The following is a 56,921-nucleotide window of genomic DNA, read 5'->3' as shown; positions in this document are numbered from 1 at the left end:
GTGCGGAGAGCACCGCCTTCACGGCGATGAAGCCGTTGGCGCCGGGCTTGTTCTCGACCACCACCGGCTGGCCCGTGAGCTCGGTGAGCTTGCGGCTGAAGTAGCGCGCCGAGGTGTCGGTGCCGCTGCCCGGCGGGAACGGCACGACGAACTTGATGGGCTTCGATGGGAAGTCGGATGCAGCCTGCGCCGCGGCGTGGCCGGTGCTGAACACGGCGGCCAGGGCCAGCAGGGGTGCGATGAGTCGGGGCTTGAAGGACATGTGCATCTCTCCTTCAATCGAGCGTCACGCCCGTGGCCTTGACCACGCCGGCCCAGCGGGCCAGCTCCTTCTTCACGTAGTCGCCGTACTCCTGCGGCGAGGAACCCAGCGGCTCGGCACCCTGCAGCGCCAGGCGCTCGCGCACGTCGGGCGACTTCAGGGCCTTGACGATCTCGGCGTTGAGCTTCTCCACCACCGCCGGCGGCGTGCCCGCGGGCACCATCACGCCCTGCCATGCGCCCACCTCGAAACCGGGCATGCCCGACTCGGCCAGCGTGGGCACGCCGGGGAACAGCGACATGCGCTTGCCGGTGGTCACGGCCAGCATCTTCAGGCGCTTGTCGCGCACGAAGCCCATCACCGAGTTGACGGTGTCGGTCATGAACTGGATCTGGTTGCCCACCAGGTCGACGTCGGCCGGAGCACTGCCCTTGTAGGGCACGTGCGTGGCCTCGATGCCGTTGGCCTGCACGAACTGGAACGCGCCCAGGTGCGTGACGTTGCCGTTGCCCGCCGAGCCGTACGACAGCTTGCCCGGATGCGCCTTGGCGTAGGCCACGAACTCCTTGACGTTGTTGGCGGGCACCGAAGGGTGCACCACCAGCGCGAGCGGCACCACGGCCACCAGCGCGACGGGGGCGAAGTCTTTCTGCACGTCGTAGGACACGCTCTTGTAGAGCGCCGGGCTCAGCGTGATCGACGAGGTGTTGTAGAGGATGGTGTAGCCGTCGGCCGGCGCCTTGGCCACCACCTGCGCGCCGATGTTGCCGTTGGCGCCGCCGCGGTTGTCCACCAGGATGCTCTGGCCCATCTGCTCGCCGAGCTTCTGCGCGAGCACGCGCGCGACCAGGTCGGTCGGGCCGCCGGGCGGGAACGGCACGACCATGGTGATGGGCTTGGCGGGATAGGCGGCGGGGCCTTGCGCGAAGGCGGCCGGGCTCGCGAACGCGAAGCCGAGCAATGCGGCGCCGGTGGCCAGCGTGAAGGTGCGCCGATGGGCAGCGCGTGGAATGGCTGATGTAGCCGATGTAGCCGAGGTGGTGATCTGCATGTCTTCTTGTCTCCGTTGCTGTTTTTGAAATTCGTCCGCGGTTCCCGGAATCAGGAAGCCGTGTCCGCGCGGCCCGCGAGCAGGCGGCGCGCGTCGTAGTGCATGACGCAGCGCCCGTGCTGGTTGAACACCTCGATGCGCGAATCGACGATGGCGCGGCCGCCCTTCGAGGTCGGGCGGATGCCGGTCACCTCGACCACGGCCTCGATGCTGTCGCCCACCCGCACCGGCGCGTGGATCTTCTGCACCAGCTCCAGCATGGCGAGCCCGGTGCCCTGGATCATGGTCTGCAGGATGAAGCCTTCGATCAGCGTGTAGGTGAGCGCGGCGGGCACCGGCCGGCCGGCGATGGCGCTGCCTTCGTAGCCAGCGTCGATGAAGATCGCCTCGAGCATGCCGGTCACGCCGATGAAGTTGACGAGGTCGGTCTCGGTGACGGTGCGGCGGAAGGTGCGCAGGCGCTGGCCCACGGCCAGGTCCTGCCAGACGAAGCCCTGCCCCAGGCGGGGCAGCGTGGCGAATTCGGGCGAGCGGTCTGCGGGTGCGTTCATCGTGTCGGTTCCGGGGTGGCGTTGAAAGAAGGAGCGCGCGCGGCGCCGTCGGTGATCAGCTGTTCGACCTGCGCAGCCGACAGGCCCGCGGCCTCGAGGCTCTGGCGCGTGTGCTCGCCCAGGCGCGGCGGCATGCCGACCGGCGCACGCCTGCCGTTGAACTTCACGGGCACGCCGGGGAAGCGCACGGTGCCCATGCGGGCGTCGTCGAGCTCGGTGAAGAAGCCGGTTGCCACCAGGTGCGGGTCGTCGGGCAGGTCGTCGAGCCGGCTGATAGGCGCGGCCGGAATCTCCAGCCGTTCGCAGGTGGCCAGCCACTGCGCGGTGGTGCCGCGCGCCACGAAGCGCCCGGCCAGCTCCAGCAGCTCGCCGATGTGCCGCGTGCGCGCCGCCATGTCGGCGAAGCGCGGGTCGCTCGCCATGGCCGGCTCGCCCACCTCGTTAAAGAAGCGCTGCCAGTGCTGCGTGGTGTACGGCATCATGCAGATGTGCCCGTCGGCCGTGCGCCACGGGCGGCGCCACGGCGTGAGCACGCGCGGGTAGCCGGCGGCGGCCAGCGGCGGCTCGAAGTGCCGGCCATACAGGTGCTCCACGAGGTTGAAGGCCACCATGGTCTCGAACATCGGAATTTCCACGAAGCAGCCGCGCCCCGTGCGCTCGCGCTGGAACAGCGCCGCAAGAATGGCCTGCGCGCCGACCAGCGCACAGGTCTTGTCGGCCGCGATGGTGGGCAGGTAGCGCGCCTCGCCGCCTTGCTGCTCCATGAGCGCGGACAGGCCCGACATGCCCTGGATCACGTCGTCGTAAGCCGGCCGCCCCGCATACGGCCCGCCCTGCGCGAAGCCGTGCAGGCCGGCATACACCAGCCGCGGAAAGCGCTCGGTGAGCGTCTCGGGGTCGATGCCCAGGGGCGCGAGCTTCTGCGGCCGCATGCTGTGCATGAACACGTCGGCGTCGGCCAGCAGCGCCATCAGCGCATCGCGCGCGGCCGGGCGCTTGAGGTCGAGCACCACGCTCTTCTTGCTGTGGTTGCTGCCCAGGAACACGGCCGACATGCCGGCCTCGGCGGCCGGACCGGTGTGGCGGGTGGAGTCGCCCTCGGGCGGCTCGATCTTGATCACCTCGGCACCGTAGTCGGCGAGCGTCTGGCTCGCCAACGGTCCGAACACCACGCTCGAGAGGTCGAGCACTTTCACACCCTGTAGGGGAAGCATCGTCTGGTTGTCTCCTGGCGCCCATTCTGAAAAAGTGCAGCGCTGCCGTCCAATATCAAATTCCCGCCCTGTGATACCTTTTGGAGATCATGGACACACGCCAACTTCGCCACTTCATCGCCCTGGCCGAGACGCTCAACTTCCACCGCGCGGCCGAGCGGCTGCACATGGCGCAGCCGCCGCTGTCGGCCTCGATACGGCGGCTCGAGGAGCAGGTGGGCGTGCCGCTGTTCCTGCGCAACCGGCGAGGCACCGAGCTCACGCCGGCCGGCGCGGCGGCGCTGGAGAACGCGCGGCGTGCCGTGTTCCACAGCGAGCAGTTCGCACTGGCGGCGCAGGCGGCGTCGCGCGGCGAGGCGGGCACGCTGCGCGTGGGCTTCGTGGGCTCGGCCACCTATGCGCTGATGCCGCGCGTGCTGCCGAGCTTTCGCGCGCGGTACCCGGGCGTGCACCTGCAGCTGGCCGAGTCGACCACCGCGCGCATCGTCGGCATGGTGGAGAACGGCGACGTCGACGTGGGCCTCGTGCGCTTCCCCATCGGGCGGGCCTGCAAGGCGCGCATCTTTCCGGCGGAGCGCGACGTGTTCATGGCGGCGCTGTCGGTCGACCATCCGCTGGCGCGGCGCCGGCGGCTCACGCTGGCCGACCTGGCCGACGAGATCTTCGTGATGTACGGCGCCATGGAGGTGCCGGGCCTGCACGCCGCGGCGCTGCTGGCCTGCCAGCAGGCGGGCTTCATTCCCAACGTGCAGCAGGAGGCGGTGCAGGTGCAGACGCTCATCAGCCTGGTCGAGAGCGGCCTGGGCGTGGCGCTGGTGCCCTCGGTCGCGGCGCGGCATGTGGCGCGCAACATCGTCTTCAAGAAACTGTCAGGGCCGGGCGCGCAGACGGCCATCGGCATCGCGCTCGCGCTGCCGCCCGGCGGGCAGACCTCGGCTGCGCAGCGCTTCCAGGAGTGCATCTAGAAGCGCCCCTGAAGACGGCCACTCGGGCCCGCGAACCATGGGGTGTGAACCTAAGCCGCGAGCCGGCGCCAGACTACAAGGCGACGGGCGCCGCGTGGCTAGGTTGAAGCTTGGACTTCTTCCCATCGAGACCACATGCCGCATTCCACGCTTTCCCGCCGGTTCTTCCTGTCGAGCTCGGCCGCAACGGCCGCCTTGCTGACGCCCTGGGCCGCATGGGCTGCCCGGTCTGCTTCCGCTCCCGCTCCCGCTTCCGCTTCCGCATCCACATCCACATCCGCCAGCGCCAGCATCGAGAAGCTCGAGGCCGCCAAGAGCACCCCGACGCTCGCCCAAGGCACGCGCGGCGCGGCGGTGGTCCGCGCGCAGATCCTGCTCGACCGCGCCTGGTTCTCCCCTGGCGAGATCGACGGTGGCTTCGGCGCCAACATGCGCCGCGTGGTCACGGCCTTCCAGGAAGCCAGCGGCATCGCGACCACGGGCAAGGTCGACGCGACAACCTGGGACGCGCTGACAAAAGACAGCGCCCCGCTGTTCGTGGCCTACACCATCACCGAGAAAGACGCGGCGGGCCCGTTCACCGCCACGCCGAAGGACATGGCCGAACGCGCCAAGCTCAAGTCGCTCGACTACGAGAACATCCACGAAGCCCTGGCCGAGCGCAACCACATGTCGCCGCGCCTGCTCAAGGACCTGAACAAGGGCTCGGGCTTCACCGCCGGCGACACCATCGTCGTGGTCAACGCCACGACCGGCGCCGACGCCGGCGTGGTCTCGGCGGCCAAGTCGATCGAGATCGACAAGGGCAACCACATGCTCTTCGTGCTCGACCGCGCGGGCAAGCCGCTGGCCGGCTTTCCGATCAGCATCGGCGGGCCGCTCGACCCGTTGCCGCTCGGCAAGATGAAGATCACCAGCGAGGTGAAGAACCCCACCTTCACCTACAACCCCGCCCTTCTGAAAAAGGGCGTGCCGGCGAATGCGCAGAAGGTCGACGTGGCGGCGGGCCCGAACAACCCGGTGGGCGACATCTGGATGGGCCTGTCGAAGCCGCACTGGGGCATCCACGGGACGCCGGCGCCGGACCGCGTGGGCCACGAGGAAACCAATGGCTGTATCCACCTGACCAACTGGAACGCCGCGCGCGTGGCCCAACTGGCCAAGCCGGGGTTCGCGGTCGAGGTGAAGGCCTGAGCGCGCGGGCCATGCACGCTGCCATGCTCAGGCTGGCGGGCTGCGCGTTCGGCCTGGTCGTGTCGGCCTCGTGCGCCATGGCCCAGCCGGCGGGAACGCAAGACGCAACGGCACTGCTCGATGCCCGCCCGCTCGCCATGCCCGTCGACGGCGTGCGCCCGCAGGCGCTGCGCGACACCTTCGCCGACGGCCGTGCAGGCGGGCCGCATGAAGCGCTCGACATCATGGCGCCGCGCGGCACGCCGGTGCGCGCGGCCGACGACGGCACGCTGGTCAAGCTGTTCAACAGCGTGCCCGGCGGCATCACGGTCTACCAGTTCGACCCCTCGGGCCGGCTGGCCTACTACTACGCGCACCTCGACCGGTACGCAGAAGGCATTCGCGAGGGCATGGCGTTGAAGCGGGGCGACCTCATCGGCTATGTCGGCAGCACGGGCAACGCGAGCGCGGATGCGCCGCACCTTCACTTCGCCGTGTTCGTTCTGGGGCCGGAAAAGCACTGGTGGCAAGGCCTTGCGATCAACCCCTACCCGGCGCTGCGGCGACTGCCCGACGCGCGGCCATAGGAATCTTCCGCCCTCCCCTCCAGACAAGCCCGCTGCTCGCAAACCCGCAACCGGCCGCCGCAGGCGCGCAGCGCCGCCCTATCATGCCCACGCCCCTCGCTACGCGCGCCTTGCGACAGACGTGACCGACCTCACCGATCCCGAACGCAGCAGCCTGCCCGACCTCTCCTTCCACACCCTCGTGGAGCAGATGGTCGCGGGCATCTACGTGATCCAGGACGACCGCTTCGTCTACAGCAACGCCACCTGGGCCGGCATTGCGGGCTACACGGCCGAAGAGGTCACGGGCATGTCACTCGCGCAGATCGTGCCGCCCGACTTCCTGGAGGTGGTGCGCTCGCGCATCCGCGACCGGCTCGCGAGTTCGCCGCCGAGCATGCACTTCATCACGCGCGGCATGCACCGCGACGGCGGCGTGCGGCTGGTGGAGGTGCACGGCTCGCGCATCACCTACCGCGGCCGGCCGGCGGTGATGGGCGTGGGCGTGGACGTGACCGACCGCGTGCGCAACGAAGAAGAGCTGCGCCGCTCGCGCGAACAGCTGCAGGCGCTGGCCGCCTACACCGCCAACAAGCTCGAGGAGCAGCGCCTGGCCATGGCGCGCGACGTGCACGACGTGCTGGGCGGCATGCTCACCTCGATCAAGATGGACGCGACCCGCATCCAGCGCCGCGCCGAAAGCCCCGAGATGCAGGCGCTCACGCAAGGCCTGATCGCGCTCACGCAGCAGACCATCGACACCGTCAAGCAGATCTCCGAGGCGCTGCGCCCCAGCGCGCTCGACCATCTCGACCTGTCGGTGGCGCTGGCCAACGAGCTGCGCGAATTCACGCGGCGCTCGGGCGTGCCGCACAGCCTCGACGCGCAAGCGGACACGCTGCGCCTGTTGCCGCGGCGCACGATGGCCGTGTACCGGATCTTCCAGGAGGGCCTGACCAACGTGTCGCGCCATTCGAAGGCACGCCACGTGGCCGTCACGCTGCGGGTGGCGAACGAACAGCTGCACCTGGCGCTGCACGACGACGGTTGCGGCTTCGACACCGCCGCGCCCGGCGGCAGCGCGCTCGGGCTGCTGAGCATGAGCGAGCGGGCGCGCGAGATCGGCGGCGAGCTGCACATCGCTTCGGCGCCGGGCCAGGGCACCCGCCTGAGCCTGCGCGCGCCGCTGCTGTAGGCCATCGAAGGAAGCCGAATGATCGACATCCTCATGGTCGACGACCACACCATCTTCCGCTCGGGCCTGCAGCGCCTGCTGCTCGACGAGGCCGACATCCGCACCGCGGCCGAGGCCGCCAACGGCGCGGACGCGCTGGAGCACGTGCGCCACCGGCGCTTCGACGTCGTGCTGCTCGACATCAACATGGAAGGCCGCAACGGCCTGGAGGTGCTGGCGTCGATCCGTGCGGTGCAGCCCGCGCTGCCGGTGCTGATGCTGTCGATGTACGCCGAGGAGCAGTACGCGCTGGTCGCCATCCAGGGCGGCGCGCGCGGCTACATCGCCAAGGACGCGGAGCCGGCCGAACTGGTGCGCGCCATTCGCCGCGTGGCCGGCGGCGGCCAGTACCTGAGCGCGCGCGCCGCGCCGCTGGTGAGCGGCCAGCTCGAAGGCCGCGACGACCGCCCCGCGCACCAGCGCCTCACGGTGCGCGAGCACCAGATCATGCTGATGATGCTCAAGGGCCTGTCGCTCACCGTGATCGGCGAGGAGATGCTGATCAGCGTGAAGACCGTGAGCACGCACCGCACCCACATCCTCGACAAGCTGGGCGTGGCGAGCACCGCCGAGCTGGTGCTCTACGCGGTGCGCCACGGCCTGGTGCAATAGCCGGGTTGTTCGATGCCGCCCGCCGCACGGTGGACGGTGAACGGCGGCGGTGTGTTCAGCGCGGCCCGCTGCGCAGCGGGTCGACCGACTCGGGCAGCGCGTTGAAGTCGACCTGCTGGAGCACGAAGTCGCGCTGCTGCGGCGACAGCAGCGTGTAGCGCGGCCAGAAGAACAGGTAGTCGTCGGGCGACATGGTCGACTGGTTGTCGAACACCATCCGCTTGCTGCACAGCAGGCAGACGAAGTTGGTCCAGTTGTTCCACGGCGTCTTGCCGTCGAACAGCCGGCTCGGTGCGCCGTAGCGCGCGAAGCTGGCCGTGTAGTCGATGAACTTGTCCGACAGCGCCTTGCGGCTGGTGGCGTTCGCCGGGCTCCAGGCAAAGCGCATGAAGTTGGGCTGGTCGGTCACGAAGTTGCCGAACAACGCGGCCACGTCGATGGCGTGGAACGCGCCGAAGGTGTCCTTCCAGGGCTGCGGCGTGTCGTCCCAGTTGTAGTTGTAGCGGTAGATGTCGCCGTTCTGCAGCCGCAGCACGCGAATGACGTTGTCGATCACGTTGTCGATGGCATAGGTCAGCACCTCGTGCGTCTGCGTGTACACCGGGCGCCACTCGGGCTTGATGAGCTGGTCGAAGGTCACGGTGCCGGGCGGCGCGAAGTTGCCGAGGTTCCAGAACTCCTGCTGCGTGGGCTGGCCCATGCCGAAGAGGAACGCGAAGTACGAGCCCTCGTCGTGCGTGGAGCCGATCATCAGCGGCATCTTGTTGTAGTTGCCCAGCAGCAGCCCCGGCAGCCCGGCCGCGCGGATCACGGTGCCGTCGGTGAAGTGGCCGGGCACCACGGGGCTGGGCGTGAACTTCATGATCTGCGCGGCGCTGGCGTTGCGCAGCAGCGCGGCGGTGTCGCCCTGGCTCATGCCGGCGCGCTGCGCGCCCGCCTGCGCCAGCGTGGAGGCGCGGCCGGTGTCGACCAGCAGGTTGTCGATGAGCGACTCGGCCGCCAGCGTGCCCACCACCGGCGGGTACGCATTGGGAATGCCCGACATGCACACCGCGCGGTGGAACTTGCCCTCGGCCAGCGGCGACTGCAGCAGGCCCCAGGTGTTGATGCAGCCGGCCGACTGGCCCGCCACCGTCACCTGCTGCGGGTTGCCGCCGAAGGCACGCGCGTTGGCCTTGACCCAGTCGAGCGCGCGCATCAGGTCCAGCGTGGTGAAGTTGCCCGAGTCGTCCAGCGCGTTGCCGGTCTTCAGCGCCGGATGGTTGAGCCAGCCGAGCATGCCCATGCGGTACTGCACGGTCACTACCACCATGTTGGCCTTCTGCGCGAGGTAGGCGCCGTCGTAGGTCGGGTCCTTGGCCGAGCCCTTGGTGTTGCTGCCGCCGTGGATCCAGAAGAACACCGGCAGGTTGTCGGCGCTGGAGTTCGGCCGCCACACGTTGAGGTACAGGCAGTCTTCGCTGCCCACGGGCAGGCCGAAGGTGGCGGGGTCGGGCTCGCCGAAGGGGTTGCCGACCTGCGCGCACATGCCGGCCAGCGTGGTGGCCGCGCGCGAGCCGCTCCACGGCGTGGGCGGCTGCGGCGCGCGCCAGCGCAGGTTGCCCACCGGCGGCTGCGCGAACGGAATGCCGAGGAAGGCCTGCGTGTTGTTGGCGGCGGCCTTGCCGTAGATCTGGCCGGCGTCGAGCGTGCGCGTGAGGCTCTGGTTGTAGGCGGCAAGTGCGGGGAAGGCACAGAGCGTGGAAGCCGCAAGGGCCCACAAGGCCACGCCGCGCAGCACGCGCAGCCACTGGTGCAGGGAATTCATGTTGTTTGTCTCCTGGTGAATGCCTCGGGCTCTGGGGCACGGGTCATCGCAGGATTTTGCGGACTGCAGGCGCCCGGCGGGCTCGGTGTCATCGCAGGGGGCGGGCAAGAATTCTCCGATTGACACGGGGGCCGGCAAGGGCCATGAACGCGCGCCCGGCTAAAGTCGTGAACTGTTCACGAAGCAACGCCCGCCCATGCACACCTTCGCTACAAGCGCCCTCCTGCTGCTGGCCGCCGCCACGTTCGGCGCCGGCGCGTCGGCCCAGTCGCTGAGCTGCGGCGGCCGGCTCTCGGGCGTGGGCGACTCCAGGTTCTCGGTGGTGCAGAGATGCGGCGAACCGGTGTCGCGAGACTTCGTCTGCGTGCCGCGCCCGCAGGTCGTGTGGATACCTTCGCAGTACCCGGGCGGCCCGCCACAGCAGGTGGTCACGCAGCAATGCGTGCCGATGGAAGACTGGACGTACGACCGCGGCGAAGGGAACTTCCTGGGCATCGTGCGGTTCTTCAACGGGGCGGTGGAGTCGGTGCGCGACGGGGAGAAGGTGCGGTAGGCCGCCGCGCGCCGCCACGCGCCGCACCGCGCCGCACCGTGCCGCACCACGAAAAAACCGATATCAGGGAAAGATCGACATGAGCACATTGCAGGACCACTTTGCGGACCACGCGGCTTCCTCGCTCGCCAGGCAAATGGCCTTGGGCGATGTGATCGGTGAGCGCGCCTGGGGCCTCGACATCCAGAAGGGCTTGCTGCGCTTCGGCGACGACCTGGAATACCGCGTCCAATTGCTGGGCTCGCATGCCTTCGAGCCCGGCACGTGGCTCTGGATCTGGGCCAATGCGCAAAGCAATATTCCGCCGCAGTACACCGAGGCGGCCGTGCGCATGCGGCAGCGCGGCGAGACCGAGGGCATCGCCGCCTTCACCGAGGCGACGGTCCCGCTGGGCACGGTCACCGATCACATGATCGCCATGACCTGCAGCGGCCTCGAGGGCCGGCGCTGTTACTACCGCGCACCCTACGACGGCGGCGCGCTCTTCATGCTCCTCGACGACGTGCCCGCGCAGGTGCTGGCGCCCGTGCCGCTGGCGCGCGTCGGCACGGTGCTGATGGAAGTGATTTCGCAGTTCGAGATCGACCATCGCCGGTTGGTGACGGGCTTCTTCGAACAGCAGGGGTTCGCCGCGACCGCGACCGGCACGGGTGCCATCCGCGCCACGAGAGCGGGCGAAGGGCATGTCGACATCAGCTTCGACGAACTCGGCCGCATTTCGAACATCGCCGGCAAGCTGACGCCGGCCGTGACGCCAGCGAACGAGCCGGCCGTGCCGAAGAAGCCGCGGTGGCAGTTCTGGAAATGACCCGCAACCAAGCCCCCGGCGCATTCGCCTGAGACCGGCGCCGGTGCAGGTTCAGGGCCGCGATGCGTTGGCGGCCCAGCGCCAGGCACGCTTGGCCTTCTCGCTGCTGACTTCCGCGCTGTCTTCGGCGATGTTGAAGACACCGCCCGTCGTGTGCTGCAACGCGAGCAACGCCGCCCGCGCCGCCGCCTCGACATGCAGCGGCATCGCGCCCTTGGGCTCGGCCGTCGACGTGCCCGGCCCGTAGAGCTGCCCATAGCGCAGCACCGTGCCCACCAGGCCTTGCGCGCCGAGCACGGCCTGCTCCAGCGCCGCGACGCCCCCCACGCTCACGCGGCGCGGGCCTTGGGCATCGATGTCGAGCGGCTGGTCTTCCGTGAAGGGCCTGGGGCCGGGCGCATAGGCCCACGCGATGCTTTGCGCGATGAGCCGTTTCGCACCCGCGGCCTGTGCGGCGGCCACGAGGTTGCGCGTGCCTTCGGTGCGCACGCGCGCGTTGAGCGCCGCCGCCTCGGCCATGCGCGCCGGGTCGAGGTCCCTGGGCAGGTCGGTGAGCTGGTGCACCACGGCCCACGGCGCAATGCGCACCAGCGCGGCGCGCAAGGCCTCGGCATCGAACACGTCGACCACCACCGGGTGCACGCCCTGCGCCTCCAGCGCTGCCGCGCGGCCGGCGCGCCGCGTGCTGCCGTAGACGGTGTAGCCCGCGCCGGTCAGCAAGGGGATCAGCGCCGTTCCCACCGCGCCGGTGGCGCCCGCCAAAAACACGATTTCACTCATCGCTCGTCCTGCAAGATGTTCATGCGGGACAGCTTAGGCCGGCGGCGGACCCGCGGACAGGGCCAAGAATGGCGAAGGCGACTGGGCCATGCGCGGCGGCCCGCGCTTCGAGCCCTTCAGAGCTTTTCAGGCCTCTTCGTCGTCCGGCACGGCGCTGCGGTCCTTGATGCGCGTGACCTGCGACAGCACCGCGTCGGCCGGCGTCATGTCGGGCCGCTGGCCCTTGTAGACCGGCTGTTCGAACTTTCCGCCCGCGTAGCGGTACAGGTAGCGCACCTCGACCAGCGTGCCCGCCGGCGGCAGCACCTCGTTGGGCGGCACGGTCACGTTGCCCAGGTCGATCATGGTCCCCGCCTCGTCGCGCAGGCCCACGGCCACCGAGCGCTGGGCGTTGACACGGATCACCTCGCAGGTCGCGCTCTGGTTGAACTTGAACTTCAGGCTGCTGGTGCTGCGGCCCGCGCTGAACGGCGCGTCCAGCGCCTTCAGCACATAGCCTTCGCCGTGCACGGCCAGCAACTGCGCGGCGCGGTTGCGCTTGCCCTCGGCGCTGAGCTCGAGCGCGAGCACCGCCATCCACGGCACCCGCGCGGCGGTTTTCTGCAGGTGCCCGAAGCGCTCGATGAACGGCGCGCCGCGCAGGTCCTGCCCGTCGAGCTCCAGCAGGTCGAAGGCCAGGAAGGCTTCGCCCACGTGCTCGCCGGCAATCACGGTGCGGCCCGCGGGCACTTGCGCGCCGCCGGCCCAGGCCTGCGGAATGTCGACGAACAGGCCGCGGCGGTTGGTGCCGCGCACGCTCTCGCCTTCGATCAGCAGGATGCGGTTCTCGCCATCGGCCTTTTCCTGCAGGCCCCAGCCCGGGTCGTCGAAGTAGCGCGCCACCTGTTCCTCGAGGATCAGCGTGGGCAGTTGCGGCAGCTCGCCGCTCATGCGGCCGGCCAGGTCGCTCGAGGTGTAGAGCGCGCCGGACTGGTCGGGCGTGTAGCCCTTGGAGGTCTTCTCCTTCACGACCTTCCCGTAGATCTTCAGCGCGGCCTCGAAGGCGACCGGGCTGCTGGTCTTGGTGCCGGTGGCCAGCGTGCCGCCGCGCCGGCCGTTGCCGTAGTCGACCACCCAGCCTTCGTCCTTGGGGCGCAGGTGCACCTGGTAGACCTTGTCCGAGCCCTGGCCCGTGAAGTAGAGAAAGCTCGACTGGGAGACCTGTTCCGTGTTCGCCATGTGCGGGTGTGAAGACAAGATTAAGAAGAATCTCTACGCGCGATCGGATGAATGCGGGCACCCCTGCGAGGCATTCATGCGGCGTGGATGCGAGCCGGCGATGCTACACACGCATGCCCGCCATCAACCGCCGCTAAGATGCGCGGCGATACAAAAAAACAAGCACCCAACCGAAGGCAGGGAGGCCTCCGCGTGAAGCGCATTCGCTCCGAGATATTGATCCGCATGAAGCCGGGCGCCCTCGGCGCCACGGGTTTCTGCACCGTGGAACTGTTCGCCCTGCCGGAAGCACCGGGCCCCGCACTGCATGTGGTGCACCTGAGCATCAGCACCGACGGCAAGCAGTGGAAGGAAACGGTCTACACGCCCTCCCCGCTGCCGCTGGAGCCGGCCACCGCCGCGTTCGAGCGCGCCGTGGCGGCTCACATGGCGCAGGGCTATGCGATCGAGGGCACGCCGCTGCCGTCCGCCGCCGCAATGGCCATGGCCGCCGCGCCTGCCGCACCACACGTGGCACACCCCGGCGACGCGGTGCTGCTCGCCGCCCTCGCGCCCGACACCTGGCGCCTGTTGCCGCCGGTGCGCCAGAGCCGCGTGGTGTGGCGCATCGGCGAGCGCCGGCTGGCTGCGGCGGTGCATCGGCTCGTCGAGCTGCTGGAAACCGGCGAGCCGATGCTCGACTACTGCATTGCCTGGGCCATCGGCCGCTGCGGCGACGCGGGCGCGTTCGAGGCGATGCGCGAGCTGTCGCAGCGCGGCCGCACGCCGGTGGTGACGCGCGCCGCGCGCTGGGCGGCGCTGAACCTCTGGCCGGCCGACACGCGCGCGAGCGAATCCGCACGCATCGTCGACGACTGGCCCGCGGCGCTGCGCCGCGCCTGGGCCGGCATGCAGGAACTGCCCGTCGAAGAGGCCCTGCCGCGGCTGCAGCAGCACCTGGGCGACCCGGCGCTGTGGAACGGCCTGAAGTACGCGGCGTGGGTCGAGCAGCTGTTCGACCTGTCGCTGCTCGAGGGCCAGGGCGCGGGTGCCGACGGCCTCGCGCACAAGGCGCTGCTGGAAATCGCGCCCACGCTACAGCTCGCGGCCGGCAGCTTCCGTGCCTGGCGCCGGCTCTACAAGGGTGCCGAGTTCGCGGGCGACTACGTGCTGCTCGGCGTGCTGCACCAGCGCCTGGAAACGCAGCGCGCGGCCTACCGCGCCGGCGGGCGCTGGGCGCAGGCCAACGGCCGCTACCTCGAGATCGCCAAGGAAGTCGTGCGGCCCGACAGCCGCCTGGCCTACAGCCAGCGCACGCGCGACTACCTGCGCCGGCGCACGTGGCGCAACCTGCGCCGGCTCGCCATGGCGGGCACCGCCGACGAGCCGAGCTGGCTGCAGCTGGCCATGGGCGTGCTGCTCGCGGCCGACGACGCCGACGCGGGCACCGGCGGCCAGCAACGCGAATCGCGCTGGACCGAGGAACCCCGCAGCTGGCACACCGGCCCCTACAGCCGCTGGCTGGTGCTGATGCAGCTGCTGCACCGCCACGACGCCGAATGGGAAGCCCAGCGCGGCGGCCTGCGCTGGCGCCGCCACACGCCGCTGCCCGAGCGGCGCACCGAGCGCACCGAAGCCTGGCCCGAGCGCTGGGACCGCCATCCGCAAGCGCTGCTGCAGCTCATGCAGCAGGGCCGCTGCGCCGCGGTGCATGCCTTTGCGGCGCGCGCGCTGCAGGACAACAAGCCCTTCTGCGAAGCCCTCGAGACGCCCGAGGTCGCGCGCCTGCTGGCCAGCCCCTGGGACGACACCGCGCGCTTCGCGCTTGCGCTGGCCAAGGCACGCATCGCGGCCGGCGCGCCGGCCTTGCCCTGGCTGCCCGCGCTGCTGGGTTCGCCGCTGGCCGAGGCGCGCACGCTCGCGCTCGAATGCATCGCGCGAGACCCGGGCCTGTACAGCCAGCAGGTCGACCTGCTGCTGACGCTGCTGACCTCGGCCGATGCCGAAGTGCGCCGCGCCTCGCGCCTGCTGCTGCAGGCCGCCGCGGCGAACCTCTCGGTGCTCGATGCGCTGTGCGTCGAGCTGCAGCCCTGGCTCGAGGCACGCGATGCCGAGGCGCCGGAACTCGGCGCCATCTGCGAGAACGTGCAGTGGGCGCTGCAAGGCCCGCTGCGCAGCGCGGCCGCGAAGGCGCCGTTGCCCGAGCTGCTCGCGCTGTTCGAACACCCGGCCGCCGACGTGGTGGCCACGGCCGCCGAATGGCTGCTGCTGCACCCGGCCTCGGTGCACGGCCTGCCGGTGGAGGTGCTCACGCGCCTGCTGCAGTCGGACGACGCGCGCCTGCGCGGCGCCGGCGTGCGGCTTTTCACCGCCCTGCCCGACGCCACGCTGGTCGCGCAGCCCGCGCTCTTCGCCGCCTTCTGCAGCAGCCCGATGCCCGGCGTGCGCGCGGCCGTCGCGCCCAAGCTCGCGCAGCTGCTGCCCGAGCACCCGGCTTTCGGTGCCGCGCTGATGCCGATGCTGCGCGACGAACTGTTCCGCGCCGAAGCCGCCGAGGGCGTGTTCGACGCGCTGCTGCAATGGCTGTGCGGCCCGCTGGCCGCGCACACGCGCGCGGGCGAGCCGGCCGTCACGCTGCGCCTGCTCGAGGCGCGCAGCAAGGGCGCGCAGCGCCTGGGCGCATGGCTGCTGCCGCAGCAAGATGCGCAAGGCTTCAGCGTGCTGGAGACCGCCAGCATGGGCCTGGTCGACACCGCCGCCGCGCGCCGCTGGGCCATGGAGCAGCTCGGCGCGCAGCCGCAGCGCACGCTGGCGCAACTGGGCGACGCGCTGCGCATGTTCGACAGCCGCTGGGACGACGCGCGCGACTGGGCCCGCCAGTGGTTCGCCGCGCAAGGCGGCGCCGAGCAATGGACGCCCTCGCTGCTGGTGCGCCTGTGCGACCACAAGGACCCGGGCGCGCAGCGCCTGGGCCGCGAGCTGCTCACCACCCACTTCGACGTGACCGACGTCACCACCTACATGCTGCAACTGAGCCAGCACCCCTCGCCCGGCATGCAGCTGTTCGTGACCAACTGGCTGGCCTCGGCCGCCGGGCAGAAGCCCGAGGTGCTCGCGCGGCTGGAGCCCTACTTCCTCAGCGTGCTGTCGCAGGCCAACCGCGGCCGGCTGGCCAAGGCGCGCGTGATGCAGTTCCTGGCCGCGCAGGCGATGCACTCAGAAGACATCGCACGCATCGTGGCGCGCGTGTTCGCGCGGCAGGTGGTGACCGGTGCGATCACCGAGCGCGCGCAGTACGTGGCGGGGCTGCGCAGCATCCAGGAAGCCTTTCCCGATCTCGACAACCCGCTGCAGACCGCGCCGGTGCGCAGCGTGGCGCCGCGCCGCGCACCCGCAGCGGCATCGGCATCGGCACCCCCAGCCACATCGGCACCCGCCGGAGGCAACGCCGCATGAGATTCCAGTACCGCTACTTCGGCCACTCCGGCGCGCAGCACACGGCCGGCAGCACCGCGCTGCAGTTCGCACCCGACACGCTGCGCGCGCCGGTGCATTTCGTGGCCGACGTCAACCGCCACCTGCCGTTTCGCGAAGGCATGTCCGCGCTGCACGACGTGGTGGTGGGCGACCTGCGCTTCCAGCCGCGCGACAAGAGCGCCTACCTCGAATGGCTGGCCGGGCAGGAGAGCGAGCTGCTCGCGCAGTTCATGGCGCGCAGCGACTCGCTGAAGGCGCAGATGGCGCCCATCCGCGAGGAACTGGGCGAGCTGCGCAAGCGCAAGCAGGCCGTGCTGCAGCCCTTCATGGGCGCGCAGAAGCGCTACTTCGACCACATCTACAAGGTCAACCGCGAGGCGTGGTTCGTGCTCGACCCGGTCATCACGGTGCACCCCGACCGCGTGTTCTTCGAGTGCTTCAGCCAGGACGAGTCGAGCTACGGCATGTTCTCGTGCAGCCACGAGGCCTTCGACCGCGTGAGCGACCACGCCTTCGGCACCACCAACGTGGACTACTCCGAATCGCTGTACGACGAGTTCCAGAAGATCCGCGACTACAAGGCCACGCGCCTGGCCATCGACCCCGGCGGCTTCCAGGTGCAGAGCGACAACGACCCGGCCTTCCACGAGCCGAAGATCGACGTGCCCGACAGCTGGGTGCGCGGCTTCCTGCAGGTCAGCAGCGCGATGCTGCTGCCCGCGCAACGGCTGCAGCTGCACCCGATGGACGTGCACAACATCTGCCTGGTGCTGCGCCGGCGCAAGGAGCGCGTGGGGCCGCGTTCGCTGCGCTTCATCCTGCGGCCGGGGCAGCCGGTGCGCATCCTGTTCGAGCCCTGGGGCCACGAGCTGGTGTGCCCGCGCTCCACGCACAGCGCCACGTCGGACACCGACATCCGCGTGTGGGGCCGGCGCCGGCTGCTGCAGCTGGAGCGGCTGGTGCCGGTGGCGCAGGGCTTCACCGTGCACCTGCTGGGCACGGGCATGCCGAGCTTCTGGGTGGCGCAGCTGCCCGACATGGAATTCACGCTCGGCCTCTCGGGCTGGACCGCCAACGACTGGTCGCGCAACGGCCACTTCGAGCTGCTGCAGCCGCGCCACACGGTCGACCAGGACAGCCAGCTGCGCGTGTTCGCGGCGCTGGGCGAGCGCTGGCGCGCAACCACGGCCGAGCTTGCGGCGGCCACCGGCCTGTCGACGCTCACGGTCGACGCCGCGCTCGGCGGCTACGTGCAGGCCGGGCGCGTGGTGTACGACCTGGCGCACGGCGTGTGGCGCCTGCGCGAGCTGAGCCGCGAACCGCTGCCCATGGACCAGCTGCGCTACGCCAGCCCCGAGGAAGAAGCCGCCGCCGCGCTGGTGCAGGCGCGCCGCATCGCCAACGTGAAGACGCAGGCACGCGCCGACGGCGGCCTGGCGCTCAGCGGCAAGTGCAAGGGCGCCTCGGGCGAGCGCGAGTACCTGGTGGGCCTGCAGCTGGACACAGACCAGCGCGTGGCCTCGGGCGACTGCCAGTGCAGCCACTTCGTGCGCCACCGCATGACCAAGGGGCCGTGCGAACACATGCTGGCGCTGCGCCTCGCGGCCACGCCCGACATGCAGGGCATGCTGGACATGGCAGGCGCCGCAACGAAAACGACGACAGATCAGGAAAGGACCGCACGCATCGGCTGATACACTGCTTTTTGCGAACGGAGCGGGAAGGCTCTTGCAATCCGGGTGGCGTATCGCCACCCTCGCACACAGCACTTCCCAAGCGTCACTGGACGTCTCTTCACTGTGCCGTACACGCATGGTGACGCGACAACAGTGCGGCTTCCTCGAAACTCATCGGCGTCACCATGCGTGTACGGCGTCGAGTGGAGCCCTCCAGTCCCGAGGCTCTTCGACGAGATTCCCGCTTCGTTCGCAATTTTTTCCAGCAGTGCATCGGCCGGTGGCGCAGCGCCATGACCCCATGACCATGCAGTCTCCCCCCGCCTCTTCCATTCCCGACTCGGCGCTCACGCGCGAGCAGCTGTACGAGCGCATCCGCAAGGGTTCGAAGCAGGAAGTCATCCTCGAGGAAATGCAGCGCCTGGGCTTCTGGCCGCAGGACGCGGCGCAACCCTCGGTCGAGGTGCAGCTGATGCGCCGCGAGAGCGAACTGCAAGGCGCGCTGACGCAGCTCGGCGACGAGCTGCGCGGCATCGAGGACCGCGACCGCGCGCTGAAGATGATGCGCAAGGAGCGCATGGCCAAGGCCCGCGAGCGCCGCGAGGAAACCCGCCAGCGCCTGGCGCAGGGCCGCCATGCGCGCGCCGTGGCCTGGCACGACCGGCGCCAGCGCGAGCTGCTCTACGTGGGCGACGGCGTGTCGGGCGGCCTCAACGAAGCGCACAGCGACAGCCAGGCGCTGGCACGCAACGCGCTGCCCGCCATGGACGTGGCGAGCGATCTTGCGCAGGCCATGGGCATCGGCCTGGGCGAGCTGCGCTTCCTGGCCTGGCACCGCGAAGTGGCCAGCGTGAGCCACTACCAGCGCTTCACCATCGCCAAGAAGAGCGGCGGCGAGCGCCACATCTCCGCGCCCATGCCGCGCATGAAGCGCGCGCAGTACTGGGTGCTCGACAACATCCTGGCGAAGATGCCGGTGCACGAGGCGGTGCACGGCTTCCTGCCGGGCCGCTCGATCCTCAGCAACGCGGCGCCGCACGTGGGGCAGGACGTGGTGATCAACCTCGACCTGAAGGACTTCTTTCCGTCGATCGGCATGCGCCGCGTGCGCGGCGTGTTCCGCCAGCTCGGCTACTCCTCGCAGGTAGCGAGCCTGCTGGCGCTGGTGTGCACCGAGGCGCCGACCGACGAGGTGCAGCTGGACGGCCGGCGCTACTTCGTCGCGCGCGGCGAACGCGTGCTGCCGCAGGGCGCGCCCACGAGCCCGATGCTCACCAACCTGCTGTGCCGCCGGCTCGACGCGCGGCTGGCCGCAAGCGCCGCGAAGCTGGGTTTTCGCTACACCCGCTATGCCGACGACCTGACCTTCTCGGCCGACCCCGCGCACAGCCGCGACGCCGGCAAGCTGCTGTGGCGCGTGAAGCAGATCGTGGCGAGCGAAGGCCTCACGGTGCACCCCGACAAGCAGCAGGTGATGCGCCGGCACCGCCAGCAGCACGTGACGGGCATCGTGGTGAACGACAAGCTATCGACCGACCGCGACACGCTGCGGCGCTTTCGCGCGGTGCTGCACCAGGCCGAACGCCACGGGCCGCAGGGCCTGCAATGGAACGGCAACACCGACGTGATCGGCGCGCTGCGCGGCTATGCGAACTTCATCGCGATGGCCGACCCGGCGCGCGGCGCGCCCTATCTGCAGCGCGTGCGCGCGCTGGCCGACAGGCACAAGGGCGGCGCAGCGGCAACCGCACCTGCGGCGGCACCGGCCGCGCAGGTGCCCGCACAGCGCAAGCTCCCCGCGGGCCACTTCCGCGCACAGTCCGCCGCGGGCCAGGCACCCTGGCCGGCATGGTGGCAGCCCGCGCAAGCGGGCGCGCCGGTGCTGGAGAAAACCGCCGAGCAGATCGCCGAGGAAAAGAAGGCGCAGCGCGAAGCCGCGCGGGCACAGGCCGCCGCGGCGGCGGCGCCACCGGCGTCCGCAAGGCCTGCCGCCGCACCGACGTCATCGGGACCTGGCACGCCTGCTGCACCTGCTGCGGCCGACGCACCCGCCGCGCCAGGCCCCACCTCCCACATCGCCTGGATCTTCAGCATGATGGTGCAGGCGCTCTACGTGGTCTCGGTGTTCCTTTCAGGATCGAGCCCGTTGATCTGGCTGCTCACGGGCGGCGTGTTCGTCGGCAACTTCCTGCGGCGCAAGACCGGCTGGGGCAACTTCATCGCGGCGGTGGTGGTGTCTTCGGCGCTGGCCGCGCTCGTGCACAGCCTGAAGAACTGAAGGCATGCCGACGGTGCCGGGCTGCGCCAAAAACCACACGCCGCTTCACAGCGCAGGGCAAGGCCGCTACATTCGTCGCTTCGACAACCACACAGAAAGCGGAGGTGCGCAATGGAAGACACTGCAATTCAAGCCCCTACCAACGTGCGGTTTGTCGGGCCTGTGCTGAACTGACTCCGAACCTGTAGTTCGCGCGTTCATCGCGTCGTCGGTCTGCCCCGCGGAGCCTTTCGGCCTTCGCGAGCACCTCGCCCCAAGCCGCTCCTTTTCAAAAAAAACGCCGCCGCCCGCACGCATGTGCCGGCGGTGCCCCGTTCATTTTGTCGAGCCAAGGCCCACCATGCTTGAAACCCGTGCCGCACATGCGCGGCATACCGTGACCGCTGTTTTCGATCCCCAGCGCGCGAGCGAAGCCGACTGGGACCGCGCCCTCGCGTACTGGCGCCTGCGCCATGAGGAAGACCATCCGGGCGAGCCCGTGCCCAACGATGCCGACACCCGGCACAACGTGCTCAGGGCAGACCCGCTGCACGTTTCCCACCGCATGCTGGCGGTCGGCCCGCACGGTGAATTGATGGGCAGCCTGAATGCGAGCTTTCGCCGCGAAGGCACGCCCGACTGCGAAGCCTTCGCGCCCTTCATCGACGCATGGGGCGGCGTGCTGCGCGCGCACCAGCGGCGCGGCGTGGCCACCGCCCTGCTGCATGCGTTGCTGGCGTTGATGGATGCGCACGGCAAGCGCGTGGCAACGCTGCGAACGCACCTGCCCGAAGGCCATGCCTTCCTGCAGGCCATCGGTGCCACGCAGAAGTACCGCAGCGTGGAGAACCGCATGGCCTTTGCCGGGCTCGACTGGCAGGCGCTCGCCCGCTGGCGCGCCGAAGGCTTCGCGCCCGCGCACGGCCTGCGCGCCGAGGTGCACGCAGGCCGCGTGCCCTTCGAGCGGCTGGCCACGCTGATGGCGCCGCTGTCCGCGCTGCTGGACGACGCGCCCACCGGCAACCTCGAGCGGCCGCCGCTGCGCTACGACCTCGAGGGCTACCACACCTGGTATGCCGACCTGGACCAGCGCGGCGGCGACCACCTGCTCGTGCTGCTGCTCGACAGCAACGACGAAGTGGCCGCCGTGTGCGACGCCAACTGGAGCCCGCGCTTCCCCGAGCGCATGTACCAGAACCTCACCGCCGTGGCGCGCCGCTGGCGCGGCAAGGGACTGGCCAAGGGCGTGAAGGCCGCGATGCTGCAGCTCGTGCGCGAGCGCCACCCGCAGGTGACGCTGGCCGTGACCAGCAACGCCGAGGTCAACGCGCCCATGCTCGCCATCAACCGGCAATTGGGCTTTGCACCGCACAGGCATGATGGGGCGTACCAGGTCGGCAGGGAGCGCCTGAGCGCATTCCTCTCGACCCGCCAGGCCAGCCCGCCCCGGCCGGCAAACCCCATGGCAACCCAACAAGAAACACAGGAGGAACGCCCATGAAAGCGCCCCAACGACTGCAGGCATTGATCGACGAAGGACTCATCGACACCGTCGTGCGCCAGCTCATGAGCGGCAAGGAGGCCATGGTCTACGTGGTGCGCTGCGGCGAGGAGACGCGCTGCGCCAAGGTCTACAAGGAGGCCGACAAGCGCAGCTTCCGCCAGGCCGTCGACTACACCGAGAACCGCCGCGTGAAGAACACCCGCGAGGCGCGCGCCATGGCCAAGGGCACCAAGTTCGGCCGCCAGGTGACCGAGGCGATCTGGCAGAGCGCCGAGGTCGATGCGCTCTACCGGCTGGCCGCCGCCGGCGTGCGCGTGCCCACGCCGCACAACTTCCTCGAAGGCGTGCTGCTGATGGACCTGGTGACCGACGCCAACGGCGATGCCGCCCCGCGCCTGAACGACGTGGCGTTCTCGCCCGAAGACGCCCTGCGCCACCACGCCAGCCTGCTGCGCGAGGTGATGCGCATGCTGTGCGCGGGCGTGGTGCACGGCGACCTCTCGGAGTTCAACGTGCTGCTGGCCGGGGACGGCCCCGTCATCATCGACCTGCCGCAGGCCGTGGACGCCGCGGGCAACAACCACGCCCGGCGCATGCTGCTGCGCGACGTGGAGAACCTGCGCAACTTCTTCGGCCAGTACGAACCCGCGCTGCTGCGCACGCACTACGGCGACGAGATCTGGCAGCTGTACGAGCGCGGCCTGCTGCGCCCCGAGACCGAGCTCACGGGCACCTTCGTGCGCGAGAGCGGCCCGGTCGACCTGGGCAACGTGCTGCGCGAGGTGGAAGACGCGCGCATGGAAGAAGCGGCGCGCCTGCTGCGGATGCAGACGCCGCGACAATAGCGCGGCCCTCTTTCCTGCCGCCGATGACCTCCACCGCCCTGCCGAACCCCGCCCCGAACTGGCGCCAGCCGCTGTCCGCCACCGCCCGCCGGGTTGCGAAGGCAGCGGCCTTCGTCGCCTTCCTGGCCCCAGGCCTGGGGCCGGCGGCGCAGGCCGCACCCGGCATCCGCCTGGAAGACGACCGCGGCACCACGGTCGAGCTGCAGGGGCCGGCGCGGCGCATCGTGTCGCTGATGCCTTCGCTGACCGAGACCGTCTGCGCGCTGGACGCCTGCGACCGGCTGGTGGGCATCGACCGCCACGCCAACTGGCCGGCCTCGGTGAAGGGCCTGCCGCAGGTGGGTGGCATCGACGACGCCAACATCGAGCGCATCGTCGCGCTCAAGCCCGACCTGGTGCTGTTGCGCCCGCGCAGCCGCGCCGCCGAGCCGCTGGAGCGCTTGGGGCTGAAGGTGCTGGCGCTCGACGCCAAGACCCATGCCGACATGCGCCGCGTGATGGAGACCGTGGCCCGCGCCACCGGCCGCCCCGGCGCGGGCGAGGCCTTCTGGCGCAAGCTCGACGCCGGGCTGGACGCCGCGCGCGCCCGCGTGCCGGCCGGCTGGCAGGGCCGGCGCGTGTACTTCGAGGTGCACGGCGGCATGGCGGCGGCCAGCGAAAGCTCGTTCATCGGCGAGACCCTGGCGCGCCTGGGCCTGGGCAATGCGGTGCCCGGCACGCTGGGCCCCTTCCCCAAGATGAGCCCCGAGTTCGTGGTGCGCGCCAACCCCGACGTGCTGATGGTGTCGGCGCTGGGCGAGATCTCGGCCATGGCCGGGCGCCCCGGCTGGTCGGCCATGTCGGCCATCCAGCGCGGGCGGGTCTGCAGCTTCGCCTCGGCGCGCTTCGACCTGATGATGCGTCCCGGCCCGAGGCTGGACGAGGCGGCCGACGCCATCGTGGCCTGCCTGGCCTCGCTGGGCGATGGCAAGCCCTGAGCGCCCTGGCACGGCCCCGCAGGCCGCGGGCCCTGTCGTACCATTGACTTACCTTGACGCCCAGCTCCGCCCCTTCCGACCGCCCCGACCACTCCGACCGTCCCGGCCTTGTTGAACTCGTCGACTCCGCCGAAGCCATCGCGCGGGACGTGGCGGCCATCGGGCGCATCAGCGCCGTGCCCTCGCTGCTGAAGATCATCTGCCAGAACACCGGCATGGGCTTTGCCGCCGTGGCCCGCGTGACCGACGGCACCTGGACCGCCTGCGCGGTGGAAGACAACATCCAGTTCGGGCTGCTGCCCGGCGGCCAGCTGAAGGTGGAGACCACGCTGTGCAGCGAGTCGCGCGCAGCGCGCGAGCCGGTGGTGATCGACCGCGCCAGCACCGACCCGGTGTACTTCGACCACCACACGCCGCGCATGTACAACATCGAGAGCTACATCTCGGTGCCCATCATCCACAGCAACGGCGACTACTTCGGCAACCTGTGCGCCATCGACCCGCGCCCGGCGGTGCTGTCCGACGCGCGCGTGGTGTCGATGTTCACCGCCTTCGCCGACCTCATCGCGCGCCAGCTCGAGAACGAAGACCGCCAGGAGCGCACCGAGAGCGCGCTGCAATCCGAACGCACCACGGCCGAGCTGCGCGAACAGTTCATCGCCGTGCTGGGCCACGACCTGCGCAACCCGCTGTCGGCGGTGGGCGCCACGGCCGAGCTGCTGGTGCGCCGCGAGTCGGAGCCCGAGCTGGTGAAGCTCGGCACCCGGCTCAAGGCCAGCACGCGGCGCATGTCGGGGCTGATCGACGACGTGCTCGACTTCGCGCGCGTGCGCCTGGGCTCGGGCATGGGCCTGAGCCTGCGCGAGGCCGACTTCCTGGCCTCGGGCCTGAAGGACGTGGTCGACGAGGTGCGCGCGGCCAACCCACAGCTCGACATCCGCGACGACATCGCCATCAACGGCGCGGTGCGCTGCGACCAGGGGCGCATCCAGCAGGTGCTGTCCAACCTCATCGGCAATGCGGTGACGCACGGCGCGCCCGACCGGCCGATTGCGGTGCGCGCCGCCATCGAGGGCGACAAGCTCGTGCTCTCGGTCACCAACGGCGGCACGCCGATCCCGCCGGACGACCTGACCAAGATCTTCCAGCCCTACTGGCGCCCCGCGCACAGCAAGCCCGGCGGCGGGCTCGGGCTGGGCCTGTACATCGCATCGGAAATCGTCGCCGGCCATGGCGGCACGCTGCAGGTCACGTCCTGCGCGGACCAGGGCACACGGTTCCTCGTGACGATCCCGGCGGCATGACGGTGGCGGGCACTGCGGCGGTTCCCGCGTCGGACTTCGGGCGGGACGAACTCACCGAACTCTGGAACCGCGCCTACGAAGGCTATTTCGTGCCGATCGCGTTCGACGCGCAGCGCTTCGAGCGCCACCTGCGGCGCGCCGGCGTCGCGCTGGCGCTGTCGCGCGTGCTGGTGGCGGCCGATGGCCAGGCTTGCGGCATCTCGCTGGCCGGGCGTCGCGGGGAGCGCGGGTATCTCGCGGGCTTCGGCATCGCCGGCTCGCACCGGCGGCAAGGGCTCGGCCAGCAGCTGATCGGCGCGCAGGTCGCGGCTTTCTCGCAGGCCCGCATCCGGCAGGCCTTGCTCGAGGTGATCGAGCAGAACCCGGCCCGCGCGCTGTACCGGCAGGCCGGCTTCGAGGCGCTCCGCACGCTCGAAGTGCTCGAGTGGACCGCCGAACCCCGCGCCCCGGCACCCGCGACCGCCCATGCGCTCGACGCCGCCACGCTGGCCGCCGTGCACCACGCCTGCAGCGCCCTGTGCCGCCCGACGTGGCGCCGCGAGCTGCCCACCGTGCAGGACGCCATCGCCCGCGAAGGCGCGCTGGCGCTCGGCGTGCGGCAAGGCGCGGCCACGCTGGCCTATGCCGTCCTGCCGCGCCCGGAAGACCCGCAGGGCGTGCTGCTCGACGCGGCCGCCGTCGGCGAAGACGCGGCCCACCGGCTGCTCGACATGCTGGCCCTCGCGCGCCCCGGCGTGCGCTGGCGGCTGGTCGACGAGCCCTGCGGCAGTCCTTTTTTTCGTGCTGTTACCGCGCGCGGCGCGGCGCCGGTCGTCCGCCAGGTCGAAATGGCGTTGACACTTCAGGCTGCGCCCGACGCCCCCACCGTTTTCCCTCTTTCCCCATGAAGCATCACAAGCGAACCTCGTCCACCCCTTTCGTGCGGGTGGGCCCCAGCGGCGTGCACGGCCTCGGCGCCTTCGCCACGCGCGACCTGCCGGCCGAGGCCTTCCTGGGCCTCTACGAAGGCCGCCGCTACACCAAGGCCGAGATCGCCACCAAGGTGTGGGACGACCAGCTCACCTACCTGTTCACGCTGACGAACCAGGAAACCATCGACGGCGCCAAGGGCGGCAACGCCACGCGGCACCTGAACCATTCGTGCGAGCCGAACTGCGAGGCGGTCGAGGAATACGACGAAAGCGGCGAGCTGGTGCTGAGGTTCCAGACGCTGATGGAAGTGGACGCGGGCGACGAGCTGTTCATCGACTACTCCCTGACAGCCGACGACGGCTCGCCGCCGTCGAAGTACCCCTGCCATTGCGGCGCGCCGGGCTGCCGCGGAACGATGCTGGCGCCGGCCGACACCGTGGCGGAGGAAGCCGGACCGACCGCGTCCTGACGCTCCGGCGGGGCCGTCAGCGCGGTTCGGCGCGCAGCGTGCGCAATTGCGCTTCCGCCTGCTCGAGCTCCGAGCGCAGCATGCGGATGTCCTGCTCCAGCCGTTCGATGCGCGCTTCGCGGCCCTGCGCCACGGCCGGCAGCTTGCACTGCGCCTGCAGCGTGCCCAATGCATCGGCCAGCTCGCGGCGGCGCAGCATCTGGCCCCGGGAGCGGGCCAGGTCCATGTCGCGCTCGAGCAAGGCCTCCTGCGCCTTGCAGTCCTCCCCTTGCAACGACGGCGCGGGCAATGCGCGTGGCGCGGATGGCCCCGGCTGTGCGAAGGCAGGCGCGGCCAGGGTCAACGCAAGGGCCAGGAAGCAGGGTTTCAAAAGCATGCCGCACGGTACCCGAACTTTCCCGCTCCAGCGCCGTACAGCCCTCGGGCAGCACCGGCCATGCATTTCGTCTCGGGCCACCCGTCCGCACACGCCCGAGCGGGCGGCCTGAAGCAGCGCTGGGGCCCGCGCCTCAGGCCGCCGAATCCGGCGTGAGGTAGCGCGCGTCCCAGCGCTCGGCAAGCTGCCTCGCACGGTGCAGCGGCACGCGCGCCGCCTCGAAGTCCACCACGCAGGCCACGTCGGCCGCTTCGGGCCGCGCGGGGCTTTCGCCGGTGCGGCCGTCGGTCAGGAGCCACAGCCAGCGCTGGCGCGACTCGCTCTTCGCCAGCAGCTGCTCGGCGCGCAGCACCCCCAGCGCCAGCGGCGTGCCGCCGCCCGCCGCAATGGGCGCGACCCAGTCGTCGTTCCAGGCGCTGGCGCGGCGCGGCGGCAGGCGCAGCTCGACCACCTCGCCGGCAAAGCACAGCAGCGCCACATGGTCGCGGCGCTGGTAGGCCTCCTGCATCAGCGCGAGCAGCAGGCCCTTGGCGCGCGCGAGGTTGCCGTCGTCGCGCATCGAGGCCGAGCAGTCGAGCAGGAAGCAATGCAGCGCACCGCTGCGCGCCTCCCGCGGGCGATGGCGCAGGTGTTCGGCGCGCAGCGCGCCGGCGCCGCGGGCCGCGAAGGTGCGCGGCCAGTCGAAGGCCGTGCCTTGCGGCGCGGCCCCGTGCCATGCGTCCCTTTGCGTGCTCTGCCTCCGTTCACCCTGGCGCGCGCCAGCGGGTGCGGTGTCCCGGAGGCTCAGGCTTTTTTTGGGGCGGCCTGCTGCTGCGCGGAAATCAGCGGACGCAACGGCTTCACGCGCTCGATGCCGACGGGCTCGGGCGGCATGGCGCCCCAGTCTTCATCAGCTGCGCCGGTCGGGCCGGTCGAGCCCTTCGGCGGCGCATTGCGCGGCGCCGCCGAAGGCGCGGACATGGGCGCAGCCGCCGGCGGTGCGCTGGCCGATCCGGGCTTGCGGCGATGCAGCAGCACCGCCTCGGCCGCGCGTTGCACATGGTCGACGGCGATGGCCGCCGCCTCTTCCCATGCCGCGAGCGCGCGCGCCGAGCGCAGCATGACCAGGTCGGCGCGCAGCCCGTCGACACCGGCGTCGATGCACAGCGCGCCGACCGCCTCGTGCACCGCATCGCCGTAAGGCAGCGCGGACGCGTCGGCCAGCCGCGCACGGGCGCGAACCAGCGCGGCGGCCAGCTCGGCTTCTTCCTGCGCATGCTTCGCACGGAAGCCCTGCGGGTCGGCATCGAAGGCCAGCCGCTCGCGCACGATGGCCTTGCGCTCGGCCGCGTCCTCGATGTTGCGCAGCTGAACGCACAGCCCGAAGCGGTCGAGCAACTGCGGGCGCAGCGTGCCCTCTTCCGGGTTCATGGTGCCCACCAGCACGAAGCGCGCGGCATGCCGGTGCGAGATGCCGTCGCGCTCCACCACGTTCACGCCGCTGGCGGCCGCGTCGAGCAGCGAATCGATCAGCGCGTCGGGCAGCAGGTTGATCTCGTCCACGTACAGCACGCCGCCGTGCGCGCGCGCCAGCAGGCCGGGCGCGAACTTCAGTTCGTGCCCCGCCAGCGCGTGCCCCAGGTCGAGCGTGCCGACCAGGCTTTCGAGGCTCGCGCCCAGCGGCAGCGTGACGAAGGGCGCACCGGGCAGCAGCTCGGCCAGCGCACGCGCGGCCGTGGTCTTGGCGGTGCCGCGCGGGCCTTCGATCAGCACGCCGCCCAGTGCGGGATCGACCGCCGCCAACAGCAGCGCCTGGCGCAGCCGCGGCTGGCCCGCGATCGCGGAAAAAGGGAACGGCACCGGCATCGGGGCGGCAGTGGTCATCGGGGGCTTCCTTCCATCCGCTGCTCCTGGTCGAGCAGCAGGTTTTCCAATTGGGGCTTGTAGTCGCCGGGCGACTGCCACAGGCCGCGCTGCATGGCTTCGAGCAGGCGGCTGAGCATGTCGTGCAGCGCGCGCGGATTGTGCTCGCGCACGAAGTCGCGCGTGGCGTCGTCGAGCACGTAGGCGTCGGCCACCATGGCGTACTGGTGGTCGCCGACCACGCGCGCGGTGGCGTCGAAGCCGAACAGGTAGTCCACCGTGGCGGCCATCTCGAAGGCGCCCTTGTAGCCGTGGCGCTTCACGCCGTCGATCCACTTCGGGTTGACCACGCGCGAGCGGATCACGCGGCTGATTTCTTCCTTCAGCGTGCGCACGCGCGGCGCCTGCGGGTTGCCGTGGTCGCCGTGGTACATCGCCGGCTGCCGGCCGCTCAGGTGGCGCACGGCGGCGGCCATGCCGCCCTGGAACTGGTAGTAGTCGTTGGAGTCGAGCAGGTCGTGCTCGCGGCTGTCCTGGTTCTGCATGACCACGTTCATGGCGCGCAGGCGGCGCACCAGCGCGTCGGTGGCCGGCACGCCGTCGCTGCCCTGCCCGTAGGCATGCGCGCTGCCGCCGACGTAGGCCTTCGACAGGTCGTCGTCGGTCTGCCAGGTGCCGTGGTCGAACAGCGGCTGCAGGCCCGAGCCGTAGCTGCCGGGCGCGGAGCCGAACACGCGCCAGCCGGCCTGCAGGCGGGCGGCCTCGGGTGCCACGCCCTGCGCCTGCAGCGCGGCGGCTTCGCGCAGGATGCGCGCGCGGATCGGGTTGCGCTCGGCGTCCTCGTCTTCCTGCGCGGCCACGGCCTGCACGGCGGCGTCGAACATCTGCACGGCGTTGGGAAAGGCATCGCGGAAGAAGCCCGAGATGCGCAGCGTGACGTCGATGCGCGGGCGGCCGATGCCGACCGTGGGCAGCACCTCGAAGTCGACCACGCGCTGGCTGCCCGGCGCCCACTTGGGCCGCACGCCGATCAGCGCGAAGGCCTGCGCCAGGTCGTCGCCGCCGGTGCGCATGGTGGCCGTGCCCCACACCGACAGGCCCATGGCCACCGGGTAGTCGCCGTGCTCCTGCAGGTGGCGCTCGACCAGCTGCGCGGCCGACTTGAGGCCCAGCATCCAGGCGGTGGGCGTGGGAATGGCGCGGGTGTCGACCGCGTAGAAGTTGCGCCCGGTGGGCAGCACGTCGGGCCGGCCGCGCGAGGGCGAGCCGCTCGGCCCGGGTGGCACGAAGCGGCCTTGCAGCGCGCGCGAGAGCTGCAGCAGCTCCTGCGCGCCGCAGGCGTCGAGCGCGGGCGCCAGGCTGTGTTCGACGCGGCCCATCACGGCCGTCGTGCGCGGCAGGTCCGGCGGGCACGCGCCCTCTTCCAGCAACCGTTGCGCGAGCAGCTCCAGCCGTTCGCGCGTGTCGCCGTGGTGCCGCCATGCATCGGCGCTGACCGATTGCAGCAGCGCGGGGCGCGCGCCCTGCCACGGCTTTGCCGCGTCGATGTCGAGCGGGTCGAAGTGCTCGCCCGGCAGCAGGTCGTGCGACAGCGCACCCAGCAGCCCGGCGTTCGCGCCCGCGCCGTCCAGCGCCGGGAAGCGGGCCAGCGCCAGCAGCGTGTCGCGCCGCAGGCGTTCTTGCGGCGACGCGCCGAACACATGCAGGCCGTCGCGGATCTGCGTTTCCTTCAGCTCGCACAGGTAGGCATCGACGCGCGCGAGCACGGCGTCGTCTTCCGCGCCGGGCATGCCCAGTTCCTCGACCAGGTGCTGCGCGCGAACCGCCGCCAGGATCTGCGCGCGCAGCACCTTGGCGCGGCGCGCGTCGACCAGCAGCGCGTCGTAGTACTCGTCGACCTGGCGCTCCAGGTCCTGCAGCGGCCCGTGGTTCTCGGCGCGCGTGAGCGGCGGCATCAGGTGGTCGACGATGACCGCCTGCGTGCGCCGCTTGGCCTGCGCGCCCTCGCCCGGGTCGTTCACGATGAAGGGGTACACGTTGGGCAGCGGCCCGAGGATGGCGTCGGGCCAGCAGGCCTGCGACAGCGCCAGGCTCTTGCCCGGCAGCCATTCGAGGTTGCCGTGCTTGCCGACGTGCACCACCGCGTCGATGGCGAACACGTCGCGCAGCCAGAAATAGAACGCGAGGTAGCTGTGCGGGGGCACCAGCTCGGCGTCGTGGTAGCTCGCGTAGTCGGCCGCGCCAATGGAGCCGAGGGAACGCGCGGGCTGGATGCCGACGAACACGCGGCCCAGCCGCAGCCCGGCGATCATGAAGCGGCCCTGGCGCACCATCGGGTCCTGCTCGGGCGTGCCCCAGCGCGCGTCGATGGCGTCGGCCATGCCTTCGGGCAAGGCCGCCAGGCGCGCGCGGTAGTCGGCGAGCGTGTAGCTCTGCCACGCGGGCCGCGAAGCCCATTGCGCGGGGTCGTTGGCAATGCCTTGCTGCAGCTTGCGCATGAGCGCGTCGCCGTCTTCGGGCATTGCATCGGCCTCGCCCAGCACATAGCCCTCGCAGCGCATCGCGCGCAGGATGGCGATGACCGAGGCCGGCGTGTCCAGCCCCACGCCGCTGCCGATGCGGCCTCCGCTGCCCGGGTAGTTCGCCAGGATCAGCGCGACGCGCTTGTCTTCGGCGCCAAGGCTGCGCAGGCGGCACCAGCGGCGCGCCAGCTCGGCCACGAAGGCCACGCGGTCGGGCTCGGGCTGGTAGTTGACCACCTCGGTCTGCGTGAGTTCGCAGCGGTGCGACAGGCCCTTGAAGCTCACGGCGCGCGTGACGATACGGCCGTCCATCTCGGGCAGCGCGATCTGCATCGCGATGTCGCGCGGGCGCAGGCCCTGGCTGTCGGCCAGCCAGTCCTCGCGGTTGCCGCCGCTCACGATGACCTGCAGCACCGGCGCGTCGCCGGCCAGCGCGAGGCCTTCGCCTCGTTCGTCTTTCGCGCCCTGCCCGAGCGCGGCGAACGCGGTGGTGTTGAGCACCACCTGCACGTCATGCGCGCTACACAGTTCGCGCAGCGCGGACAGGCACAGCGGGTCTTTCAGCGAATCGAGCGCGACCGGCAGCGGGTTGAGCCCTTCGGCGCTCAACGCCGCGGCCATCGCGTCGAAGGCCACGGTGTTGCCCGACTGCAGGTGCGAGCGGTAGAACACCAGCGCCACCACCGGCGCACCTTCGTGCCACCCGGCGCGCAGGTCGTCGATGCCCGCCACCGTGTGCGCGGCGGCCATGCCGCCCGGCACGTGCAACGCCACCTGCGGCAGGCTGCGCGGCGGCAGCGGCGCCTCGCCATGGCCCAGGCCGTGGAAAGCCACCGAGCGCAGGAACTGCATCGCATTGCCCGCGCCGCCGCTGCGCATGTACTGCCACAGCTGTCGGCTCACCGCGCGCGGCACGGTGCCGCGCGCGAGCAGGTCTTCGTCTTCCTGCAGGTCGCCCGAGAACATGGCGAGCTGCTGGCCCTTGCGCTTGGCGAGCTTCTCGAGTTGCTGCAGCCCGTAGGCCCAGGCCGATTCCGCCCCGAGGTGGTCGACCACCACCACGCGCGCATGCTGCAGCACCTCGTCGATGTACAGGTCGAGCGAGGCCGGCTGGCGCAGGTACATGAGGTTGGCCAGCCGCAGCGACGGGTAGCCCGGGTCGGTGGCCGCCAGCGACGTGCGCGCCGCGGCAAGCAGCGCGAGCGTGGTGTCGGCCGAGCTGAGCACCACGATGTCGCCCGGCGTCTGGTCGAGCCGGGTGACGACGCTGTCGTCCTCGACGAAGCGGCCGGGTTGGGTGCTCAGCAGGTGCATCGATCAGGCGCGTCAGGCCGCGACCGCGCTCGCCTCGTCCAGCGCCTTGCGCAGCGCGGCCTCGTCCAGGTCTTCGCCGATGAACACGAGCCGCGTGCGCTGCGCCTCGCCGTCGCGCCAGCGGCGGTCGAAGTGATGGTCGAAGCGGCGGCCCACGCCCTGCACCAGCAGGCGCATCGGCTTGCCCGGAATGGCCACGAAACCCTTCACGCGGTAGATGGTGTGCTGCTCGACCAGCCTGGCGAGCACGGCCAGCAGGCTGTCGCGGTCCACGGGCGGCAGCTCGATCACGAGCGAGTCGAACTCGTCGTGGTCATGGTCTTCCTCGTGGTCGTGGTGGCTTTCGCGCAGGTGGATGGTGGCCTCGGCCGCGCGGCCCTGGCCCAGCAGCAGCGCGAGCGGCAGCTTGCCTTCGGTGGCGGCGACGATCTTCACCTCGGGCGGCAGCTCTTCGCGCACCAGCGCCTCGACCTGCGCGCGCGTGGCGTCGTCCATCAGGTCGGTCTTGTTGAGCACCACCAGGTCGGCGGCGGAGAGCTGGTCTTCGAACAGCTCGTGCAGCGGCGACTCGTGGTCGAGGTTGGGGTCGGCGCGGCGGGCTTCGTCCACGGCTTCGGGGTTCGCGGCGAACTGGCCCGAGGCTGCGGCCGGGCCGTCGACCACCGTCACCACCGAATCGACGGTGAAGATGTTCGCGATGTCCGGCCACTGGAAGGCCTGCACCAGCGGCTTGGGCAGCGCGAGGCCCGAGGTCTCGATGAGCACCGCGTCGATGTCGCCGCGGCGCTCGGCCAGCTGCAGCATCACGGGCAGGAACTCTTCCTGCACGGTGCAGCACACGCAGCCGTTGGCCAGCTCGTACAGCGCGCCCGCGCGCTCGTTGCCGTCGTCGTCGCAGCCGATGCCGCAGCCGCGAAGAATCTCGCCGTCGATGCCGAGCTCGCCGAACTCGTTGACGATCACCGCGATGCGGCGGCCCTCTGCGTTACCGAGGATGTGGCGCAGCAGCGTGGTCTTGCCGCTGCCCAGGAAGCCCGTGACGATGGTGACGGGGATCTTGGCGTTGCTTGCTTGGGTCATGGAGGTGTTCTTTCAGGCGCCGGGGGACCAGGGCCGATGGCCGATGGGAAACAGGCGGGAGATGGTGAGCAGGAGATGCGGGGAAGCAGGAGCCGGTCGCCCAACGGCGCGCCAGCTTCGGATTTTTCCAGAGATGCGCCGCGCCGCCCGGGCCATGCCCGAGAGACCGGCGACGGCCGCGGGTCAGGTGCTGCCGTACAGGCGGCGCTCGACGAAGACCGAGCCCTGCAGGCGGCGCCAGCCCTTGGCGGCGGCCAGCACGCCCAGGTCGACCAGCGGCTCGACCAGCACGACCGTCATGTAGGCCGCGCCGAAGCTGGCGATCTGGCTCAGGTTTTCGAGCCCCGTGCCGCGCCCGAAGAGCGCCCAGAAGCCGACCCACACCACGATGCCGCCCTGGTAGGCCACCGACAGCTTGAAGGCCTGCTGGTAGCTCAGGTCCACATAGGCCACGTTCCTGGGAATGATCCGCTGCGCCAGCGCGGCCGTGGCGAACAGCGGCACCAGCAGGGTGGTGACGTTCATGCCGTACTGCGGAATGTCCTGCGGCTCGAAGAACAGGCCCTGGATGAGCAGCCCGCCCGCCAGCCCGATGGCCGCGGGCGCCAGGCCGAACACCAGCAGCAGCGTGGTGCCCAGGATCAGGTGCACCTCGGACACGCCCACGGGGTGATGCGGCAGCACCTCGAAGAAGCAGAACACCAGCGCCACGGCAATGGCCGAGCGCAGCACCAGGGCGGCGGGCCCGTCCTTCATGAGGCTGTCGAAGGCCACCTTGCCCGTGTACGCGAGCGCGGCGGCCGCCGTGGCGTAGCTGAGGAATATCTTGGATCCGTCGACGAGACCGGGTTCGATGTGCATCTGGCACCTCCTGTGTTGCACCGCAGTGCGAAAGTTGATTGCGCTGGCCGCCTGCTGTATCAGCCGATGGGGCGAAGGCGGCGGAGGGCCTGAAGGCCGGGCCCGGTCTCAATGAGAGGCATGAACGACATGAACGACATGAAAGGCCGGAACGACGCGTCCGGTGAAGCAGTGTGCGCGCAATGGCGCGCCGCTGCAGATGCCTGACCCATGAGATGTCCCCTCCGGCCTGCGTCCCCGCAGGCTCCCGACCGATGAAGGACGAAGCGGGAGAGGCGAAGGGACTGCGGCGGTCCGCGCAAGCGCGAAAGGCGGCAGGCCCGGACACGCACTCCCGCAGCGTCCGAAGGCGGTTGCGAAGGCCGGTATCCGGGCTTGCGGAGCGCCGCGGCGCGCACTGGTGCAGTGCGCGCCGCGGCAGAAATCCTCGCCTTCCCACGCCGAAGCGCAGTGGCTGCCGGCCTCCTCGAGGAGGCGCTGGCTGGAGGATTTCCGATCCGCTGACCGTTGCGGGGGCAGCGCAGGAATGACCGCATCGGCAATGACGCGGCGCACCTGCTTCCCGTTTAACCCCGGCGCCATGGGATGGCGGGCGGGGCACCTTCGAACCGTTTGGATCGGTGCCGCCGGAAGAACCGGCACACCGAACCGGCGAAATTATAGGGAGCCGGCCTTGGCGCCGTCGGTGCCGAAGAGCCGCCGCATCACGGCGACGCCCGCCACCAGCGCGTTCGAGTAGGTGGCGTAGGGCTCGTGGGCGGCTTCCAGCGGCACGTACACGTGGGAGGTTTCGCCGGGCGTGCCGGTGGTGCCTGCGGCAGCGTCGACAGCGCCGGCAGCATCGGGATGGGGCGAATCGGGCATGTCCGGCCTGTCGTCCACCGCTTCCATGATCACCCAATAGAACTCACCCGCCTCCAGTTCATGGACGGTGAGCGCGACGTTTCTCGGTGTGGCCATGGGATTGAAGATGGGGTGGTGATAGGTGAATGGGTAGAGGACGCGTCCGGTTGACAGCTTCCGGGCTTCTCCTACAGAGCCTGCCCGCGGCACGACCTAATGTTGATTCCAGGGACCGTCAGAGAACCTTTTCAGGACACAGGAGGCCATATGAAGCAATTCACTCTGGAACCCCGCATGCGGGCGACCATCGGTGGAGCCTTTTATCCCACCGGCTACTCGATCGTCATGTTTCCGGACCCGGGCGATGCCGACCGCATCGGCCACCGGTTGATCGAGAAAGGCATGAGCGGCGACGAGGTCTACCTGCTGCCCCCGCAGACGGTGCTGGCCGAGATCTCGCCGACGGTGAAGACCTCCGACGACCCGCTGCCTTCCGCCGGCACCGACGCGGCCACGGTACGCGCCTATACCAAGCTGGCCCGCGAAGGCCATGCCGGCCTGCTGGTGAAGACCAGGGACGGCGCGGCGGCCGAACGGCTGATGGAGCTGGTTCGCACCGTGCCCTATTCCATTGCGCAGCGCTACCGCACCCTGGTGATCGAAGACCTCTGAAAGCGAAGAGGCCGGCGTCTTCAAGCCGGCACGGCCATGGAAACGGCGCGCTGCACCACGTCGCGCGCCATGGCTTGCGCCAATTCATGCTCGCCCAGGAACACGGTGGCCGAAGTCTCCTGCGTGAGCAGCTTCGCCTCGTGTTCGTTGTGGCTGCGAATCACCGTCTGGATGGTGGGGTTGAGCGTGCGCGCGGTTTCCATCATCTGGCGCACGTTCATGGCGTCGGGCGTGGCCACCACCAGCACGCGGGCGCGCGCAACGTGTGCCTGGATCAGCACGGCCGGGTCGGCCGCGTCGCCCCACACGGCCGGCGTGCCCGCCTCGCGCAGCTTCTCGACCAGCTCGCGGTTCTGCTCGGCCACCACGTAGGGAATGTCGTGCGCGTCGAGTTCGGCCGCAATGCGCCGGCCGACCCGGCCGTAGCCCACCAGCACCACCTGGCGCGACAGGTACCTGGCCTCGGTGGTCGTGGGCAGCTCGGCCAGCGGATCGTCGCGCGACTCCAGCCCCCGCGCGAACGACGAATGCGCGTGCAGCCATTTCTGCATCGGCCCGATCAGGCTGAACCACAGCGGGTTGGTGGCGATCGAAATGAGCGCGCCGGCCAGCACCAGGCTCTGCCCTTCCACCGGCAGCAGCCCGAGCGACACGCCCAGGCCGGCCAGGATGAACGAGAACTCGCCGATCTGCGCCAGGCTGGCGCTCACCGTGAGCGCCGTGCCCAGCGGGTAGCGGAACACCAGCACCAGCGCGCAGGCCGCGAGCGACTTGCCCAGCACGATCACCAGCACCACCGCCAGCACCTGCAGCGGCCGCTCGATGAGCACCGACGGATCGAACAGCATGCCGACCGACACGAAGAACAGCACCGCGAAAGCGTCGCGCAACGGCAGCGACTCCTGCGCGGCGCGGTGGCTGAACTGCGACTCGCGCATGACCATGCCGGCGAAGAACGCGCCCAGCGCGAACGACACGCCGAACAGCGCCGCCGAGGCGAAGGCGATGCTCACCGCCGCGGCCACCACGCACAGCGTGAACAGCTCGCGCGAACCGGTGCGCGTGACCTGCCAGAGGATCCAGGGGAACACGCGGCGCCCCACCACCAGCATGAGCGCCACGAAGCCGCCGACCTGCAGCAGCGTGAGGCCCAGCGTCTGCCACAGCGGATCGGCCGGGCCGGACTGCGCGCCGCCCAGCGTGCCCGCCAGCGGCGGCATCAGCACGAGCACCAGCACCATGGCCAGGTCCTCGACCACCAGCCAGCCGATGGCGATGCGGCCGGTGAACGAATCGAGGATGCCCAGGCTCTCGAGCGCGCGCAGCAGCACGACCGTGCTGGCCACCGAGAGCGCCAGCCCGAACACCAGCGCCGCGCCGGGGCTCCAGCCCCACCACATGGCCAGGCCGCCGCCGAGCAGCGTGGCCACGCCGATCTGCGCCAGCGCGCCGGGCAGCGCGATCTTGCGCACGGCCAGCAGGTCGTCGAGCGAGAAATGAAGGCCGACGCCGAACATCAGCAGCATCACGCCGATTTCGGCGAGCTGGGCGGCAATGCCCGCGTCGGCCACGAAGCCCGGGGTGAACGGGCCGATGATCACGCCGGCCAGCAGGTAGCCGACCAGCGCCGGCAACCGCAACTTGGCCGCCAGGAATCCGAACACCAGCGCCAGCCCCAGGCCGGCGGCGATCGTGTTGATGAGGGAAACGCTGTGGGGCATCGCCGCATTTTGCAGGAACGATGCCTACCCCTTCATGTCAGCCGGCCATCTTGCTGCTGCGCGCCGCGTCCAGCGCCTCGGGCTCCTGCGCCTCGACCCAGGTCTCGTTGTTCAGCGCGGCCTGCAGCCGGTTCTCGTCGAGCTCGTTGGTCCACTTGGCCACCACGATCGTGGCCACGCCGTTGCCGATCAGGTTGGTCAGCGCGCGCGCCTCCGACATGAAGCGGTCGATGCCCAGGATCAGCGCCAGCCCCGCCACCGGCACGTGGCCCACCGCCGACAGCGTGGCCGCCAGCACGATGAAGCCGCTGCCCGTGACGCCCGCGGCGCCCTTCGAGGTGAGCAGCAGCACGGCCAGCAGCGTGATCTCCTGCACCAGCGTCATCGGCGTGTTGGTGGCCTGCGCGATGAACACCGCCGCCATCGTCAGGTAGATCGAGGTTCCGTCGAGGTTGAACGAGTAGCCCGTGGGAATCACCAGGCCCACGCAGGTCTTGTTGGCGCCCAGGTTCTCCATCTTCTCCATCATGCGCGGCAGCACCGATTCGCTGGACGAGGTGCCCAGCACGATCAGCAACTCTTCCTTGATGTACTTGATGAACTTCCAGATGCTGAAGCCGTGGAAGCGCGCGATGAGCCCCAGCACCACGAAGATGAACAGCAGGCAGGTCAGGTAGAACGTGCCCATCAGCTTGCCCAGCGAGAACAGGCTGCCCAGGCCGTACTTGCCGATGGTGAAGGCCATGGCGCCGAAGGCACCGATGGGCGCCAGCTTCATGATGTAGTTGACGATGCCGAAGAGCACGTGCGAGCCCTTCTCGATCACGTCGAACACCAGCGTGCCGCGTCCGCCGAAACGGTGCAGCGCAAAGCCGAACAGCACCGCGATCAGCAGCACCTGCAGGATCTCGCCCTTGGCGAAGGCGTCGACCAGCGTGTTGGGAATGATGTTCAGGATGAAGTCGACCGTGCCGGTCATCTTGCCCGGGCCGGTGTACGAGGCGATGGCCTTGGTGTCGAGCGTGGCCGGGTCGACGTTCATGCCGGCGCCGGGCTGCAGCACGTTGACCAGCACCAGGCCGACCAGCAGCGCGATGCTGCTCACGATCTCGAAGTACAGCAGCGCCAGCCCGCCGGTCTTGCCGACCTTCTTCATGTCTTCCATGCCGGCGATGCCCACCACCACCGTGCAGAAGATGATCGGCGCGATGATCATCTTGATCAGCTTGATGAAGCCGTCGCCCAGCGGCTTCATGGCCTCGCCGGCCGCGGGATAGAAATGGCCGAGCAGCACGCCGATGATCACCGCGGTGATCACCTGCACGTAGAGGGAGCGGTAGATCGGGAGCTTCTTGGCAGGTGTGTTTGTTGTGTGTTCCATGGTGCCTCCGGAAGGATTGAAAAATTCAAGCCGGCATCGCCTTCTCTCCATTCGTACCGGCTGCGTTTCGGGCGCAAAAAAACCCGCCAGGGCGGGTTTCTTGTTCAGGTGCGGGTCAGCATCCTCAGTGCATGTGCAAGCCGCCGTTGACCGAGAAGTCGGCCCCCGTGCTGTAGCCGCCTTCGTCGGTGGCGAGCCAGGAGATGATGGAAGCGATTTCGCTCGGCTCGCCCAGGCGCTTGACCGGGATCGTGGCCACGATCTTGTCGAGCACTTCCTGGCGGATGGCCTTGACCATGTCGGTGCCGATGTAGCCCGGGCTCACGGTGTTCACCGTCACGCCCTTGTTCGCGAGCTCCTGCGCCAGCGCCATGGTGAAGCCGTGCATGCCGGCCTTGGCCGCGGAGTAGTTGGTCTGGCCGGCCTGGCCCTTGGCGCCGTTCACCGAGCTGATGTTGATGATGCGGCCCCAGCCCTTTTCGACCATGTCGCCCACCACCTGCTTGGTGACGTTGAACATGCTGTTCAGGTTGGTCTCGATCACCGCGCTCCAGTCCTCGGGCGTCATCTTGAGGAACATGCGGTCCCGCGTGATGCCGGCGTTGTTCACCAGCACGTCGATGGCGCCGTGCGCGGCCTTGGCGGCGGAGAACGCTTCGACGGTGGATTGCCAGTCGCCGACATTGCCGACCGACGCGTGGAAATCGAAGCCTTCGGCTTTCTGTTCGGCGAGCCACTTGGCGTAGTCGCGCGTAGGGCCGCAACCGGCGATCACGGTGAACCCGTCCCTGTGCAGGCGTTGGCAGATGGCTGTTCCGATGCCACCCATGCCCCCGGTGACATATGCAACTTTCTTGCTCATGAGATTTCCTTTATGTACGTAGCAAAAGCCTGAACGGCCGCCTTCACTCTAGCGAGTTTCAGGCCATGGCCCTCTGAGGAAAACACTGAGCCAAGCTTGCAACCAGCTGTCACGAAGCGGCCCCGTGTCCGGCCTCTGTCCACCCGTTTGTACTCGCACTGCCGCGTTGGTTCCACCTCGCGTGTACGCTCTTGCGCGGGCGTCGCCGAAACGGCTGCTCGCACGGCCATGCATCGGCCACGCACCGGTCTTTACCAAGGAGTTCGAAAGTATGAGTTTCGGAATCATCGTCTTCCCCGACGTCGAGGAACTCGACTTCGTCGGCCCCTGGGAAATGCTGACCATGTGGAGCAAGCTGGCCGGCGGCCCGGCGCACTGCCTCATCGTGGCCGAGAAGCGCGAGCCGGTGGTCTGCGCCAAGGGCCTGTCGGTCAACCCGCACGTGTCGTTCGGCGAATGCCCGCCGCTGGACTACCTGCTCGTGCCCGGCGGCATGGGCACGCGCCGCGAGGTCGACAACCCGGCCATGACACGCTTCCTGGCCGACCAGGCGCCGGGCTGCAAGGCGCTGCTGTCGGTATGCACCGGCGCCTTCGTGCTGCACGCGGCCGGCCTGCTCTCGGGCCGCACCGCGACCACCCACTGGGGGTCGCTCGACCGGCTGCGCGCGCTGGGCGACGTGAAGGTGGTCGAGCAGCGCTTCGTGCAGGACGGCAACGTCTGGACCTCGGCGGGGGTATCGGCCGGTACCGACCTGATGCTGGCCTTCATCGCGCACACCGCGGGCGAGGAAGCCGCCGCCAAGGTGCAGCTGCAGGCCGAGTACTACCCGGCCGACACGGTATACGGCAGTACCGCGAGCCACGAGCGCGCGCCGGCCTACGTGAAGCGCCCCGGCAAACCCTTCGGCAAGACCGCATGAACACCACCCCGTTGCCCCTTCCCCTGCTCGAACCCCTGGCCGTTCTCGCCGCGCGCGTGGGCGAGACGCTGCGCGCACGCGGGCAGACCGTGTCGGTGGTCGAGTCCTCGGCCGGCGGGCTGGTGTCGGCCGCCCTGCTCGCCGTGCCGGGCGCGTCGGCCTACTTCCGCGGCGGCGCGGTCGTCTATTCGCGGCGCGCCGGCCGCGCGCTGCTCGGCCTGACCGCCGAGGACATGACCGGCCTGCGCGGAGAAACCGAACCCTATGCGCGCCTGGTCGCGGGCCGGGTGCGCGACACCCACCACACGACCTGGGGCATCAGCGAAAGCGGCGCGGCCGGCCCGGCGGGCAGCCCGTACGGCGACGCGCCGGGGCACGTGTGCCTGGCCATCGTCGGCGCGGTCACGGTGAGCCGCACCATCGAGAACGGCGGCACCGACCGGCCGAAGAACATGGAGGTGTTCGCGCGGCAGCTGCTTGCGTTGTTCGACGAAACGCTGCGGGCGCAAGAGACCTCCGCCTGAGCCGCCGCGCCGGTGGCGCCGGGCACGAACTTGCGGGCGGGCGCCGCCACCGGGGCCGGCACGGTCCGCGCGGCACAGACGCTCACCTGGGCGGACCGGCCCGCTCCCTGGCCAGCAGGTCGGCGCATGCCGCGGGCTTCCAGTGGAAGCTCCGCGCCAGATACGCCCGATCGAAGACAACCTTGTACTGGCACTTCGCGGCAGCGCCGTCGCGCGTGCGAAGCTCGAAGAGGTAGTCCCATTCGCGCACACCGCCCAGGCCTTCGCCGAAATGCGGCGCGCCTGCGAGGCCCCGAAGCTGTTCCTTTGTCAGGCCGGGTCCGATGGCTCGCAGGTCGTCCATGTTCACGAACGCCCCCTCCTTCATCCAGGCGTCCCTGGCCGGGTCCGGGAAGACAGCCTGCCGCACCTGGCCCTCGTCGCCGATGTCCCTGCTCGGGTTCGACATGCAGCCCTGCAGGGCCATGAACGCCACCGCGCTCGCCGCCAGTGCCGCGAGGCGGCCCGGAGTCGTTGTTTTCGTCATATTCGGGTTCGGGTTCGGGTGATGTGGTGTGTAGATGGCCATGAGGGTTCGATCGCCGTTCATTCCCACACGCCGGTGATGCCGACGCGAAAGCCGATCGTTCCGGCCGTTGCCGCGGAAACACCGCCGGTGACGCTCCAGCGACCGTTCTCCGCCGTCTTGCGCACCGACACGCCAATGGCCGACTGGCCGCTGTAGGTGCCCATGGCGGCCGAGTAGGTGAACTTGCCCGCGATGTAGGGCGCGCTTTCCATTGCCATCGCCGAGGCAACGCCGGCGTAGGAGCGCTTGGCCACGTTCTGCACCGCCTGCCCGACCCGGTTGACGCGCGCGTCGGTGTAGGCCGCGCCGGCCATCGCCGCGCCCGCCAGCTGGTTCATGTTCACAGCGTCGGTGCCCTGCACGCCGGGCGCCACGTTGCCGATGCGCGTGCCGTCCGGCGCCTGGGCGTTGCCCAGCGTGACCTGGCTGTAGTCGGGGCTGCCGTCGGGGTGCTGCGCGTACTGCACGCTGCCGGCCTTGACCGCGCTCGCCGACGCCCTGAGTTGCGCCACGTTGGTCGCGTCGCTGTCCGCCGTCCCCGCCGCCACGCCGGTGATCTGGCGGTACTGGCCCTTGGCCGCATCGCCCACCGACACCGCGGCCAGGGTGCTCGTGGTGGCCTTGACCGCCGCCACCTGCCCGGCGCTGGCGCCTGGCGGCACGTAGCCCGCCACGCCAGCGGCCGTGGACGCCACCGAGCCCGAGCCCAACGCCACGCCGCCGGTGTGTTGCACCACGGCGTTGAACCCGATGGCCGTGCCTCTGGAGACGTTCGGGGCCTGGCTCAGCGGCGTGCCGCCCGCGTCGGCGCCGTCACCCAGCGCGGCGCCGCCGCCGCCCGCACGGGCGTTGGCGCCGATGGCTTGCGAGCCCGCTGCGGCCAACGAACCCGTGCCGACGGCGATGGCGTTCGCCCCCGTGGCCTGCGCACCGAAGCCCACTGCCACTGCGCCGTTGGCGGCCGCGTTCGCGCCGCTGCCGGCGGCCAAGGCGTGGTCGCCGCTGGCGATCGACTGCGGGCCCATCGCAACGGCTTCCTGGCCGCTGACCACCGCACTCGGTGCCGTCGCGTTGGCCTGGAAGTACTTGGTGCCGGTGTTGTAGATGGTGTTGACCGCCGTGCTCAGGCTGCCGACATTGCTGCCGGTGGTGCTCAGGCCCGTCGAGAGGCTGCCGATGCTGCCGATCGCACCGACCAGGCCGGTGGACAGGCTGGAAATTCCGCTGCTTGCGGTGCTGAGGCCGCTCGAGGTCGAGGTCGAAAGGATGCCGATGCTGCTGGCGGCCGTGCTCAGTCCCGACGATGTCGAGGTCGACAGGCTCCTGACGCTCCTGTCCGTGGTGCTCAAGCCGGTCGAAAGGAGCGAGATGCCGCTGGTGGCTGTGCTGAGACCGCTTGACGTCGAAGTCGACAGGCTGTCGATGCTGCTCGTGACAGTGCTCAGCCCCGACGACGTAGAAGTCGACAGGCTGCCGACGTTGCTGTTGGTCGAACTCAAGCCGGTCGAGAGGCTCGAGATGCCACTGGTCGCGGTACTCAGGCCAGACGAGGTCGATGTCGACAGGCTGCTCACGCTGCTGTTCGTCGAGCTGAGGCCAGTCGAGAGGCTGGAGATACCACTGATCGCGGTGCTCAAACCCGACGAGGTGGACGTCGACAGGCTGCTGACGTTGCTGTTCGTCGAACTCAGCCCGGTCGAGAGGCTCGAGATGCCGCTGTTCGCCGTGCTCAAACCCGAGGAGGTCGATGTCGACAAGCTGCCCACGCTGCTGTTCGTCGAGCTGAGGCCAGTCGAGAGGCTCGAGATGCCACTGGTCGCCGTGCTCAAGCCCGAGGAGGTCGAAGTCGACAGGCTGCCCACGCTGCTGTTCGTCGAGCTGAGGCCAGTCGAGAGACTCGAGATGCCACTGGTCGCCGTGCTCAAGCCCGAGGAGGTCGATGTCGACAAGCTGCCCACGCTGCTGTTCGTCGAGCTGAGGCCGGTCGAGAGACTCGAGATGCCACTGGTCGCCGTGCTCAAGCCCGAGGAGGTCGATGTCGACAAGCTGCCCACGCTGCTGTTCGTCGAGCTGAGGCCAGTCGAGAGACTCGAGATGCCACTCGTCGCCGTGCTCAAACCCGAGGAGGTCGATGTCGACAGGCTGCCCACGCTGCTGTTCGTCGAGCTGAGGCCGGTCGAGAGACTCGATATGCCACTGGTCGCCGTGCTCAAGCCCGAGGAGGTCGAAGTCGACAGGCTGCCCACGCTGCTGTTCGTCGAGCTGAGGCCGGTCGAGAGACTCGAGATGCCACTGGTCGCCGTGCTCAAGCCCGAGGAGGTCGAAGTCGACAGGCTGCCCACGCTGCTGTTCGTCGAGCTGAGGCCGGTCGAGAGACTCGAGATGCCACTGGTCGCCGTGCTCAAGCCCGAGGAGGTCGAAGTCGACAGGCTGCCCACGCTGCTGTTCGTCGAGCTGAGGCCGGTCGAGAGGCTCGCGATGCCGCTGGTTGCGGTGCTCAAGCCAGACGAGGTCGATGTCGACAAGCTGCCCACGCTGCTGTTCGTCGAGCTGAGGCCGCTCGAGAGACTGGAGATGCCGCTGTTCGCCGTGCTCAAACCCGACGAGGTGGACGTCGACAGGCTGCTCACGTTGCCGTTGGTCGAACTCAGTCCGGTCGAGAGGCTCGCAATTCCGCTGGTCGCCGTGCTCAAGCCGGACGAGGTGGACGTCGACAGACTGCCGACGCTGCTGTTGGTCGAACTCAAGCCCGTCGAGAGGCTCGCGATGCCGCTGGTCGCGGTGCTCAAGCCGGACGACGTAGCAGTCGACAGGCTGCTCACGGTACTGTTCGTCGAACTCAGCCCGGTCGAAAGACTCGATATACCGCTGGTCGCCGTGCTCAGGCCGGACGACGTAGAAGTCGACAGGCTGCTGACGCTGCCGTTCGTCGTGCTGAGGCCAGTCGAGAGGCTCGCGATGCCACTGGTCGCCGTGCTCAAGCCGGACGAGATGGACGTCGACAGGCTGCTGACGTTGCTGTTGGTTGAACTGAGGCCCGTTGAAAGAGTCGAGATGCCACTCGAGGTGGTGCTCAAACCCGTCGACAAGCTCGAAATGTCGCTGCTCACCGTGCCGATGCTGCTCGACAGCGATGCGGCGACAGTCTTGACCTGCAGCACGTTGACCGCGTCCTGGTCCGCGCTGCCCGCCGCCACGCCCGTGACCTGGCGGTTGCCCACATTCACTTCGCCCGACGAGGCCCGCTTGCCGGTCAGCGCAAAGGCGTCGTAGCTGGCCTGCGCGCCCACGCTGGCGACGGAGCCCGCGCCCAGCGCCACGCTGTCGGGCTTGGTGGTCTGCGCGTCCTTGCCGATCGCCACGCTGTTGTCGCCGTTGGAGATCGCGTTCTGCCCGATGGCCACGCTGTTCGCGCCCGCCGCCTGGCTGTCCGCGCCGGTGCTGTTGGCGTGCAAGTACTTGGTGCCGGTGTTGTAGATCGAGCTGACCGAGGAACTCAGCTTGCCGAGATTGCTGCTGGCGGTACTGAGGCCGGTCGACAGGCTGCCCACGCTGCTCGTGGCGGTGCTGAGGCCTGTCGAGAGGCTCGTGATGCCGGAGGAGGTCGAAGTCGACAGGCCGGCCACTGCGCTGTTGGTGGTGCTCAAGCCCGTAGAGACACTGCTCACGCCGCTGGTCGCGGTGCTCAGGCCGGTCGAGAGGCTGGTGATGCCAGTGGACGTCGAAGTCGACAGGCTGGCGACGGCACTGTTGGTCGTGCTCAGTCCGGAGGAGAGACTGTTGACGCCGCTGGTCGCAGTGCTCAGGCCGGTGGACAGGCTTCCGATGCCGCTGGCAGCGGTGCTGAGGCCGGTCGACAGGCTGGTGATGCCGGTGGAAGTCGACGACGAAAGGCTGGCAACCGCGCTGTTGGTTGTGCTCAAGCCCGTCGAGAGGCTCGTGATGCCCGTGGACGTTGAAGACGACAGGCTGGCGACCGCGCTGTTGGTTGTGCTCAAGCCCGTCGAAAGACTACTCACGCCGCTGGTCGCAGTGCTCAGCCCGGTGGACAGGCTGCCGATGCCGCTGGCGGCGCTGCTCAGGCCCGTCGACAGGCTGGTGATGCCGGTGGACGTTGAAGACGAGAGGCTCGAGACCGCGTTGTTGGTTGTGCTCAGACCCGTGGACAGGCTTCCGATGCCGCTGGCAGCGGTGCTGAGGCCGGTCGACAGGCTGGTGATGCCGGTGGAAGTCGACGACGAAAGGCTTGCAACCGCGCTGTTGCTTGTGCTCAAGCCCGTTGAGAGACTGGTGACGCCGTTGGTCGCGGTGCTCAATCCGGTAGACAGACTGCTGATGCCGCTGGTGGCTGTGCCCAGACCTGTCGAGAGGCTCGTGATGCCGGTGGACGTCGAAGTCGACAGGCTGGCAACCGCGCTGTTGGTCGTGCTCAAGCCCGTCGAGAGACTGGTGACGCCGCTGGTCGCCGTGCTCAAGCCGGTAGACAAGCTGCTGATGCCACTGCTGGCTGTGCTCAGACCTGTCGACAGGCCGGTAATGCCCGTGGAAGTCGACGACGAAAGGCTTGCAACCGCGCTGTTGCTTGTGCTCAAGCCCGTTGAGAGACTGGTGACGCCGCTGGTCGCGGTGCTCAAGCCGGTAGACAGACTGCTGATGCCGCCGGTGGCTGTGTTCAGACCCGTCGAGAGGCTCGTGATCCCAGCGGACGTCGAGGACGACAGGCTGGCCACCGCACTGTTGGCCGTGCTCAAGCCGGTGGACAGACTGCCGGCACCGCTGGTCACGGTGCTCAGGCCCGTCGACAAACTGTCGATCCCGCTGACGGCCGTGCCCAGGCCCGTCGAGAGACTGGCGACGCCGGTGGACGTCGAGGTCGACAAGCTGGCCACTGCGCTGTCGATCGTGCTCAGGCCGGTCGACAGGCTGCCGATGCCACTCGTCGCGGCGCTCAGCCCCGACGACGTCGAAGTCGACAAGCTGCCCAGGCTGCTGTCCGCCGTGCTCAAGCCCGTCGACAGCGAAGCGGCGGTGGTCGAAAGCTGGCTGACATTGACTGCATCCGTCGCTGCGCCGCCTGCAGCCACGTTGGTGATCCTGCGTTCGCTCCCGGCCGCCCCCACCGACACTTCGCCGGCCGGCGTTTCACCGGCGATGCTGGCGCTCGTCGACGGCTTGTAGGCACCGGTCGCCTTCAAGGCCTCCAGCGAATCCGAGGTGTTGCTCGACGAACCGAGCGCGACGCTGCCGCCATAGGCGGCGCTCGCATTCGCGCCCAGCGCGATGGCACGCTCGCCATCGGCGTTGGCGCCTATGCCGACGGCCATGCCGTACTTGCCGGTCGCGCGGCTGGCATAGCCGATCGCCATGGCGTCGTTGCCTTTCGACGTCGCCTCCCGCCCGACGGCCAGGCCGCCGTTCTCGGCATCCAGCACCTGCGCGCCGTAGCCGATGGCCACGGCATCGAACCCCAGCGCGTTGGCGTTCAGACCGACGGCAATCGAGCGGTCCTTGGCCGCATTCGATTTCTGGCCGATGGCAATGTTGGCTTGGCCCGCGGACACGGCGCCCTGCCCGACGGCGATTGCCGCGCCCCCCGCGGCGTTGGCGTTCGCGCCCAAGCCAACGGCATTCGATACGGCCGCCGCGCCATCCCCCTGGGCGATGCCGAAGGCACCGCTGACCTGCGCGCCGCGGCCGATGGCAATGCCGGACGCCGCAGCCGCGACGACGCCGGACTGCCCACCGATGGCGATCGCATCGGCGCCAAGAGCCTTCGTCCCGCCCTTGCCATTGGCGCCAAGCGCCATCGAACCCACGCCCGACGCAAGCGTATTCAAGCCGATAGCCAGGGCGCCGCCACCCTCGGCGTTGGCTCGGCTCCCGATGGCAACGTTGCCCCCCGTGGGCGATGCCGCGAAGCCAGCGATCGCTCCCTGCCCGATAGCAAGGTTCGCGACCCTGTCTGTGACATCCGACGGGGCGGTCATGGCAAATGAGCCGATGGCGATGTCCGCTGAGGATGCGGCGTTGGCCCTCGCGCCGATGGCCAACGCGGTGCCTCCCGTGGCCTCAGCGTTGGCGCCGATTGCGGCGGCCCCCATTCCCCTGCCTACGGAGCCATTCCCTAATGCCATCCCCCCAAGATGGGCCTCTGCCTCATTGCCGAAAGCAAACGAAGGTGCTGCGCCCGATGGCAGATCGTCACCAAGCGCCACCGACTTGTGGCCGATGGCAATGCTGAAACTGTCCGACGTGCGGGCACCGTCGCCAATGGCCACCGCACTGGTGCCAGACGCGTTGGTGTTCGAACCAATCGCAACCCCGTTGTTGATATTCGACGTCCCCGGCACGGTGCCGCCACTGGCCGTCGTTCGGGCTCCAACACCCATTGCAATCGAACCTGTACCGGTGGCGTTGGAGCCTTGGCCGATCGCAACCGAACCGCTGGAAGCGGCAATCGCGCCAGAACCCAGGGCTGCGGAGTCCGCGCCAGCCGCATTGCTGGTGCTGCCGATCGCCGTTGCATTGGCGTTGCTGGCCAAGGCCAGGTTTCCTCCGGCGAAAGCGCCTTGGCCGTTCGCTTGGGCGCCGACCCCGAGCGCGGTTGCAGCTTCTCCAGTCGCCTTGGCCAAGGTACCCACCGCAGTGTCACTGAGGCCCCCGACCACCGTGCCGTTGCCGATCGCGACCGAGTGGTCCGCACCGCTCATGCTCGGGAGCGCGTACTGCCCGTCTCTCGAACCGATCCCGACGGAGCCGGCGCCTATCGCACCGTCCTTCGTTCCGATGACGGCGCCCTGCGTCTGTGCCCGCACCGGCTCCGACATCGCCAGCGCCGCCACGACGCCCACCGTCATGCCGATGGCCGCTGCAGCCGCTTCCAGCTTCGCCATTCCCTGCCCTGACCTGCTGCGCTTGCCGCGCGCGGATGTGCGTTCGGACGTGGCAACCCACGCCCCGAGAGATTCGTTCCAGATCGAGCAATAGGACTTGTTCATGGCATTCGGTAATGAAAGGCGGTGACGACAGGCGCGCAGGCTCACGCGCGCCTTGCGGCGTGTGCTTGATTTCGTGGAAAAAATGCCCGGTCTTTCTCGAGAGAAAGGCGCATCGACCGGGGTGAAACCCGGCCTCGATGCATCGAGCGGCAACGGCATTCAGTGATGAAGCGAGCGGAATGTATCGCCGTGCTTTTGACAGCGGCCGGTCAATATTTCGTCGAATGTCTTAAAGGTGACTTTTCGAGCCCGGCGGCTTTTTGAAGCGTGATGTATGCCCACTGCCCGTCACATTGATTTCGACGCCGCACCCATAGACTGATTCGCGATACAACGACACGCACGCACGCACCAGTGCACGCGCTTCGGTCGATCTCGGTCGCCGCTTGCCGCATTGCGAACGAACACAACGAGGACCGTCATCGCCCCTGCAAATTCCATCGAAGACAAGGCATTGATGGAGCGCGCCTTGCGCATCACGCAAGGTTTCGCGACGTGGCCCGCCGCGCCCATGGGCCAGTTGCTGGCCCATTCACGCCTGGGGCACCACGAACGCGGTTCGCCCTTCTCCACCGAAACCGACGAGCCTGAAACCCTGGCCATCGTTTCCGGCCGCATGGTGATGGGCCGCACGCCGCCGGGTGGCACTCGCGCGGTGTTCGCCTTCATCGGGCCGGGCTCGGTGGTCGGCCTCGCCCGATCGCTCGACGGCAAGGACCAGTCGGTGCACGACTTCAGCGCGCACAGCAAATCGGTGGTGGCCATTCACATGCCCACGCGGCGGCTGCTCGAGGTTCTCGCGCGCGAACCGGCGCTGTGGAAAGACATGGCGCTCATGCTGCTGCGGCAACACCGGGACATGCTCGACACGCTGCTCGGCCAGGTGATCGGACCGTTCCCGCAGCGCCTTGCAGCCACCATCGAGCGGCTGTCGCGGCTGTACGGCAGCACTGCCGCAGGGCACGCCAGGCAGCGGCTCAAGGTGACGCAGGCAGACCTCGCGGGGGTGCTGCAGGTCACGCGGCAAACGGTGAACAAGGAACTCAAGTCGCTGGCCGAAACCGGCGCCATCGCGCTGGACTACAACGCGGTCACGGTGCTGGACATCGAGGCACTGCGAAAGATCACGCGCTCCCGCTGAGCCGATCGAACGACGCCCGCCCCTGCATCGGGGCCATGCGATGAGCGGGGTTCGGCGCCGGTTCGGGGCCGGTTCGGGGCCGGCTCGGGGCCGGTTCAGCGCCGGTTCGGGGCCGGCTCGGGGCCGGCTCGGGCCGTCAGTCGGCCTGCACGCCCGCCGCGCGAATCACCTTGCCCCACTTGTCGACCTCCGCCGCGAGGTGCGTGCGCAGGCTCTCAGGCGTCTGCTTGTCGAGCGGCACGATCTCGGAGCTGAGTTCGGCCAGGCGGTGCTTGACCATCTCGTCCTGCAGGCCGGCGCGCAGGGCCACGTTGAGCTTCTCGATGACCGCCGGCGGCGTGCCCTTGGGCGCGTAGATGCCGTGCCACACCTTCACGTCGAAGCCCTTCAGGCCCTGCTCGTCGAGCGTGGGAATGTTCGGCATGCTCGACAGCCGCCTGGGCGTGGTCACGCCGAACACCTTCACGCGGTTGCCGTCCTTGATGACCGGCGCGGTCTGCGTGGTCTGGTCGCACAGCAGGTCGACCTGCCCGCCCATGAGGTCGTTGAGCGCCGGGCCCGCGCCCTTGTAGGGCACGGTCGTGAGCTGCACGCCGATCTGGTTCATGAACAGCAGGCCGCACAGCTGCGACACCGCGCCCACGCCCGCGTTGGCCAGCGTCACCTTGTCCTTGTTGGCCTTCACGTAGGCCAGCAGCTCCTGGTAGTTGCTGGCCGGAAAGTCCTTGCGCGAGAGCAGCGTCATCGGCACGTCCAGCACCTGGCCGACGTACTCGAAGTCTTTGAGCGGGTCGTAGTTGAGCTTCTTGTAGAGCGCGGGCGCGGTGGCCATGCCCATGTGGTGGATCAGGATGGTGTAGCCGTTGGGCGCCGCCTTGGCCACGCGCGTGGGCGCGATGGTGCCGCCCGCGCCCACCGTGTTCTCGACGATCACCGTCTGGCCCAGCGACTTGCCCATGGGAATCGCGAGCATGCGCGCCACCACGTCGGTGGGGCCGCCGGCCGAGTACGGCACGACCATGACGATGGGCTTGTCGGGCCATGCGGCCTGCGCGGCCGCGGGCGTTTGAAAGCCCAGCAGGCAGGCGCTCGCCGAGGCCGCGAGCAAGGCGGTCTTGAAACGCCGGGTTGCCGCCGTCTGCACTTCCTTGTTCGCTGCTTTGTTCATTTCGTTGTTCACTTCTTTGTTCACTTCTTTGTCTCCTTCTTCGGGGTTGATGGATGTCTGCGGGCTAGGGGTGTTCGAGCGCGAGCAGCCGTTCGGCCAGCCGCACCACGGGCGCGTCGACCATGCGGCCGTCGAGGCTCGCGACGCCGCCGCCCGACGCGCGGATGGCCTCGACCACGCGGCGGGCCCAGGCCAGCTCTTCGGCGGTCGGGCCGAGCGCGGCCTGCACCGGCGCGACCTGGTCGGGGTGGATGCACAGCTTGGCGCCGAAGCCGCCGCGCCGCGCGCGCGCCGTGTCGGCCGCGAGCCGCGCGGCGTCGCGCCAGTCGGCTGTGACGCCGTCGATGGGCGCGGGCAGTTCCGCCCGGCGCGAGGCCAGCAGGAGCGCGAGGCGCACGGGCATGAGCTCGGCCTCGTCGGGCCCGCAGGCCAGGCCCAGGTCGGCCTGGAAGTCGAGGTTGCCGAAGGCCAGCCGCAGCACCTGCGCGGCGGTGGCGAGTTCATCGGCGGCCGCGAGGCCGGCGGCCGACTCGATCAGCGGCACGAGCACGCCCTGCGGGCCGATCGCCCGCGCGAGGCGCGCCAGGTCGGCCGCGCGCTCGGCCTTGGGCAGCACGACGCCGGCGATCAGCCCCTGCGCCACGAGCGCGGCGGCCTGCGCGCAGTCGCCGTCGTGCCACGGCGTGCCGGCCGCATTCACGCGCACCAGCAGGCGCGCACGCTGCGGCGGCGCCAGCGTGGCGAACGAGGCCGCCAGCTGCTCGCGCGCAGCCTGCTTCCGGTCGGGCGCGACGGCGTCTTCGAGGTCGACGATCACGCCGCCCGCGCCAGTGGCCAGCGCGCGGGCGTGGCGCTCGGGCCGGTCGGCCGGCACGAACAGGAAGGCGCGTGCGAGGGCCAGCGATGCGAGGGGTGCGGGAGGTGCGGGAGGTGCGGGAGGTGCAGCAGGTGCAAGACGTGCCACTGGCTCGTCGCTCATACCGCCTTCGCCTCGCGCAGCGCCTCGATCTGCGCGGCGCTGCGCCCCAGCGCGCGCAGGATGGCGTCGGTGTGCTCGCCCACCGCCGGAATCGGGTCCATGCGGTAGTCGAAGGCGCTTTGCCGCCCGGCCGGCAGCAGGGCCGGAATGTTCCCCGCCGGCGAGCCGACCTGCCGCCAGCGTTCGCGCGCCTGCAACTGCGGATGCGCCCACAGGCCGGCCATGTCGTTCATGCGCGCGTTGGCGATCTGCGCCGTGTCGAGCCGCTCCAGCACCTGCGCCGTGCTCAGCGCGCCGAAGGTCTGCACGATGATCGCGCGCAGCGCCTCGCGGTGCTCGTTGCGCCGCGCGTTGCTGTCGAAGCGCGCGTCGCTCGCGAGCCCCGCCTGCAGCAGCACCTTCTCGCAGAACGCGCGCCACTCGCGCTCGTTCTGCAGGCCCAGCATCACGGTGCCGCCGTCGCCCGCGGGGAACGGGCCGTAGGGGTAGATGGTGGCGTGCGAGGCCGCGCTGCGCGGCGGCGGCGGCGCGCCGTCGTAGGCGTAGTACATGGGGTAGCCCATCCACTCGGCGAGCGACTCGAGCATGGACACGTCGATGTGCGAGCCCTTGCCGGTCTTGCCGCGCTGGAGCAGCGCGGCAAGGATGCCGGTGTACGCGTACATGCCCGCCGCGATGTCGGCGATGGAGTTGCCCGACTTGCACGGATCGTCCGGCGTGCCCGTGACCGACAGGAAACCCGCCTCGCTCTGGATCAGCAGGTCGTAGGCCTTCTTGTCGCGGTACGGGCCGTCGTCGCCATAGCCCGAGATGTCGCAGACGATGAGGCGCGGGTGCTTCGCCTGCAGCGCCTCGGCGCCCAGGCCCATGCGCGCGGCGGCGCCGGGCGCGAGGTTCTGCACCAGCACGTCGGCATCGGCCAGCAGCTCCTGCAGCACGGCCAGCGCGGCGGGCTGCTTCAGGTCGAGCGTGAGGCTTTCCTTGGAGCGGTTGACCCACACGAAGTGCGAGGCCTCGCCGCCCACGCGGGCGTCGTAGGCGCGTGCGAAGTCGCCCACCTCGGGGCGCTCCACCTTGACGACGCGCGCGCCCAGGTCGGCCAGTTGGCGGGTGCAGAACGGCGCGGCGATGGCGTGTTCGAGCGAGATGACGGTGATGCCGTCCAGGGGTCTTGTCATGTGCGTGTTCTCCGGAATCAGGCGAGCACGGCCGTGGCCTGCATCGTGAGCCAGCCGTCGGCGTCTTCGCCCCAGAGCGTGAAGGTCTTGCCGTCCGTGTTGCCGTCTGTGTTGCCCTCGCTGCTGCTCTCAGCGGGCTTGCCGTGCACGCGGAACACCGCGGTGTCGAAGGTCGGGCGCACGGCGCGGAACTCGAAGCGCGCGAGCTGCGCGCCCGGCACCTGCCGGCGCAACAGGTCGACCAGCAGCGTCGCGATGAGCGGGCCGTGCACGATCAGGCCCGGGTAGCCCTCGACCTGCGTCACGTAGCGGCGGTCGTAGTGGATGCGGTGGCCGTTGAAGGTGAGCGCCGAGTAGCGGAACAGCAGCACGTCGTCGGGCGCGATGTCGCGGCTGAAACTTGCGTCCTTCGGCGCGGGCGTGGGCGGCGGCGCCTTCTCGCCGGGAGCGGCGGCGGCGCGGTAGACGATGTCGTGCTCTTCGGTCAATGCGAGGCCGCGTTCGTTGCGCACCTCATGGCGCACCAGCACGAACACCAGCTCGCCGGTGCGCCCGGCCTTGTGTGTCACCGACGCGATGGTCGAGGTGCGCTCCACCTTGTCGCCCACCCGCAGCGGATTGCCCGGCTCCCACGCGAGCCGCCCGCCGGCCCACATGCGGCGCGGCAGCGGCACGGGCGGCAGGAAGCCGCCGCGCTTCGCATGGCCGTCCTCGCCGATTTCCGACTGGCGGTGGTGCGGCAGAAAGTACAGCCAGTGCCACAGCGCGGGCAGCGGCGTGCCGGCCTGCGGCAGCGGATCGTCGCGGTCGAGCGTGGCGGACAGCGCGCGCACGGGCGCGGCGGTGATGTCGTCGGCCAGCGTTTCGCTGCGGCCCTGCCAGGCCTGCAGCGCGGCCAGCGCGTCGTTGTCGATGAGGGGAGCGGATGTGTTGTCGTTCATGGGAGGTGTGATTCAGTCGACCGCGGCGCCCGAGGCCTTGACGATCCGCGCCCACTTGGCGAGGTCGCCCTGCAGCAGCGCGGTGAACTGTTCGGGCGACGTGGGCGCGGCGATTTCCACGCCCTGCTGGTCGAGCTTGTCGCGCAGGTCCTTCGAGGCCAGCGCCTTGCGCGTGGCGTCCTGCAGGGTGGCGAGCACGTCGGCGGGCACGCCCGCGGGGGCGAACAGGCCGATCCACAGCGTGCCGTTGTAGCCCGGCACGGCCTCGGCGATGGCGGGCACGTCGGGCAGCACCGGGGAGCGCTTGTCGCCGCTCACGGCCAGCGCGCGCAGCTTGCCGGCCTTGATGTGCGCGAGCGCCGACGGCAGGCTCGCGAAGACGATCGGCAGCTGCCCGCCCAGCACGTCGTTGAGCGCGGGTGCCACGCCCTTGTAGGGCACGTGCTGCAGCGAGATGCCGGCCATGCTGTTGAGCATTTCGCCGAGCAGGTGGTTCAGCGTGCCGTTGCCGGCCGAGGCGTACTGGTAGTTGGCGCCCTTCTGCCGCGCGAGCTTCAGGAACTCGGCCAGGTTCTTCGCGGGGAACGACGGGTTCACCAGCAGCACGTTGGGCACCGCGCCGACGAGGCCGACGGGCCTGAAGTCCTTCACCGGGTCGAAGCCCGGGTTCTTGTACAGCGCGGGGTTGATGGCCTGGCTGCTGCTGATGGTCATGAGCAGCGTGTAGCCGTCCTTCGGGCCCTTGGCCACCAGCTGCGTGCCGATGTTGCCGCCCGCGCCGGGGCGGTTGTCGACCACCACGCTGGCGTTGTTCATCACCTCGCCGAGCTTCTGGCCCACGAGGCGCCCGACGATGTCGTTGGTGCCGCCGGCGGCCTGCGGCACCACGAGCGTGACGGGGCGCGAGGGGTAGGTGTCGGCGTTGGCCGCGGCGGGTGCGGCCAGGGTGGCTGCGGCGGCGAAGGCCAGCAGCGCGAATGCGCGCAATCTCATGTGTGTTGTCTCCATGGCCCGCATGGTCGGGCGCCCTCCCCCCGCGCGCAATCTGCGATTTCAAAACCCAGCCTTCTGCAATTCCGAAGGCTCGGGCCCGCCCGACCCCTACCATCACGCGATGCTTTTCGACCTGACCGACCTGCGCCTGTTCGTGGCCGCGGCCGAACTCGGCAACCTCACGCGCGCCGCCGAGCGCCAGCACCTGTCGCTGGCGGCGGCCAGCGCGCGCATCAAGGCGCTGGAAACGCAGGCCGGACTGCAGCTGCTGCAGCGCGAAGCGCGCGGCGTGCGGCTGTTGCCGCCGGGCGAAGCCTTCCTGCACCATGCGCGGCTGGTGCTGCACCAGACCGAGCAGCTGCGCGCCGACCTGCTCGAGTACGGCGGCGGCCTGCGCGGGCACTTGCGCGTGTTCGCCAACACCACGGCCGTGACCGACTTCCTGCCCGAGATCCTGCCGGGCTTCCTGGCGCACAACCCGCGCATCAACGTCGACCTTCAGGAAAAACCGAATGCTCAGATCCCGCGCGGCGTGCTCGACGGGCGCGCCGACATCGGCATCGTCGCGGGCCGGGTCGACACGCTGGGGCTGGAGTCGATCCACTTCAGCACCGACCGGCTGGTGCTGGTCACGGCGCGCGGGCATCGCTTCGCGAAGCGCCGCAAGATCTCGTTCGCCGAGACGCTCGACGAAGACGCCATCGGCATGCAGCAAGGCAGCACGCTGCAGGCCTTCCTGGCGCAGATCACCGACAACCTGGGCAAGCGGCAGAAGCTGCGCATCCAGCTCGGCAGCTTCGACGCCATGTGCCGGATGATCGGCAGCGGCGTGGGCATCGGGGTGGTGCCGGAGTCGGCGGCGCGGCGCAACCAGGAGAGCATGCAGCTCGCGCTGATCGAGCTCGGCGACGCGTGGTGCGTGCGCGAGCGCTACCTGCTGGTGCGCAACCGGGCGGCGCTGCCGGTCTATGCGCAGGCGCTGGTCGACACCTTGTGCCGGCACTACGCCGGGCAGCAGGCCCAAGAGCAGGCCGAACAGCCCAAGTAGGCGGCATCACCCGAAAACAGGCACCTGCGGCCGTTTGGTGAACAACTCCCTGTCCATCCCCATTTTCCGTGGACAACTTTGGGGGTAACTCATGAGGAGCCTTGTAAAACACATATAAGTTGTTGTTCCATAAGGGTATTCCTTAGTTTGCTCAATTTTTGAGCGGTGAACAACCTTGGCAGCCTAAACGGTGCCGTCAAGCCCGAAAGCGCGTACGAGGAGTACTTTTTCACGATATACGGCCGCCAAAAAGCGCGGTCGGCTCAGCCACTTGGACCTGAATCGTGGAAAACCCCATGTCGTCCCCATTTTCAGTGCACAACTTTGGGGATAACTCATGAGGAGCCTTGTAAAAGCAACGCAAGTCGTTGTTTTACAAAGGTATTAATCACTTTGCCCAAAAATTGGGCGGTGAACAACGCGCCGACGCTGGTACTTTTCGGTCAATAAGGCGGCGCCTTGCGCGCGCGCTGCGCCCGCGCCGCCTCGGTCCACCAGGCCAGGTCGTCCGCGAAGCGCCCGAACGAGCGCTCCAGCGATTCGCCGGCCGCACCCGTGGGCTTGCCGGCCGCGTCCAGCGTCTGCGAGATCGGGCCGACCGCCAGCGTGCTCGACACCACGACCATGCCCATCTCCGACAGGATCGAATGCCACACCGTGCCCGATCGCACGCCCGAGAAGCGCCCCGCCGAATAGCTGGCCACCGCCGCGGGCCGCCAGAACCACTCTTCGAGGAAGTGGTCGGTGAGGTTCTTCAGGCCCGGCTGCGGGCCCCAGTTGTATTCGCCGGTGA

At 69.7% G+C, this 56,921-nt stretch carries 47 protein-coding genes, 2 pseudogenes and 1 riboswitch (2 of these 50 cut by a window edge); of the genes and pseudogenes, 22 read left to right on the top strand and 27 right to left on the bottom strand.

Annotated elements, in window-relative coordinates:
- The 4 genes in view from BM004_RS21390 to BM004_RS21375 are tightly spaced (at most 50 nt apart) and all read right to left on the bottom strand, a layout consistent with a single transcriptional unit that may run on beyond the window.
- On the bottom strand, nt 1-268 hold the beginning of the coding sequence (locus tag BM004_RS21390; RefSeq protein WP_371270157.1) for a Bug family tripartite tricarboxylate transporter substrate binding protein. 719 nt of this gene lie to the left of the window's left edge; 268 of the gene's 987 nt are visible here — the first part of the coding sequence; the start codon lies at nt 266-268; the stop codon falls past the left edge of the window.
- Nucleotides 269-275: 7 nt separating this feature from the next.
- A complete protein-coding gene (locus tag BM004_RS21385; protein ID WP_093216519.1) occupies nt 276-1,313 on the bottom strand; it encodes a Bug family tripartite tricarboxylate transporter substrate binding protein in 1,038 nt (345 codons plus the stop codon).
- Nucleotides 1,314-1,363: 50 nt separating this feature from the next.
- Entirely contained in the window at nt 1,364-1,864 is a 501-nt protein-coding gene (locus BM004_RS21380) for a MaoC family dehydratase (protein ID WP_093132152.1), read from the bottom strand.
- Entirely contained in the window at nt 1,861-3,078 is a 1,218-nt protein-coding gene (locus BM004_RS21375) for a CaiB/BaiF CoA transferase family protein (protein WP_093216516.1), read from the bottom strand. The genes BM004_RS21380 and BM004_RS21375 overlap by 4 nt, the downstream gene beginning before the upstream one ends.
- 89 nt (nt 3,079-3,167) lie before the next feature.
- Here BM004_RS21375 and BM004_RS21370 point away from each other — a divergent pair, with 89 nt between their 5' ends.
- The 5 genes from BM004_RS21370 to BM004_RS21350 all read left to right on the top strand — a co-directional run bounded on the left by BM004_RS21370 (nt 3,168) and on the right by BM004_RS21350 (nt 7,628).
- Nucleotides 3,168-4,043 carry a LysR family transcriptional regulator gene (locus BM004_RS21370; protein ID WP_093132270.1) on the top strand — a complete coding sequence of 292 codons (876 nt, stop codon included), beginning with the start codon at nt 3,168-3,170 and terminating at the stop codon, nt 4,041-4,043.
- Between the two features lie 135 nt (nt 4,044-4,178).
- Nucleotides 4,179-5,237, top strand: coding sequence for a L,D-transpeptidase family protein (locus BM004_RS21365; protein WP_093216515.1), 1,059 nt, complete (start codon nt 4,179-4,181; stop codon nt 5,235-5,237).
- 11 nt (nt 5,238-5,248) lie between these two features.
- A complete protein-coding gene (locus BM004_RS21360; protein ID WP_093216512.1) occupies nt 5,249-5,803 on the top strand; it encodes a M23 family metallopeptidase in 555 nt (184 codons plus the stop codon).
- Nucleotides 5,804-5,924: 121 nt separating this feature from the next.
- Nucleotides 5,925-6,977 (top strand): sensor histidine kinase, encoded by a 1,053-nt coding sequence (locus BM004_RS21355; RefSeq protein WP_093216511.1) that lies wholly within the window; start codon nt 5,925-5,927, stop codon nt 6,975-6,977.
- An 18-nt stretch (nt 6,978-6,995) separates the two neighbouring features.
- Nucleotides 6,996-7,628 (top strand): response regulator, encoded by a 633-nt coding sequence (locus tag BM004_RS21350; RefSeq protein WP_093132142.1) that lies wholly within the window; start codon nt 6,996-6,998, stop codon nt 7,626-7,628.
- A gap of 55 nt (nt 7,629-7,683) precedes the next feature.
- On the opposite strand, the gene BM004_RS21345 is transcribed toward BM004_RS21350, so the two are convergent.
- Nucleotides 7,684-9,435 carry a carboxylesterase/lipase family protein gene (locus tag BM004_RS21345; RefSeq protein ID WP_093216509.1) on the bottom strand — a complete coding sequence of 584 codons (1,752 nt, stop codon included), beginning with the start codon at nt 9,433-9,435 and terminating at the stop codon, nt 7,684-7,686.
- A gap of 196 nt (nt 9,436-9,631) precedes the next feature.
- Here BM004_RS21345 and BM004_RS21340 point away from each other — a divergent pair, with 196 nt between their 5' ends.
- Together BM004_RS21340 and BM004_RS21335 are read left to right on the top strand one after the other, a co-directional pair.
- The gene (locus BM004_RS21340; RefSeq protein WP_093132137.1) at nt 9,632-9,988 is read left to right on the top strand and encodes a DUF2845 domain-containing protein; all 357 of its coding nucleotides are present in this window, start codon (nt 9,632-9,634) and stop codon (nt 9,986-9,988) included.
- A gap of 79 nt (nt 9,989-10,067) precedes the next feature.
- Nucleotides 10,068-10,796, top strand: a complete 729-nt coding sequence (locus BM004_RS21335; protein ID WP_143072466.1) for a DUF6882 domain-containing protein — start codon at nt 10,068-10,070, stop codon at nt 10,794-10,796.
- A 51-nt stretch (nt 10,797-10,847) separates the two neighbouring features.
- Here BM004_RS21335 and BM004_RS21330 read toward each other — a convergent pair whose 3' ends face one another.
- Together BM004_RS21330 and BM004_RS41475 are read right to left on the bottom strand one after the other, a co-directional pair.
- The gene (locus BM004_RS21330; protein ID WP_093216503.1) at nt 10,848-11,576 is read right to left on the bottom strand and encodes an NAD-dependent epimerase/dehydratase family protein; all 729 of its coding nucleotides are present in this window, start codon (nt 11,574-11,576) and stop codon (nt 10,848-10,850) included.
- Nucleotides 11,577-11,702: 126 nt separating this feature from the next.
- Nucleotides 11,703-12,794 (bottom strand): hypothetical protein, encoded by a 1,092-nt coding sequence (locus tag BM004_RS41475; RefSeq protein ID WP_093216501.1) that lies wholly within the window; start codon nt 12,792-12,794, stop codon nt 11,703-11,705.
- Nucleotides 12,795-12,986: 192 nt separating this feature from the next.
- On the opposite strand from BM004_RS41475, the gene BM004_RS21320 reads away from it, so the two are divergent.
- The 9 genes from BM004_RS21320 (at nt 12,987) to BM004_RS21280 (ending at nt 26,194) form a co-directional block, all read left to right on the top strand.
- Nucleotides 12,987-16,229: a HEAT repeat domain-containing protein gene (locus BM004_RS21320; protein WP_143072465.1), complete on the top strand. Its 3,243-nt coding sequence runs from the start codon at nt 12,987-12,989 to the stop codon at nt 16,227-16,229.
- On the top strand, nt 16,226-17,944 hold the full coding sequence (locus BM004_RS21315; protein ID WP_093216496.1) for a hypothetical protein: 1,719 nt from the start codon (nt 16,226-16,228) through the stop codon (nt 17,942-17,944). Before BM004_RS21320 ends, BM004_RS21315 begins: the two co-directional genes overlap by 4 nt.
- Before the next feature lie 289 nt (nt 17,945-18,233).
- Nucleotides 18,234-20,204, top strand: a complete 1,971-nt coding sequence (locus tag BM004_RS21310) for a reverse transcriptase family protein (RefSeq protein WP_256219977.1) — start codon at nt 18,234-18,236, stop codon at nt 20,202-20,204.
- A gap of 376 nt (nt 20,205-20,580) precedes the next feature.
- A complete protein-coding gene (locus BM004_RS21305; RefSeq protein WP_256219976.1) occupies nt 20,581-21,684 on the top strand; it encodes a GNAT family N-acetyltransferase in 1,104 nt (367 codons plus the stop codon).
- Entirely contained in the window at nt 21,681-22,532 is an 852-nt protein-coding gene (locus BM004_RS21300) for a PA4780 family RIO1-like protein kinase (RefSeq protein WP_093216493.1), read from the top strand. The genes BM004_RS21305 and BM004_RS21300 overlap by 4 nt, the downstream gene beginning before the upstream one ends.
- 23 nt (nt 22,533-22,555) lie before the next feature.
- Nucleotides 22,556-23,509, top strand: coding sequence for an ABC transporter substrate-binding protein (locus tag BM004_RS21295; RefSeq protein WP_093216491.1), 954 nt, complete (start codon nt 22,556-22,558; stop codon nt 23,507-23,509).
- 53 nt (nt 23,510-23,562) lie between these two features.
- Nucleotides 23,563-24,813, top strand: a complete 1,251-nt coding sequence (locus tag BM004_RS21290) for a GAF domain-containing sensor histidine kinase (RefSeq protein WP_093216488.1) — start codon at nt 23,563-23,565, stop codon at nt 24,811-24,813.
- Complete coding sequence (locus BM004_RS21285) at nt 24,810-25,700, top strand: GNAT family N-acetyltransferase (protein WP_093216486.1); 891 nt, start codon at nt 24,810-24,812, stop codon at nt 25,698-25,700. The genes BM004_RS21290 and BM004_RS21285 overlap by 4 nt, the downstream gene beginning before the upstream one ends.
- Complete coding sequence (locus BM004_RS21280; RefSeq protein ID WP_093132113.1) at nt 25,697-26,194, top strand: SET domain-containing protein; 498 nt, start codon at nt 25,697-25,699, stop codon at nt 26,192-26,194. The genes BM004_RS21285 and BM004_RS21280 overlap by 4 nt, the downstream gene beginning before the upstream one ends.
- A gap of 16 nt (nt 26,195-26,210) precedes the next feature.
- Here BM004_RS21280 and BM004_RS21275 read toward each other — a convergent pair whose 3' ends face one another.
- The 7 genes from BM004_RS21275 to BM004_RS21245 all read right to left on the bottom strand — a co-directional run bounded on the left by BM004_RS21275 (nt 26,211) and on the right by BM004_RS21245 (nt 35,149).
- Nucleotides 26,211-26,570: a DUF1090 family protein gene (locus BM004_RS21275; RefSeq protein ID WP_093132111.1), complete on the bottom strand. Its 360-nt coding sequence runs from the start codon at nt 26,568-26,570 to the stop codon at nt 26,211-26,213.
- A 133-nt stretch (nt 26,571-26,703) separates the two neighbouring features.
- Nucleotides 26,704-27,213: a vWA domain-containing protein gene (locus BM004_RS21270; RefSeq protein ID WP_256219989.1), complete on the bottom strand. Its 510-nt coding sequence runs from the start codon at nt 27,211-27,213 to the stop codon at nt 26,704-26,706.
- Nucleotides 27,214-27,353: 140 nt separating this feature from the next.
- A complete protein-coding gene (locus BM004_RS21265) occupies nt 27,354-28,433 on the bottom strand; it encodes a magnesium chelatase ATPase subunit I (RefSeq protein ID WP_093216480.1) in 1,080 nt (359 codons plus the stop codon).
- On the bottom strand, nt 28,430-32,248 hold the full coding sequence (gene cobN / locus BM004_RS21260; protein ID WP_093216479.1) for a cobaltochelatase subunit CobN: 3,819 nt from the start codon (nt 32,246-32,248) through the stop codon (nt 28,430-28,432). Before cobN ends, BM004_RS21265 begins: the two co-directional genes overlap by 4 nt.
- A 12-nt stretch (nt 32,249-32,260) precedes the next feature.
- On the bottom strand, nt 32,261-33,328 hold the full coding sequence (gene cobW / locus BM004_RS21255) for a cobalamin biosynthesis protein CobW (protein ID WP_093216477.1): 1,068 nt from the start codon (nt 33,326-33,328) through the stop codon (nt 32,261-32,263).
- A gap of 183 nt (nt 33,329-33,511) precedes the next feature.
- Nucleotides 33,512-34,189: an energy-coupling factor ABC transporter permease gene (locus BM004_RS21250; protein ID WP_093216475.1), complete on the bottom strand. Its 678-nt coding sequence runs from the start codon at nt 34,187-34,189 to the stop codon at nt 33,512-33,514.
- Between the two features lie 342 nt (nt 34,190-34,531).
- Nucleotides 34,532-34,809: riboswitch (cobalamin riboswitch) on the bottom strand.
- Nucleotides 34,810-34,846: 37 nt separating this feature from the next.
- On the bottom strand, nt 34,847-35,149 hold the full coding sequence (locus tag BM004_RS21245; protein ID WP_093216473.1) for a hypothetical protein: 303 nt from the start codon (nt 35,147-35,149) through the stop codon (nt 34,847-34,849).
- 150 nt (nt 35,150-35,299) lie between these two features.
- On the opposite strand from BM004_RS21245, the gene BM004_RS21240 reads away from it, so the two are divergent.
- Nucleotides 35,300-35,704 (top strand): hypothetical protein, encoded by a 405-nt coding sequence (locus tag BM004_RS21240; RefSeq protein ID WP_093216471.1) that lies wholly within the window; start codon nt 35,300-35,302, stop codon nt 35,702-35,704.
- Nucleotides 35,705-35,724: 20 nt separating this feature from the next.
- On the opposite strand, the gene ybaL is transcribed toward BM004_RS21240, so the two are convergent.
- From ybaL to phbB, 3 genes are all read right to left on the bottom strand, one after another.
- The gene (ybaL, locus tag BM004_RS21235; RefSeq protein WP_093216468.1) at nt 35,725-37,425 is read right to left on the bottom strand and encodes a cation:proton antiporter domain-containing protein; all 1,701 of its coding nucleotides are present in this window, start codon (nt 37,423-37,425) and stop codon (nt 35,725-35,727) included.
- 37 nt (nt 37,426-37,462) lie between these two features.
- Nucleotides 37,463-38,806, bottom strand: a complete 1,344-nt coding sequence (locus BM004_RS21230; RefSeq protein WP_093216466.1) for a dicarboxylate/amino acid:cation symporter — start codon at nt 38,804-38,806, stop codon at nt 37,463-37,465.
- Between the two features lie 124 nt (nt 38,807-38,930).
- Nucleotides 38,931-39,668 carry an acetoacetyl-CoA reductase gene (phbB, locus tag BM004_RS21225; RefSeq protein ID WP_093132090.1) on the bottom strand — a complete coding sequence of 246 codons (738 nt, stop codon included), beginning with the start codon at nt 39,666-39,668 and terminating at the stop codon, nt 38,931-38,933.
- A gap of 271 nt (nt 39,669-39,939) precedes the next feature.
- Between phbB and BM004_RS21220 the strand changes: the two genes are divergently transcribed.
- Entirely contained in the window at nt 39,940-40,590 is a 651-nt protein-coding gene (locus BM004_RS21220) for a DJ-1/PfpI family protein (protein ID WP_093132088.1), read from the top strand.
- Nucleotides 40,587-41,114 carry a CinA family protein gene (locus BM004_RS21215; protein WP_093216463.1) on the top strand — a complete coding sequence of 176 codons (528 nt, stop codon included), beginning with the start codon at nt 40,587-40,589 and terminating at the stop codon, nt 41,112-41,114. Before BM004_RS21220 ends, BM004_RS21215 begins: the two co-directional genes overlap by 4 nt.
- 82 nt (nt 41,115-41,196) lie before the next feature.
- Here the strand turns inward: BM004_RS21215 and BM004_RS21210 are convergent, their stop codons facing one another.
- The 3 genes and pseudogenes from BM004_RS21210 to BM004_RS42500 all read right to left on the bottom strand — a co-directional run.
- The gene (locus tag BM004_RS21210) at nt 41,197-41,682 is read right to left on the bottom strand and encodes an outer membrane protein assembly factor BamE (protein ID WP_177206557.1); all 486 of its coding nucleotides are present in this window, start codon (nt 41,680-41,682) and stop codon (nt 41,197-41,199) included.
- A 17-nt stretch (nt 41,683-41,699) separates the two neighbouring features.
- Nucleotides 41,700-43,031 (bottom strand): YadA family autotransporter adhesin, encoded by a 1,332-nt coding sequence (locus BM004_RS42505; protein WP_371270251.1) that lies wholly within the window; start codon nt 43,029-43,031, stop codon nt 41,700-41,702.
- A 1,797-nt stretch (nt 43,032-44,828) separates the two neighbouring features.
- A pseudogene (locus tag BM004_RS42500) lies at nt 44,829-45,023 on the bottom strand (adhesin); the annotation flags it as partial.
- A 7-nt stretch (nt 45,024-45,030) separates the two neighbouring features.
- Here BM004_RS42500 and BM004_RS42495 point away from each other — a divergent pair.
- On the top strand, nt 45,031-45,159 hold the full coding sequence (locus BM004_RS42495; protein ID WP_371270257.1) for a hypothetical protein: 129 nt from the start codon (nt 45,031-45,033) through the stop codon (nt 45,157-45,159).
- A 1,556-nt stretch (nt 45,160-46,715) separates the two neighbouring features.
- Here the strand turns inward: BM004_RS42495 and BM004_RS42490 are convergent.
- Nucleotides 46,716-48,680 (bottom strand): annotated as a pseudogene (locus BM004_RS42490) (ESPR-type extended signal peptide-containing protein); the annotation flags it as partial.
- Between the two features lie 469 nt (nt 48,681-49,149).
- Here BM004_RS42490 and BM004_RS21200 point away from each other — a divergent pair.
- Nucleotides 49,150-49,821 (top strand): Crp/Fnr family transcriptional regulator, encoded by a 672-nt coding sequence (locus BM004_RS21200; protein ID WP_177206556.1) that lies wholly within the window; start codon nt 49,150-49,152, stop codon nt 49,819-49,821.
- A gap of 136 nt (nt 49,822-49,957) precedes the next feature.
- On the opposite strand, the gene BM004_RS21195 is transcribed toward BM004_RS21200, so the two are convergent.
- From BM004_RS21195 to BM004_RS21175, 5 genes are all read right to left on the bottom strand, one after another.
- Entirely contained in the window at nt 49,958-50,989 is a 1,032-nt protein-coding gene (locus BM004_RS21195) for a tripartite tricarboxylate transporter substrate-binding protein (RefSeq protein ID WP_093216830.1), read from the bottom strand.
- 64 nt (nt 50,990-51,053) lie between these two features.
- On the bottom strand, nt 51,054-51,968 hold the full coding sequence (locus BM004_RS21190) for an HpcH/HpaI aldolase/citrate lyase family protein (protein ID WP_093216455.1): 915 nt from the start codon (nt 51,966-51,968) through the stop codon (nt 51,054-51,056).
- On the bottom strand, nt 51,965-53,146 hold the full coding sequence (locus tag BM004_RS21185) for a CaiB/BaiF CoA transferase family protein (protein WP_093216453.1): 1,182 nt from the start codon (nt 53,144-53,146) through the stop codon (nt 51,965-51,967). The genes BM004_RS21190 and BM004_RS21185 overlap by 4 nt, the downstream gene beginning before the upstream one ends.
- 17 nt (nt 53,147-53,163) lie before the next feature.
- Nucleotides 53,164-54,087: an HTD2 family dehydratase gene (locus BM004_RS21180; RefSeq protein WP_093216450.1), complete on the bottom strand. Its 924-nt coding sequence runs from the start codon at nt 54,085-54,087 to the stop codon at nt 53,164-53,166.
- A gap of 12 nt (nt 54,088-54,099) precedes the next feature.
- Complete coding sequence (locus tag BM004_RS21175) at nt 54,100-55,080, bottom strand: tripartite tricarboxylate transporter substrate binding protein (RefSeq protein WP_093216448.1); 981 nt, start codon at nt 55,078-55,080, stop codon at nt 54,100-54,102.
- Nucleotides 55,081-55,201: 121 nt separating this feature from the next.
- On the opposite strand from BM004_RS21175, the gene BM004_RS21170 reads away from it, so the two are divergent.
- The gene (locus tag BM004_RS21170; protein WP_093132071.1) at nt 55,202-56,128 is read left to right on the top strand and encodes a LysR family transcriptional regulator; all 927 of its coding nucleotides are present in this window, start codon (nt 55,202-55,204) and stop codon (nt 56,126-56,128) included.
- A 443-nt stretch (nt 56,129-56,571) separates the two neighbouring features.
- Here the strand turns inward: BM004_RS21170 and BM004_RS21165 are convergent, their stop codons facing one another.
- A protein-coding gene (locus BM004_RS21165; protein ID WP_093216445.1) for an NADPH-dependent FMN reductase crosses the window boundary here: on the bottom strand, nt 56,572-56,921 show its 3' portion. The gene runs 241 nt beyond the window's last position; 350 of the gene's 591 nt are visible here — the last part of the coding sequence; the start codon falls outside the window, past its right edge; the stop codon is at nt 56,572-56,574.

This window comes from Variovorax sp. OK212 (assembly GCF_900112425.1).
Lineage (GTDB): Bacteria > Pseudomonadota > Gammaproteobacteria > Burkholderiales > Burkholderiaceae_C > Variovorax.
This window is presented reverse-complemented; position numbering and strand designations above follow the sequence as displayed.

What these genes read in the sequence shown, in the direction of transcription:
- phbB (WP_093132090.1), bottom strand. Translation starts at nt 39,668, where the DNA reads ATGAGCAAGAAAGTTGCATATGTCACCGGGGGCATGGGTGGCATCGGA.
- BM004_RS21275 (WP_093132111.1), bottom strand. Translation starts at nt 26,570, where the DNA reads ATGCTTTTGAAACCCTGCTTCCTGGCCCTTGCGTTGACCCTGGCCGCG.
- BM004_RS21315 (WP_093216496.1), top strand. Translation starts at nt 16,226, where the DNA reads ATGAGATTCCAGTACCGCTACTTCGGCCACTCCGGCGCGCAGCACACG.
- BM004_RS21180 (WP_093216450.1), bottom strand. Translation starts at nt 54,087, where the DNA reads ATGAACGACAACACATCCGCTCCCCTCATCGACAACGACGCGCTGGCC.
- BM004_RS21330 (WP_093216503.1), bottom strand. Translation starts at nt 11,576, where the DNA reads ATGAGTGAAATCGTGTTTTTGGCGGGCGCCACCGGCGCGGTGGGAACG.
- BM004_RS21385 (WP_093216519.1), bottom strand. Translation starts at nt 1,313, where the DNA reads ATGCAGATCACCACCTCGGCTACATCGGCTACATCAGCCATTCCACGC.
- BM004_RS21215 (WP_093216463.1), top strand. Translation starts at nt 40,587, where the DNA reads ATGAACACCACCCCGTTGCCCCTTCCCCTGCTCGAACCCCTGGCCGTT.
- BM004_RS21365 (WP_093216515.1), top strand. Translation starts at nt 4,179, where the DNA reads ATGCCGCATTCCACGCTTTCCCGCCGGTTCTTCCTGTCGAGCTCGGCC.
- BM004_RS21380 (WP_093132152.1), bottom strand. Translation starts at nt 1,864, where the DNA reads ATGAACGCACCCGCAGACCGCTCGCCCGAATTCGCCACGCTGCCCCGC.
- BM004_RS21220 (WP_093132088.1), top strand. Translation starts at nt 39,940, where the DNA reads ATGAGTTTCGGAATCATCGTCTTCCCCGACGTCGAGGAACTCGACTTC.
- BM004_RS21245 (WP_093216473.1), bottom strand. Translation starts at nt 35,149, where the DNA reads ATGGCCACACCGAGAAACGTCGCGCTCACCGTCCATGAACTGGAGGCG.
- BM004_RS21340 (WP_093132137.1), top strand. Translation starts at nt 9,632, where the DNA reads ATGCACACCTTCGCTACAAGCGCCCTCCTGCTGCTGGCCGCCGCCACG.
- BM004_RS21285 (WP_093216486.1), top strand. Translation starts at nt 24,810, where the DNA reads ATGACGGTGGCGGGCACTGCGGCGGTTCCCGCGTCGGACTTCGGGCGG.
- BM004_RS21310 (WP_256219977.1), top strand. Translation starts at nt 18,234, where the DNA reads ATGCAGTCTCCCCCCGCCTCTTCCATTCCCGACTCGGCGCTCACGCGC.
- BM004_RS41475 (WP_093216501.1), bottom strand. Translation starts at nt 12,794, where the DNA reads ATGGCGAACACGGAACAGGTCTCCCAGTCGAGCTTTCTCTACTTCACG.
- BM004_RS21175 (WP_093216448.1), bottom strand. Translation starts at nt 55,080, where the DNA reads ATGAGATTGCGCGCATTCGCGCTGCTGGCCTTCGCCGCCGCAGCCACC.
- BM004_RS21300 (WP_093216493.1), top strand. Translation starts at nt 21,681, where the DNA reads ATGAAAGCGCCCCAACGACTGCAGGCATTGATCGACGAAGGACTCATC.
- BM004_RS21335 (WP_143072466.1), top strand. Translation starts at nt 10,068, where the DNA reads ATGAGCACATTGCAGGACCACTTTGCGGACCACGCGGCTTCCTCGCTC.
- BM004_RS21280 (WP_093132113.1), top strand. Translation starts at nt 25,697, where the DNA reads ATGAAGCATCACAAGCGAACCTCGTCCACCCCTTTCGTGCGGGTGGGC.
- BM004_RS21190 (WP_093216455.1), bottom strand. Translation starts at nt 51,968, where the DNA reads ATGAGCGACGAGCCAGTGGCACGTCTTGCACCTGCTGCACCTCCCGCA.
- BM004_RS21345 (WP_093216509.1), bottom strand. Translation starts at nt 9,435, where the DNA reads ATGAATTCCCTGCACCAGTGGCTGCGCGTGCTGCGCGGCGTGGCCTTG.
- BM004_RS21350 (WP_093132142.1), top strand. Translation starts at nt 6,996, where the DNA reads ATGATCGACATCCTCATGGTCGACGACCACACCATCTTCCGCTCGGGC.
- cobN (WP_093216479.1), bottom strand. Translation starts at nt 32,248, where the DNA reads ATGCACCTGCTGAGCACCCAACCCGGCCGCTTCGTCGAGGACGACAGC.
- BM004_RS21370 (WP_093132270.1), top strand. Translation starts at nt 3,168, where the DNA reads ATGGACACACGCCAACTTCGCCACTTCATCGCCCTGGCCGAGACGCTC.
- BM004_RS21360 (WP_093216512.1), top strand. Translation starts at nt 5,249, where the DNA reads ATGCACGCTGCCATGCTCAGGCTGGCGGGCTGCGCGTTCGGCCTGGTC.
- BM004_RS21250 (WP_093216475.1), bottom strand. Translation starts at nt 34,189, where the DNA reads ATGCACATCGAACCCGGTCTCGTCGACGGATCCAAGATATTCCTCAGC.
- cobW (WP_093216477.1), bottom strand. Translation starts at nt 33,328, where the DNA reads ATGACCCAAGCAAGCAACGCCAAGATCCCCGTCACCATCGTCACGGGC.
- BM004_RS21375 (WP_093216516.1), bottom strand. Translation starts at nt 3,078, where the DNA reads ATGCTTCCCCTACAGGGTGTGAAAGTGCTCGACCTCTCGAGCGTGGTG.
- BM004_RS21195 (WP_093216830.1), bottom strand. Translation starts at nt 50,989, where the DNA reads ATGAACAAAGCAGCGAACAAGGAAGTGCAGACGGCGGCAACCCGGCGT.
- BM004_RS21240 (WP_093216471.1), top strand. Translation starts at nt 35,300, where the DNA reads ATGAAGCAATTCACTCTGGAACCCCGCATGCGGGCGACCATCGGTGGA.
- BM004_RS21170 (WP_093132071.1), top strand. Translation starts at nt 55,202, where the DNA reads ATGCTTTTCGACCTGACCGACCTGCGCCTGTTCGTGGCCGCGGCCGAA.
- ybaL (WP_093216468.1), bottom strand. Translation starts at nt 37,425, where the DNA reads ATGCCCCACAGCGTTTCCCTCATCAACACGATCGCCGCCGGCCTGGGG.
- BM004_RS21230 (WP_093216466.1), bottom strand. Translation starts at nt 38,806, where the DNA reads ATGGAACACACAACAAACACACCTGCCAAGAAGCTCCCGATCTACCGC.
- BM004_RS21265 (WP_093216480.1), bottom strand. Translation starts at nt 28,433, where the DNA reads ATGACCACTGCCGCCCCGATGCCGGTGCCGTTCCCTTTTTCCGCGATC.
- BM004_RS21210 (WP_177206557.1), bottom strand. Translation starts at nt 41,682, where the DNA reads ATGGCCATCTACACACCACATCACCCGAACCCGAACCCGAATATGACG.
- BM004_RS21295 (WP_093216491.1), top strand. Translation starts at nt 22,556, where the DNA reads ATGACCTCCACCGCCCTGCCGAACCCCGCCCCGAACTGGCGCCAGCCG.
- BM004_RS21185 (WP_093216453.1), bottom strand. Translation starts at nt 53,146, where the DNA reads ATGACAAGACCCCTGGACGGCATCACCGTCATCTCGCTCGAACACGCC.